General features: G+C 59.6%; 36 protein-coding genes and 1 riboswitch (1 of these 37 cut by a window edge). Of the genes, 16 read left to right on the top strand and 20 right to left on the bottom strand.

Translation table 11 applies throughout. The annotated features are described in order from the left end of the window. Window positions 1-24: 24 nt before the first annotated feature. Window positions 25-870, bottom strand: coding sequence for a methylenetetrahydrofolate reductase [NAD(P)H] (gene metF, locus VD17_RS02135; RefSeq protein ID WP_046045259.1), 846 nt, complete (start codon window positions 868-870; stop codon window positions 25-27). Between the two features lie 191 nt (window positions 871-1,061). Continuing rightward, on the bottom strand, window positions 1,062-2,471 hold the full coding sequence (gene ahcY / locus VD17_RS02130) for an adenosylhomocysteinase (protein WP_046045260.1): 1,410 nt from the start codon (window positions 2,469-2,471) through the stop codon (window positions 1,062-1,064). A gap of 23 nt (window positions 2,472-2,494) precedes the next feature. Beyond that, a riboswitch (S-adenosyl-L-homocysteine riboswitch) is annotated at window positions 2,495-2,597 on the bottom strand. Window positions 2,598-2,795: 198 nt separating this feature from the next. On the opposite strand from ahcY, the gene VD17_RS02125 reads away from it, so the two are divergent. After that, window positions 2,796-3,200 (top strand): acyl-CoA thioesterase, encoded by a 405-nt coding sequence (locus tag VD17_RS02125; protein ID WP_046052471.1) that lies wholly within the window; start codon window positions 2,796-2,798, stop codon window positions 3,198-3,200. Between the two features lie 171 nt (window positions 3,201-3,371). Then, the gene (locus VD17_RS02120; RefSeq protein WP_046052470.1) at window positions 3,372-4,259 is read left to right on the top strand and encodes a formate/nitrite transporter family protein; all 888 of its coding nucleotides are present in this window, start codon (window positions 3,372-3,374) and stop codon (window positions 4,257-4,259) included. Here the strand turns inward: VD17_RS02120 and VD17_RS02115 are convergent, their stop codons facing one another. Then, the gene (locus tag VD17_RS02115; RefSeq protein WP_046052469.1) at window positions 4,260-5,525 is read right to left on the bottom strand and encodes a cation:proton antiporter; all 1,266 of its coding nucleotides are present in this window, start codon (window positions 5,523-5,525) and stop codon (window positions 4,260-4,262) included. Between the two features lie 158 nt (window positions 5,526-5,683). Continuing rightward, window positions 5,684-6,853, bottom strand: a complete 1,170-nt coding sequence (locus VD17_RS02110) for an MFS transporter (protein WP_046052468.1) — start codon at window positions 6,851-6,853, stop codon at window positions 5,684-5,686. Window positions 6,854-7,148: 295 nt separating this feature from the next. Between VD17_RS02110 and VD17_RS02105 the strand changes: the two genes are divergently transcribed. After that, window positions 7,149-7,982 carry an EamA family transporter gene (locus tag VD17_RS02105; protein WP_046052467.1) on the top strand — a complete coding sequence of 278 codons (834 nt, stop codon included), beginning with the start codon at window positions 7,149-7,151 and terminating at the stop codon, window positions 7,980-7,982. Between the two features lie 40 nt (window positions 7,983-8,022). Further along, the gene (locus tag VD17_RS02100; protein WP_046052466.1) at window positions 8,023-8,406 is read left to right on the top strand and encodes an MAPEG family protein; all 384 of its coding nucleotides are present in this window, start codon (window positions 8,023-8,025) and stop codon (window positions 8,404-8,406) included. A gap of 141 nt (window positions 8,407-8,547) precedes the next feature. Here VD17_RS02100 and mltA read toward each other — a convergent pair whose 3' ends face one another. Then, the gene (mltA, locus tag VD17_RS02095) at window positions 8,548-9,732 is read right to left on the bottom strand and encodes a murein transglycosylase A (RefSeq protein WP_046052465.1); all 1,185 of its coding nucleotides are present in this window, start codon (window positions 9,730-9,732) and stop codon (window positions 8,548-8,550) included. Window positions 9,733-9,860: 128 nt separating this feature from the next. On the opposite strand from mltA, the gene VD17_RS02090 reads away from it, so the two are divergent. Continuing rightward, window positions 9,861-10,310, top strand: coding sequence for a c-type cytochrome (locus tag VD17_RS02090; protein ID WP_046052464.1), 450 nt, complete (start codon window positions 9,861-9,863; stop codon window positions 10,308-10,310). A gap of 136 nt (window positions 10,311-10,446) precedes the next feature. On the opposite strand, the gene VD17_RS02085 is transcribed toward VD17_RS02090, so the two are convergent. The 4 genes from VD17_RS02085 to VD17_RS02070 all read right to left on the bottom strand — a co-directional run bounded on the left by VD17_RS02085 (window position 10,447) and on the right by VD17_RS02070 (window position 15,072). After that, window positions 10,447-10,842 (bottom strand): DUF1090 domain-containing protein, encoded by a 396-nt coding sequence (locus VD17_RS02085; protein WP_008151994.1) that lies wholly within the window; start codon window positions 10,840-10,842, stop codon window positions 10,447-10,449. 99 nt (window positions 10,843-10,941) lie between these two features. Then, window positions 10,942-12,615, bottom strand: coding sequence for an NAD-dependent DNA ligase LigB (gene ligB / locus VD17_RS02080; protein WP_046052463.1), 1,674 nt, complete (start codon window positions 12,613-12,615; stop codon window positions 10,942-10,944). A 252-nt stretch (window positions 12,616-12,867) separates the two neighbouring features. Further along, window positions 12,868-14,058 (bottom strand): methionine adenosyltransferase, encoded by a 1,191-nt coding sequence (metK, locus tag VD17_RS02075; RefSeq protein ID WP_033060397.1) that lies wholly within the window; start codon window positions 14,056-14,058, stop codon window positions 12,868-12,870. An 18-nt stretch (window positions 14,059-14,076) separates the two neighbouring features. Beyond that, window positions 14,077-15,072: an ArsR/SmtB family transcription factor gene (locus tag VD17_RS02070; RefSeq protein WP_046052462.1), complete on the bottom strand. Its 996-nt coding sequence runs from the start codon at window positions 15,070-15,072 to the stop codon at window positions 14,077-14,079. Between the two features lie 273 nt (window positions 15,073-15,345). On the opposite strand from VD17_RS02070, the gene tkt reads away from it, so the two are divergent. The 7 genes from tkt (at window position 15,346) to VD17_RS32085 (ending at window position 22,197) form a co-directional block, all read left to right on the top strand. Beyond that, window positions 15,346-17,343 (top strand): transketolase, encoded by a 1,998-nt coding sequence (tkt, locus tag VD17_RS02065; protein WP_046052461.1) that lies wholly within the window; start codon window positions 15,346-15,348, stop codon window positions 17,341-17,343. A 190-nt stretch (window positions 17,344-17,533) separates the two neighbouring features. Further along, on the top strand, window positions 17,534-18,586 hold the full coding sequence (gene epd, locus VD17_RS02060; RefSeq protein ID WP_046052460.1) for an erythrose-4-phosphate dehydrogenase: 1,053 nt from the start codon (window positions 17,534-17,536) through the stop codon (window positions 18,584-18,586). Between the two features lie 12 nt (window positions 18,587-18,598). Beyond that, entirely contained in the window at window positions 18,599-19,762 is a 1,164-nt protein-coding gene (locus VD17_RS02055; RefSeq protein WP_033060390.1) for a phosphoglycerate kinase, read from the top strand. A gap of 34 nt (window positions 19,763-19,796) precedes the next feature. After that, the gene (locus tag VD17_RS02050) at window positions 19,797-20,018 is read left to right on the top strand and encodes a hypothetical protein (protein ID WP_033060389.1); all 222 of its coding nucleotides are present in this window, start codon (window positions 19,797-19,799) and stop codon (window positions 20,016-20,018) included. A gap of 56 nt (window positions 20,019-20,074) precedes the next feature. Next, the gene (locus VD17_RS02045; protein WP_046052459.1) at window positions 20,075-20,407 is read left to right on the top strand and encodes an MliC family protein; all 333 of its coding nucleotides are present in this window, start codon (window positions 20,075-20,077) and stop codon (window positions 20,405-20,407) included. Between the two features lie 243 nt (window positions 20,408-20,650). Next, complete coding sequence (gene fba / locus VD17_RS02040; protein ID WP_046045276.1) at window positions 20,651-21,715, top strand: class II fructose-bisphosphate aldolase; 1,065 nt, start codon at window positions 20,651-20,653, stop codon at window positions 21,713-21,715. A gap of 206 nt (window positions 21,716-21,921) precedes the next feature. Next, window positions 21,922-22,197 (top strand): hypothetical protein, encoded by a 276-nt coding sequence (locus tag VD17_RS32085; RefSeq protein ID WP_185753084.1) that lies wholly within the window; start codon window positions 21,922-21,924, stop codon window positions 22,195-22,197. A gap of 569 nt (window positions 22,198-22,766) precedes the next feature. Here VD17_RS32085 and VD17_RS02030 read toward each other — a convergent pair. Beyond that, a complete protein-coding gene (locus VD17_RS02030) occupies window positions 22,767-23,435 on the bottom strand; it encodes a polysaccharide lyase family 7 protein (RefSeq protein WP_046052457.1) in 669 nt (222 codons plus the stop codon). A 322-nt stretch (window positions 23,436-23,757) separates the two neighbouring features. Here VD17_RS02030 and VD17_RS02025 point away from each other — a divergent pair, with 322 nt between their 5' ends. The 3 genes from VD17_RS02025 to VD17_RS02015 are packed head-to-tail and all read left to right on the top strand — an operon-like array spanning window position 23,758 to window position 26,746. After that, the gene (locus VD17_RS02025) at window positions 23,758-25,881 is read left to right on the top strand and encodes a putative bifunctional diguanylate cyclase/phosphodiesterase (protein ID WP_046052456.1); all 2,124 of its coding nucleotides are present in this window, start codon (window positions 23,758-23,760) and stop codon (window positions 25,879-25,881) included. Window positions 25,882-25,926: 45 nt separating this feature from the next. Further along, window positions 25,927-26,418: a M48 metallopeptidase family protein gene (locus VD17_RS02020; protein WP_046052455.1), complete on the top strand. Its 492-nt coding sequence runs from the start codon at window positions 25,927-25,929 to the stop codon at window positions 26,416-26,418. Between the two features lie 31 nt (window positions 26,419-26,449). Continuing rightward, window positions 26,450-26,746, top strand: coding sequence for a winged helix-turn-helix domain-containing protein (locus VD17_RS02015; RefSeq protein ID WP_007894945.1), 297 nt, complete (start codon window positions 26,450-26,452; stop codon window positions 26,744-26,746). 29 nt (window positions 26,747-26,775) lie between these two features. Here VD17_RS02015 and VD17_RS02010 read toward each other — a convergent pair whose 3' ends face one another. Continuing rightward, on the bottom strand, window positions 26,776-27,228 hold the full coding sequence (locus VD17_RS02010; RefSeq protein ID WP_046052454.1) for a GNAT family N-acetyltransferase: 453 nt from the start codon (window positions 27,226-27,228) through the stop codon (window positions 26,776-26,778). Window positions 27,229-27,485: 257 nt separating this feature from the next. On the opposite strand from VD17_RS02010, the gene VD17_RS02005 reads away from it, so the two are divergent. Next, complete coding sequence (locus tag VD17_RS02005; protein WP_046052453.1) at window positions 27,486-28,223, top strand: substrate-binding periplasmic protein; 738 nt, start codon at window positions 27,486-27,488, stop codon at window positions 28,221-28,223. 171 nt (window positions 28,224-28,394) lie between these two features. On the opposite strand, the gene yccS is transcribed toward VD17_RS02005, so the two are convergent. The 9 genes from yccS to betI all read right to left on the bottom strand — a co-directional run. Then, window positions 28,395-30,578: a YccS family putative transporter gene (gene yccS, locus VD17_RS02000; protein WP_046052452.1), complete on the bottom strand. Its 2,184-nt coding sequence runs from the start codon at window positions 30,576-30,578 to the stop codon at window positions 28,395-28,397. A 221-nt stretch (window positions 30,579-30,799) separates the two neighbouring features. Next, window positions 30,800-31,978, bottom strand: coding sequence for an NAD(P)/FAD-dependent oxidoreductase (locus VD17_RS01995; RefSeq protein ID WP_046052451.1), 1,179 nt, complete (start codon window positions 31,976-31,978; stop codon window positions 30,800-30,802). 153 nt (window positions 31,979-32,131) lie between these two features. After that, window positions 32,132-33,469, bottom strand: coding sequence for an ATP-dependent RNA helicase DbpA (dbpA, locus tag VD17_RS01990; RefSeq protein ID WP_231670575.1), 1,338 nt, complete (start codon window positions 33,467-33,469; stop codon window positions 32,132-32,134). 232 nt (window positions 33,470-33,701) lie between these two features. Beyond that, the gene (mdtD, locus tag VD17_RS01985; RefSeq protein WP_046052450.1) at window positions 33,702-35,129 is read right to left on the bottom strand and encodes a multidrug transporter subunit MdtD; all 1,428 of its coding nucleotides are present in this window, start codon (window positions 35,127-35,129) and stop codon (window positions 33,702-33,704) included. A gap of 170 nt (window positions 35,130-35,299) precedes the next feature. Continuing rightward, window positions 35,300-36,637 (bottom strand): TldD/PmbA family protein, encoded by a 1,338-nt coding sequence (locus tag VD17_RS01980; protein WP_046052449.1) that lies wholly within the window; start codon window positions 36,635-36,637, stop codon window positions 35,300-35,302. After that, window positions 36,637-38,079, bottom strand: coding sequence for a TldD/PmbA family protein (locus tag VD17_RS01975; protein WP_046052448.1), 1,443 nt, complete (start codon window positions 38,077-38,079; stop codon window positions 36,637-36,639). The genes VD17_RS01980 and VD17_RS01975 overlap by 1 nt, the downstream gene beginning before the upstream one ends. Before the next feature lie 283 nt (window positions 38,080-38,362). After that, on the bottom strand, window positions 38,363-40,066 hold the full coding sequence (betA, locus tag VD17_RS01970) for a choline dehydrogenase (protein WP_046052447.1): 1,704 nt from the start codon (window positions 40,064-40,066) through the stop codon (window positions 38,363-38,365). 156 nt (window positions 40,067-40,222) lie between these two features. Continuing rightward, window positions 40,223-41,695: a betaine-aldehyde dehydrogenase gene (gene betB / locus VD17_RS01965; RefSeq protein ID WP_046052446.1), complete on the bottom strand. Its 1,473-nt coding sequence runs from the start codon at window positions 41,693-41,695 to the stop codon at window positions 40,223-40,225. Between the two features lie 108 nt (window positions 41,696-41,803). Further along, window positions 41,804-42,069, bottom strand: the end of a protein-coding gene (betI, locus tag VD17_RS01960) for a transcriptional regulator BetI (RefSeq protein ID WP_046052445.1). The gene runs 328 nt beyond the window's last position; only the last 266 of its 594 coding nucleotides appear in the window; its start codon lies beyond the right edge, outside the window; the stop codon is at window positions 41,804-41,806.

Genomic DNA, 42,069 nt, shown 5'->3' with positions numbered 1-42,069 from the left:
AGGCTGCGATCTTTTGATCTGCTTTTAGCGCGGCAACTTCAGATTGTTCCACACCGCCAGGCTCGGTTCGGCCTGGTTCAGCGTGTAGAAGTGCAGCCCTGGAGCGCCACCTTGCAGCAGGCGTTCGCACATCTCGGTGATGACTTGCTCACCAAAGCCTTGAATGCTCTGGGTGTCGTCGCCGTAGGCTTCCAGCTGCTTGCGGATCCAGCGCGGAATTTCCGCACCGCAGGCATCGGAGAAGCGTGCCAGCTTGCTGTAGTTGGTGATCGGCATGATCCCCGGAACGATCGGGATGTTCACGCCCATCGCCCGTACACGCTCGACGAAGTAGAAGTAGCTGTCGGCGTTGAAGAAGTACTGCGTGATCGCACTGTTGGCGCCAGCGTTGGCCTTGCGCACGAAGTTGGTCAGATCGTCTTCGAAATTGCGCGCTTGCGGGTGCATTTCCGGGTAGGCGGCGACTTCGATGTGGAAATGATCGCCGGTTTCTTCACGAATGAATTCAACCAGGTCATTGGCGTGACGCATTTCACCACTGGCCATGCCCATGCCGGAAGGCAGGTCACCGCGCAGGGCAACGATACGGGTGATGCCGGCCGCCTTGTATTGGGTCAGCAGGCCGCGCAAGTCGTCCTTGCTGTCGCCAACACAGGACAAATGCGGTGCGGCAGGGACTTTGACTTCGCTTTCGAGCTGCAACACGGTGTTGAGGGTGCGATCACGGGTCGAACCACCAGCGCCATAGGTGCAGGAGAAGAAGTCAGGATTGTAGGTCGCCAGATGACGGGCCGTAGCAATCAGTTTTTCATGCCCAGCATCGGTCTTCGTAGGGAAGAACTCGAAGCTGTAGCGACGTTCTTGGGACATGGTCATATCCTTGGAAACATGTAAGCCGGACGCTGGCCCCCTGTAGGAGCGAGCCTGCTCGCGAAGAACGAGAGAGCAATGCGTTTATCCAGCCAGTACGCATTATCGTTAACGTCCATCGCGAGCAGGCTCGCTCCTACAGGGGAGCAGGCGACGCGGTGTATCAGAACACCGCGCAGCCGGTCAGCAGATCAGTAGCGGTAAGCGTGCGGCTTGAACGGACCTTCAACGGTCACGCCGATGTAGTCGGCCTGGGTCTTGGTCAGTTGAGTCACAACGCCGCCGAAACCGCGAACCATTTCCAGGGCCACTTCTTCGTCGAGTTTCTTCGGCAGTACTTCAACGGTCAGGCGCTCGGCTTTCTGGGCTGGCGACAGGTCGGCGTACTTCTGGCCGAACAGGAAGATCTGAGCCAGAACCTGGTTGGCGAACGAACCGTCCATGATGCGGCTTGGGTGACCGGTGGCGTTACCCAGGTTAACCAGACGGCCTTCGGCCAGCAGGATCAGGTAGTCGTCGTTCTGAGCGTCGAATGCGCCAGGGCCGGTACGGTGGATCTTGTGAACCTGTGGCTTCACTTCTTCCCATGCCCAGTTCTTGCGCATGAAAGCCGTGTCGATTTCGTTGTCGAAGTGGCCGATGTTGCAGACAACAGCGCGCTTCTTCAGGGCTTTGAGCATGTTTGCGTCGCAAACGTTGACGTTGCCGGTGGTGGTCACGATCAGGTCGATCTTGCCCAGCAGTGCTTTGTCGATGCTTGCTTCAGTACCGTTGTTGATACCGTCGATGAACGGCGAAACCAGCTCGTAACCGTCCATGCAGGCTTGCATGGCGCAGATCGGGTCGACTTCGGAGACTTTAACGATCATGCCTTCCTGACGCAGGGACTGAGCGGAGCCCTTGCCCACGTCACCGTAACCGATGACCAGCGCTTGCTTGCCGGACAACAAGTGGTCAGTGCCGCGCTTGATCGCATCGTTCAGGCTGTGACGGCAGCCGTACTTGTTGTCGTTCTTGCTCTTGGTTACCGAGTCGTTGACGTTGATGGCCGGGATTTTCAGTTCGCCCTTGGCCAGCATGTCCAGCAGGCGGTGAACGCCCGTGGTGGTTTCTTCGGTAACGCCGTGGACGCGGTCCAGGATCGCCGGGTATTTCTTGTGAAGCAGCTCGGTCAGGTCGCCGCCGTCGTCGAGGATCATGTTGGCATCCCAAGGCGCGCCATCCTTGAGGATGGTTTGCTCCAGGCACCACTCGTACTCTTCTTCGGTTTCGCCTTTCCAGGCGAAAACCGGGATACCGGCAGCGGCGATAGCGGCAGCGGCCTGGTCCTGAGTCGAGAAAATGTTGCAGGACGACCAGCGTACTTCGGCACCCAGGGCAACCAGGGTTTCGATCAGCACGGCAGTCTGAATGGTCATGTGAATGCAGCCGAGGATTTTCGCGCCTTTGAGCGGCTGCTCACCGGCGTACTTGCGACGCAGACCCATCAGGGCAGGCATTTCGGATTCGGCGATGATGGTTTCGCGACGGCCCCAGGCAGCCAGGGACATGTCGGCAACTTTGTAATCGTTAAAATCTGCAGGCGTGATAACAGCGCTCATGATGAGCCTCCATTCGTAATGTATGCGAATGGGCGCCGTTGTGCGTTTAGTGTCTGACCGATAACGGTCAAGCAACGCCCCATCCGAGCCTGACAGGTCGAACCTGCTGCAGCGCCCCTCGGACAGGTGGCGGGAAAACGGTAGCAATGGAACGTTACCGTTTTGAAACGGTGGCGATTATAGCCGTGTGAGCGATACTTCCAAAGCGTTTCTGTCGGTCAATGTCTGAACGGTAATCGAGACCATAGTCGATGCTTGATAGAGCTCCAGGTCGGGCTCTGCCATGATGCCCACCATCATTCGGCAAGACGCTCAGGAGTGAATATGAATTTCCACACCCGCAAATGGGTAAAACCCGAAGACCTCAACCCCAACGGCACGCTGTTCGGCGGCAGCCTGTTGCGCTGGCTCGACGAAGAAGCGGCGATCTACGCCATCGTCCAGCTGGGCAATCAGCGTGTGGTCACCAAGTACATTTCCGAAATCAACTTCGTCAGCGCCTCGCGCCAGGGCGACATCATTGAACTGGGCATCACCGCCACCGAGTTCGGTCGCACCTCCATTACCCTGAAGTGCGAAGTGCGTAACAAGATCACCCGCAAAAGCATCCTGACGGTGGACAAGATTGTTTTCGTCAACCTGGGTGAAGACGGCTTGCCTGCACCGCATGGCCGGACCGAGATCACGTACGTCAAGGACCAGTTCAAGGATGACGTCGCCAGCGAGTAATGCGAGCGAGTAGGAGCTGCCGATGGCTGCGATCTTTTGACCTTGATCCTGGCGACGTCACTGTCCGCTGAAAATCAGGATCAAAAGATCGCAGCCTTCGGCAGCTCCTACAGAACGGACCCTGCCCCCGCGTGTCGTACCTACATGACACACCACTGGTTCCGGAGCTCTATGGACACGCCAAAAGACGGTAAGACCCCGAACCTCTCGCCTGAAGAACAGCACGACGTCGAAAAGAACCAGCCGCCGCGAGCGGCCGTGCTGCACGAAATCATCCGCACCCAGGGCGATCAGGAACTCGAACGCAGTGTCGCCGCCTTGTGGTGGTCGGCGTTGGCCGCCGGCCTGACCATGGGCTTGTCGCTGATGGCCATGGGGCTGCTCAATTCCCGTCTGCCGGACGGCGAAGGCTTCAAGGTGATCGCCAGTTTCGGTTACTGCGCAGGCTTTCTCGCGGTGATCCTCGCCCGTCAGCAGTTGTTCACCGAGAACACTTTGACGGCTGTGCTGCCGATCATGACCAAACCCACACTGAACAATTTCGGTCGACTGTTACGCCTGTGGTCGGTGGTGCTGGTGGGCAACCTCTGCGGCACGTTGCTGGTGGCGTATGTGATGCTGAATCTGCCGATTTTCGACAGCAAGACCGACCTGGCCTTCCTCGATATCGGGCGCAAGATCATGGAGAACGATGCCGGCCAGATGTTCGCCAAAGGCATTGTGTCGGGCTGGATGATCGCCACCATGGTCTGGATGATTCCGTCCATGGAGAGCGCGAAGATGTGGATCATCATCCTCATCACCTACCTCATGGCGCTGGGGGATTTCACCCACATCGTGGTCGGGTCCGCCGAGGTCTCGTATCTGGTGTTTGCCGGCGAGTTGCCGTGGAAGGATTTCTGGCTGGTGTTCGCAGGGCCGACGCTGGCGGGGAACATCATCGGGGGCAGCTTCATCTTCGCGCTGATCAGCCATGCGCAGATCCGTAGCGAAAGCGGCCCGCCGAAGAAGTCTGCGGATCAAGGCCTGGAGCCCGACCCGCAGAAGACCAAAAAGTAATCAGTGATGATCGGCGTGTGCCGCTGGCGCAGGCTCGTCCTTGGTCACGTGCTTGACCAGTTTGCCAATGCTCAAACCCTGCAGCAGGATCGACGACAGCACCACGATGTAGGTGATGCTCAGCAGCAAGTCACGCTCCGGGCCCAGCGGCAGGGCCAAGGCCAGTGCCACCGAGACACCTCCGCGCAAACCGCCCCAGGTCAGAATCCGGATCGTCCCGCGCGGGACCGTACGCCAGCGCCGCAACAGTACGATGGCCGGTGCCACCGTCAGCAGGCGCGAAAGCAGAATCGCCAGCGCCAGAAAACTCGCCGCCAGCACGTGCAACCAGTTGAACGGCAGCAGCAACAACTCCATGCCGATCAGCGCGAATAGCAGCGCGTTGAGCATGTCATCGAGCAATTCCCAGAAACCGTCCAGGTACTTGCGGGTCATGTCGTTCATCGCCAGATTGCGGCCCAGGTTGCCGATGATCAGGCCGGCGACCACCATCGCGATCGGAGCGGAGACGTGCAGTTCCGACGCCATGGCCGAGCCGCCGATCACCAGTGCCAGGGTCAGCATCACCTCGATCTGATGCTGCTCGATGCTCTTGATCATCAGGTACACCAGGTAACCGATCAGCCCACCAAACAGCACACCGCCAATCGCCTCGTGGGCGAACAGCATGGCCGTGGCGCCAATGGTCGGGGTTTCGCCGAGTTGCGCGATGCCCAGCAACACGGTGAACACCACCACGGCGGTGCCATCGTTGAACAGCGACTCGCCGACGATGGTAGTTTTCAGGGGCTTGGACGCGTTGGCGGTCCGCAGCACCCCGAGGACTGCGATTGGGTCTGTCGGGGAGATCAGCGCGCCGAACAGCAGGCAATACAAGAAGCTCACGTGCCAGCCGAACAGGGCAAAAATGTAATAGGCGAGGCTACCGATCACGGCGGTGGCGATCAACACGCCGAAGGTCGCCAACAAACCGATGGGCCAGCGATAGTTGCGCAGGTCATTCAGGTTGACGTGCAGCGCGCCGGCGAACAGCAGGAAGGACAGCATCCAGTTCATCAGCAGGTCGCCGAAGTCGATCTGACCGATCAGCTGTTGCACACGTTCTTCGAGACCGGGGTAGCCGATGAAACTCAAACCTTGCAGCAGCAGGGAAAACATCAGCGCGGTGACCATGACGCCGATGGTCGGGGGCAGGCCGATGAAGCGAAAGTTCACGTAGGTGAGGAGCGTGGTGAGGCAGATAAACGCAGCGACAAGTTCAAGCATCCGGGGTCCTTGGATGGGAGGTAGTAGATAGAGACTGGGTATTCGGCAGGTTCACCGCGTCAGCTTCATCGCGAGCAAGCTCGCTCCCACAGGGATATACGCTGTCCGTGTGGGAACGGGCTTGCTCGCGAATGCAATGTCATGGGCGATGCAGTTATTCAGCCGGACACATTGACCGCAGCAACACCGCGACGTTGCAGATAGATGTAGAAAAGCGCCGTCAGCACTGTCAAGCCGCTGACCAGCGCGCCGGTCCACGGCAAGTCCGCCAGATCCGCACCACTGGCGACGACCAGGCCACCAATCCACGCACCGGCTGCGTTGCCGAGGTTGAATGCGCTCTGGTTCAACGTTGAACCCAGGTTTGGCGCTTCATGGGCCTGATCGATGATCAGCAATTGCAAAATCGGACACAGGGCAAAGGCGAAGATGCCCCACAACACCAGCGTAATCGCTGCCGGGATCACCGAGTGACTGGTCTGTGAGAACGCGGCCAGCACGACCAGCACGGCCAGCGCCATGCCCACCAGCGACGGCAGCAATCGACTGTCAGCCAAACGACCGCCGAGCATGCTGCCCGCGGTCAAGCCCACGCCAAATAACAACAACATGATGGTCACGCCATGCGGGCTGACGCCGGTGATGTCCTGCAGGATTGGCGCGATATAGGTGAATACGCTGAACAGGCTGGTCGACGCCAGCACGCTCATGCCCAGCGCCAACAACACGTTGACCTTGCCCAGCACTTTGAACTCGCTGGCGAGGTTGGCCTTGTCCATGGTGATGTCCTTCGGCAACCAGACCCACTGCGCGATCGCGGCAATCACGCCGATTACCGACACCGCCCAGAACGTCGAGCGCCAGCCGGCGTATTGCCCGAGTGCAGTGCCCAATGGCACGCCCAGCACATTGGCTAGCGTCAGGCCGGTGAACATCATCGCAATCGCTTGGGCGCGTTTGTTCGGGGCCACCAAACCGGCGGCAACCACCGAACCGATGCCGAAGAACGCGCCGTGGCAGAGCGCGGTGACCACTCGTGCGGCCATCAGCGTGGCGTAGTTCGGCGCCAGGGCGCAAAGAATGTTGCCGAGGATGAACATCAGGGTCATGCCCAGCAGCGTGGCTTTGCGCGGCATGTTGGCGGTGCCGATCGCAAGGATCGGCGCACCGAAGACCACGCCGAGGGCGTAGCCGGTGATCAGCAGGCCGGCGTGGGGGATGCTCACAGCGAGGTCGCGGGCGACGTCGGGCAGCAAACCCATGATGACGAATTCAGTGGTGCCGATGCCGAACGCGGCAACGGCGAGGGCAAGCAAGGCGAGTGGCATGCGCAAGGTCTCTGTCGGTAGTCTTGACGCTCTGATCAGGCATACGCATGCCGACGCCCGTTCTCGACGAGAGCGGACGGTGGCAGAAATTATTGGAATTAGTCTGTGCGCAACTGAGTGCGGCGTGGTCGCTTGCAGTATAAACAGCTGCTGACATATGGCGAATCAATTCTCGGGCCGGTCAATGTAGGAGCTGCCAAAGGCTGTGATCTTTTGATGTTGATTTTTTAAGATCAAAAGATCGCAGCCTTCGGCAGCTCCTACAGGGGGGCGTGGACAAAATAAGGAGTGTGCCGTGCTTGCAACAGCACTGGTGTTAGTGGCGGCGCTGTTGCACGCGGCGTGGAATACCCTGATCAAATTCAGTGCGGAACGGCTGCTGGTGGTGGCCTGCATGGACAGCGTTGCAATGCTGTTTGTCGCACTGATGTTGCCGTTCGTGGCGTTGCCACCCCTGGGCATCTGGCCATGGATTCTGGCGTCGGCGGCGTTTGAATTGCTCTATCGCTATTTGCTGATCCAGGCCTATCGGGTCGGTGATCTGGGGCTGGTCTATCCGCTGATGCGTGGTTTGTCGCCGCTGGTGGTGCTGGCACTGACGCTGATTTTTGCCGGCGAAGTGCTGACGAACCAGCAGATCTTCGGGATTCTGCTGATCCCGTTCGGCATGCTGTGCCTGCTCTGGCAGGGCGGCGGCGGTGCGCGATTGCCGTGGTCGATGCTGCCGGTGGTGGCGTTGATCGGCCTGTGCATCGGCTGCTACACCTTCATCGATGGCCAGGCGTTGCGGCGCTGGTCGCATCCGCTGGATTACCTGGTGTGGGTTACGTTGCTCAGCGCCTGGCCGTTCCCGTTACTGGCACTGGTGCGTAAGCGACCGGCCTTCATGTTGTTCTGGCAGGAACAGTGGCGACTGGGGTTGGCGGTCGGGTTTTGCGTGTTGTTCAGCTACGCTCTGGTGCTGTGGGCCATGCAACTGGGCTCGATTGCCGAGGCGGCAGCCTTGCGCGAGATCAGCGTGATTCTGGTGGTGCTGTTCGGCATGCGTTACCTGAAAGAACCTTTCGGCAGGCCGCGGCTCTTAGCCTGTGGACTGGTGCTGATCGGCATGCTGGTGATGAAGTTTTGACTGGAACTCGACTCTTGAAACTTGAAGAAGGGATTGCGTTATGACGGTTGCTCTGTGGTGCATTTTGATCGCGATTTTCCTGCCCTATATCTGCACGACCATCGCCAGGGTCAGTGGCGGGTTCAGGCCGAAAGACAACCATGACCCCCGTGACTTTCTCGAGTCACTGAATGGTTTTGGCCGACGCGCGTATGCGGCGCATCTCAACAGTTTTGAAGTGACTCCCGCGTTCGCGGCGGCGGTGATCGTTGCGCACCTGGCCGGCAATGCCGAATTGGTGACGATCAATGTGCTGGCGGTGTTGTTCATCACCAGTCGGCTGCTGTACATCATTTGCTACTTGGCGGATTGGGCGATTTTGCGGTCGCTGATGTGGTTGGTAGGGCTGGGGTTGATCGTCAGTTTCTTTGTAGTGTCTGTTTAAAAGTCGGTGTTTTTGCCGTCCTCATCGCGAGCAAGCTCGCTCCCACACTGGACTGTGTTCGGTCACACACTTTGTATTCACCGAAGATCCACTGTGGGAGCGAGCTTGCTCGCGATGGCTATCTAACTGCCCATGCAGATCTCAAGGTTTAGTGTTCGCCGCATCAGCCACCTGAGGCACCTGTGGCAGGGCTGCGCCTTTAGGCCAGAGCATCCAGATCTGTCCCTGCTGTTTCATGTCGCCGGCCAATTGCCCGGCCGCCTCGCCAGTGCCCCAGAACAGGTCTGCACGGACTTCGCCGGCAATTGCGCCGCCGGTGTCCTGAGCGGCAACCGGGCGTACCAGTGCGGTGCCGTCCGGTTTAGTGGTCGATAACCACAGCAGACTGCCCAGCGGAATCACTTTGCGATCCACCGCCGCGCTGTAGCCGGCGGTCAGCGGTACGTTCAGCGAGCCGCGAGGTCCTTCGTTGCTGTCCGGGTTGCGGGTGAAGAATACGTAGCTGGGGTTGCTGCCCAGCAGTTCAGGAATGCGCGTCGGATTGGCCTTGGCCCAATTGCTGATGGCGCCCATGGTCACTTCTTCTTTTTTCAGCTCACCCTGGTCCACCAGCCAGCGGCCGATCGGTCGATACGGGTGACCGTTCTGGTCGGCATACGCAATGCGCAACTGGCGGCCATCATCGAGCTGGATACGACCCGAGCCCTGGATTTGCAGAAATTGCAGGTTCATCGGGTCGGTCAGCCAGGCAACAACCGGTGCCTTGACCCCTTTGGTTTCAATCGTGGCCGCATCGTCGTAAGGCTTGAGCACGCGACCTTCGAGTCGTCCGCGCAGACGTTTGCCTTTGAGTTCCGGGTAGATGCTGTCCAGAGAGACGATGATCATGTCCTCAGGCACACCGTACACCGGGATGTTCGCCACTTGGGTTTGGGTCAGGCTGCCGGGGTAGACCGGCTCGTAATAGCCGGTGATCAAGCCGTTGGGGTTGTCATTGGCGGCGCGCAGGCCGTAGACGTCGAGGTTCTGCTTGAGGAAGCCACGAATGTCGCCGGCGGTTTGCGGCACGTTGGCGGCAGCCGCACATGTCGAGCCCCACACCGGGTCGGCTTTGAGTCGGGTGCAGGCACTGCGCCACGAGCCGAAGCCGGCGATCAGGTCGTTGTCGGACACCGTCGGAAGTGCTTCCCACGTGGCGCTGGAGTAGGTCGCCAGGGCGTGGGTTTGCGGTTTGTTGTTGTCGCCACCGGTGCAGCCCGCAAGCACGGCCACCATCGGAAGGGTCCAGGCGAGGTTGTGACGCCATGCCTTGAAACGGCTGTTCATGGAGTAATTCCTTTGTCGGTTGCCTGAGTGCTCCATGCGCTCAAACAACCCGTATTGATAATAGGGCTATTGGTCTTTGCCGATGACGCGAGGATACTGGCCGCCGTTTCCCGTGACCTGAAGCCACCATGACTCTTAAAAGACTTTCTGTTGTATTGCTGGCCTGCCTGGCGTTGTCCGCCTGCGGTGGTGTCGACCCCAACTCGCCGCTGGGCCAGCGCAAGGCAATCTTCAAGCAAATGCTCAAGACCGGCGAAGACCTGGGCGGCATGTTGCGTGGTCGCATCCCGTTTGACGGTCCGAAATTCGCTGACGGTGCCGTGAAGCTCGATGCGTTGTCCCGTGAGCCCTGGAAACATTTTCCGCAGGTGCGCGAAGAAGATCACACCAGCGCCAAGAGCGATGTCTGGCAGAAACAGGAACACTTCCAGGACATGGCCCGCACCCTTGAACTCGCCACCGGTGAATTGGTGACTGCCAGCAAGGTTCAGCCTTACAAGGCCAGTAACCTGGGGCCGGCGGTGCAGAAGGTCGAAGATGCCTGCAGTGCGTGCCATAAAGAGTTTCGGGATCATTGATTCTTGGTGTTTTCGATGGCGTCTTCGCGAGCAGGCTCGCTCCCACATTTGGAATGCATTCCCCTGTGGGAGCGNNGCGAGCCTGCTCGCGAAGACTGCCTTAAGGCCAACACAAATCTCTGACCTTTACCCTTTCTTACTTATCCAGCTCATCGAGTGCGTCCTGCAGTTCCTTGCGGGACTCGGCGAGTTTGTCTTTGCGCTTGTTGATCTTCTCGGCGTCGCCTTTCTTCATGGCCTTGTCGAGGTCAGCCTGACGCTTGCTGACTTCGTGCTTGGCGTCGAGCACCTTGTTCTCCCGTTCTTTCTTCAGGGAAGCATCGGTGCAATGAGCAGTGACTTCGCTCAGGGCCGTTTCAAGGCCTGCCTGCTGATCGGCGTTGCCGTGAGACTTGGCCAGTTCAATCTGATTGATGATGCCCTGCTTCTTTGCGGCGCAGCCGGTCAGGCCCGGAGCTTCTTCGGCGGCCATCAGCGGAGCGGCCAGCACGCTGCAAAGGGTCAACAGGGCGAGCGGTGAAAGAAGTTTCATAAAAGCTCCATGTGAAAAAGCGATCGGATCGATGTGGCGACGGGGTGTTTGAGCCCGGCGGCACCATTGGGTTCCCGGGTTGGCGGGCATCGCCGGCCGCTAAAAACCGTCAATCCCCGCAAGACGTAATGTTTCACTCAAGGCCAGGACCTGCGGGTCGCGGAAAAATGCGCTCAATTGCGCTGCGCGTCCCGGGCCGATGCCGGCTTCTGCCTGCCATTGTTCGGTGTTTCGTTGTGCCAGCTCTTGCCATGAATCGGCAAGCCGTGCCTGGCCGGTCGGCGGTAAACCCAGGGCTTTGAGCCAGCGAGCGAAAGGGCGTTGTCGGGCACTGTTGAAACTGTTCAACAGACGAGCGCTGCTGCGTTCGCCGAAGCCGTTAATGTTAGCAAGCTCTTGAGCATCGAGGGTCAACCAATCCAGCAGGCCATTCAGACGGCCTGTTTCGAAAAGTTTCTCCCACGTGCCAGGACCGACATGCGGCAACGCCAGTCCCTGCTTGCCACTGAGCCAGGTCAGTCGGGCGAGGAATTGGCTTTCGCACCTCGGTGTCGGCTGCCAACAACTCAAATGATGAAAGTCCTCCGCCAGCGGTACGCTCAATTCAGCGCGTTGGGTGCTGCGCAGCATGACACCGTCAAGCCTGGGAATGGTCAGGCCTGCCAGGCTGATGGCGACCTGATCTCCGGGCCGGATATCAAGTGCTTCCCAGCGTTGCAGTGAGCTCACACTGACTCGCTTGATCTGCCGGTCATCGAGCATCACCGGTGTCAATTCCAGTACAGGGGTGATCCGTCCGGTCCGTCCAATCTTGAAGTGGACCTTGCGCACCTCGGCCAAGGCCTGGGCAAAAGGGTATTTCCAGGCGACGCTCCAATAAGGCGGTTTAGCCTGCCAGCGCTCGGCGAATGGGCGCTGATCCTGGCGCAGGACGATGCCATCACTGGTGAAGGGCAGGGGCGAGCGATACCAGTGATCGCGCCAGCGTTCAGCGTCGGCAAATACCTTGATCGAGTGACTGTAAGGTGCGGTGCTCGGGAAGCCCAACTCATCCAGGGCCGCGACGCGGGCGGGCAAACTGGCCGGGCCCAGGGGCCAGTCCCAGACAAACAGGCCGATCCCGGCGGCTTGCTCAGTGCTTAACTTTTTGCGGGTCATCAAACCGGCCACTGTGGCGCGTGCATTGAGGCTGCCGGCGCGGGCCTGTACGTGGTCGGTCAGGCGCCAATAGAGTTCACCTTGCAGCAGCAGGTCCAGTGGCTGCGGCAATTGTTGGGGGATGGCGGCGATCCGGCGCGCCGAAGCCGTCCAGTCCTGGCCATTTATTCCGTCACCGCGGCTGATTGCCTGAGTCAGCAGACCTTTGCGGTAGATCAGCGTCACCGCCACGCCGTCGATCTTGGGCTGAATCCAGACATCGCTCCGTCCTTTTAGCCAGGCGTCGACGGCGCGACCATCGCGGAGTTTTTCCAGGCCCGTGTGGGCGATGGGATGAGGCATCGTGCCGCCCGCAGTACGTAGCGGTTCCGCGGATTGGTTCAGGTCGAAACACGTGCGCCATTCGGTCAGTCGTGCACGGGACTGATCATAGAGTTCATCGGCGACCAATGAGCGGCCGCCCCGGTGATAGCTGTCGTCCCATGAGTCGATTTGCTGTTGAACAGTGTTGATCTCGGCCAGGGCACGAGCGTGCGGCCAGTCGGGGCACTCGGCAGCGTTTGAACTCAAGCAAAGAAATGTCAGGAAAAAACAGAAAAACAGGCGCAGAAGCATCGTGAGCATCCTTGCTCAGGGAGAATGCTTTCAAGGCTAGTCAGCTTTCGGGCGTCGGTAGCGAGGATGTTTTTCGGTGTGTTTCGAGAGGCAGGAAGATCAAGAGATCGCAGCCTCGTTTCACTCGACAGCTCCTACACAAATCCCTGTAGGAGCTGTCGAGAGAAACGAGGCTGCGATCTTTCGATTTTCGCGCAATAAAAAGCCCCGCACAGCGAACCGTGCAGGGCTTTTGGTTCCGCCGGGGAAGTCTTACAGGCCGGCAGCAGCGCGCAAGGAGTCGGCGCGGTCGGTCTTTTCCCAGGTGAAAGTGGTGAAAGTGTCATCGCCCACAGTCTTGGTTGCCGGGGTGCGACCGAAGTGGCCGTACGCAGCGGTTTCCTGGTACATCGGGTGCAGCAGGTCGAGCATGGTGGTGATTGCGTATGGACGCAGGTCGAACACTTCGCGAACCAGTTTGACGATTTTGTCGTCGCTGATCTTGCCAGTGCCGAAGGTGTTCAACGAGATCGACGTCGGCTGAGCAACACCAATCGCGTAGGAAACCTGAATCTCGCAACGCTCGGCCAGGCCGGCCGCCACGATGTTTTTAGCCACGTAACGACCCGCGTAGGCGGCCGAGCGGTCAACCTTCGATGGATCTTTACCGGAGAACGCGCCGCCGCCGTGACGGGCCATGCCGCCGTAGCTGTCAACGATGATCTTGCGACCGGTCAGACCGCAGTCGCCTACCGGGCCGCCGATGATGAACTGGCCAGTCGGGTTGATGTGGAACTGGGTGTCTTTGGAGAGCAGTTCGGCAGGCAGTACGTGCTTGACGATCAGTTCCATCACGCCTTCGCGCAAGTCTTTGTAGGACACATCCGGGTTGTGCTGAGTCGACAGTACAACGGCGTCGATACCGACAACCTTGCCGCCTTCGTAACGGCAAGTCACTTGCGATTTGGCATCCGGGCGCAGCCAAGGCAGCAGGCCGGATTTACGGGCTTCGGCCTGACGCTGAACCAGCTGGTGCGAGAAGGTGATCGGTGCTGGCATCAGCACGTCGGTTTCGTTGCTGGCATAGCCGAACATCAGGCCCTGATCGCCGGCGCCTTGATCTTCAGGCTTGGCACGGTCGACACCCTGGTTGATGTCAGGGGACTGCTTGCCAATGATGTTCATTACGCCGCACGTGGCGCCGTCGAAGCCGACATCGGAACTGTTGTAGCCGATGTCCAGAATCACGTTACGCACGATCTCTTCCAGGTCGACCCAGGCCGACGTGGTGACTTCACCTGCGATGATTGCAACGCCGGTTTTTACCAGGGTCTCGACCGCGACACGGGCGAATTTGTCTTCAGCAATGATGGCGTCCAGCACCGCATCGGAAATCTGGTCGGCGATTTTGTCCGGATGTCCTTCGGACACGGACTCGGAGGTGAAGAGGGAGTATTCGCTCATCTCGATTTTTTCCTGAATTTACCGATGGTGAGTGTCGCCAGCCGGTCGCTGAAAATGGCGGACCTGGATCTGGAAACCATTACGTAAGCCTACATAGAGGCTTTCCCCGGGAGCGAGTCCCGCAGCGGTGGCCCAACGGGCCAAATCGTCCTGTTCAAACCCCAACCATAGATCACCGCAGGCCTCCCTGGCCCAACTCTGGTTGTGGCTACATAACTCTGTCACGAGCAGGCTACCGCCCGGTTGCAGCAAGTTGGCCATGTGCTTGAGTGCTTCGGCCGGCGCGGCGAAATGGTGCAGCACCATGTTCAGTACAACGCAGTCAGCCTTGAGGCGGACACCGTTCAATGCATCGGCCAATTGAAGGCTGACGTTAGCCAGCGTTTCACGTTCGCAAACCTGGCGCGCCAGTTCGAGCATCGCCGGGCTGTTGTCCAGCGCCGTGACCTGTGTAAAGCGGCGCGCCAGTTCCGGCAGGAATGCGCCATCTCCGGGGCCGACTTCGATGGCCGTGGCGCCTTCGCTGAAACTCAGCTTGTCGAGCAATGCCACTACGCTTTCGCGGTATTGCGGCAGACCGGCGATCAAGTCTTGCTGGGCACGAAACTTCTCCGCGACCCGTGAGAAAAAGTCTTGGCTGGCCGCCGCTCGTTGCCCATGGACCTGACCGATCCGCGACTGCACATCGGCAGGCAGGGTCAGGTTGTCCACTTCTTCCAGTAGCGCGGCATGCAGCTTGCCACCCGGCAGGTCGGTGTGGGGCAGGGCGCGACGGTAGAAAATCGCGTTGCCTTCACGGCGCGTCGCCACCAGTTCGGCCTGGGCCAATACCTTGAGGTGATGACTCATGCCGGACTGGCCGATGCCAAAGATCTGCGCCAGCTCCAGTACGCCAAACGAATCGTTGGCCAGCGCGCGCAATACATTCAGCCGCAGAGGATCGCCGCCGGCCTTGCACAGGGCCGCCAGCTCATCGCAATCGTCATGTCGAATGGAAGGCGCACGTAAACTCATAAGGCCAGCAGTCTAGTGACGGTCAGAAAACACCGCAAGAGCAATATCAAAAAGTTTTGATATTGCTCGATAGATGGCACTTCTCGGGGAATGGGTCACTCTACAAATCGTCAGCGGAAAGGTTTCACCAGGCAAATGCGACTTTATCCGCCGGAAAAACGCCTTCAGATGACTATCTGTCATTGCCCCGAGGCGGGTGGGTGAGGGAAAATGCTCGCCTTTTTTCCGTTTCGTTTTATTCACTCTCGATTCAATATCCGCAGGAGAACAGCGATGCCCAGCCGTCGTGAGCGTGCCAACGCCATTCGTGCCCTCAGCATGGATGCCGTGCAAAAAGCCAACAGCGGCCATCCCGGTGCCCCTATGGGTATGGCGGATATCGCCGAAGTACTTTGGCGTGACTACCTGAAGCACAACCCGAGCAATCCATCGTTCGCCGACCGTGACCGCTTCGTGCTGTCCAACGGTCACGGCTCGATGCTGATCTACTCGCTGCTGCACCTGACCGGCTACGACCTGTCGATCGATGACCTGAAGAACTTCCGCCAGCTGCACAGCCGCACCCCGGGTCACCCGGAATTGGGCTACACCCCAGGCGTTGAAACCACCACCGGTCCACTGGGCCAAGGCCTGGCCAACGCCGTTGGTTTTGCCCTGGCAGAAAAAGTCCTGGCGGCGCAGTTCAACCGTCCGGGCCACAATGTTGTTGACCACCACACCTACGTGTTCCTGGGTGATGGCTGCATGATGGAAGGCATTTCCCACGAAGTCGGCTCCCTGGCCGGTACTTTGGGCCTGGGCAAACTGATTGCCTTCTACGACGACAACGGCATCTCCATCGACGGCGAAGTCGAAGGCTGGTTCACCGATGACACCCCTAAGCGTTTCGAAGCCTACAACTGGCAGGTGATCCGCAACGTCGACGGTCACGACCCTGAAGAGATCAAGATCGCGATCGAAACCGCGCGCAAAAGCGAGCAGCCGACGCTGATCTGCTGCAAGACCACCATCGGTTTCGGTTCGCCGAACAAGCAAGGTAAAGAAGACTGCCATGGCGCCCCATTGGGTGACGCGGAAATCGCTCTGACCCGCGCTGCGCTGAAATGGAACCACGGTCCGTTCGAAATCCCGGCCAACATTTACGCCGAGTGGGACGCCAAGGAATCTGGTCGCGCGGCCGAAGCCGAATGGGATCAGCGTTTCGCTGCCTACTCCGCTGCCTTCCCTGAGTTGGCCAACGAGCTGATTCGTCGTCTGAGTGGCGACCTGCCGGAAGACTTCGCTGAAAAAGCCTCTGCTTATATTGCTGAAGTCGCTGCCAAAGGCGAAACCATCGCCAGCCGTAAAGCCAGCCAGAACGCATTGAATGCCTACGGCCCTCTGCTGCCTGAGCTGCTGGGCGGCTCCGCTGACCTGGCCGGTTCCAACCTGACCCTGTGGAAAGGTTGCAAAGGTGTGACGGCTGAAGACGCCAGCGGCAACTACATGTACTACGGCGTTCGCGAGTTCGGCATGAGCGCGATCATGAACGGTGTGGCCTTGCATGGCGGTCTGGTGCCTTACGGCGCGACCTTCCTGATGTTCATGGAATATGCCCGCAACGCCGTGCGCATGGCCTCGCTGATGAAGCAGCGTGTCGTGTTCGTCTACACCCACGACTCCATCGGTCTGGGCGAAGACGGTCCGACTCACCAGCCGATCGAGCAACTGACCAGCCTGCGCAGCACGCCGAACCTCGACACCTGGCGCCCAGCCGATGCCGTTGAATCGGCGGTGTGCTGGAAACTGGCTCTGGAGCGCAAGGACGGCCCTTCGGCGCTGATCTTCTCGCGTCAGAACCTGCAGCACCAAACCCGTAATGCGTTCCAGATCGCCGACATCGCGCGTGGCGGTTACGTGTTGAAGGACTGCGACGGCGAGCCTGAGTTGATCCTGATCTCCACCGGTTCCGAAGTCGCTCTGGCGGTTCAGGCCTACGACAAGCTGACTGAACAAGGTCGCAAGGTGCGTGTTGTTTCGATGCCTTGCACTAGCGTGTTCGATGCTCAGGACGCCGGTTACAAGCAAGCGGTTCTGCCGTTGCAGGTCAGCGCCCGTATCGCCATCGAAGCCGCGCACGCGGACTATTGGTACAAGTACGTGGGCCTGGAAGGCCGCGTGATCGGCATGACCACCTACGGCGAGTCGGCGCCTGCGCCTGCCTTGTTCGAAGAATTCGGCTTCACCCTGGAAAACATCCTGGGTCAGGCTGAAGAGCTGCTGGAAGACTAAACACAACGCGGCGGTTTTATGACCGCCGCGGTCCCTGTAGGAGCTGTCGAGTGAAACGAGGCTGCGATCTTTTGATCTTGTTTTTTTAAGATCAGGATCAAAAGATCGCAGCCTCGTTTCACTCGACAGCTCCTACGGGGGGATTGTGTTGTTAACGAGAATTCGTCTGCCTGCGTCTATCGAGAACCCCATGCCTCAACCGCGTCCTTACAAAGTTGCACTCAACGGCTACGGCCGGATTGGTCGTTGCGTCTTGCGTGCGTTGTTTGAGCGAGGCGATAAGGCCGGGTTTGAAATTGTTGCGATCAACGATCTGGCGGACATGGCCAGCATCGAATACCTGACACGCTTCGACTCCACTCACGGGCGTTTTCCCGGGGAAGTGAAGGTCGACGGCGATTGTCTGCATATTAATGGCGACTGCGTGAAGGTCCTGCGCAGTGCCACCCCCGAAGGCATCGATTGGGCGTCACTGGGCGTCGATCTGGTACTGGAGTGCTCCGGCGCTTACCACACTCGTGAAGACGGCCAGCGTTTCCTCGACGCCGGTGCGCCGCGCGTGCTGTTTTCCCAGCCGATGGCCAGCGAAGCGGATGTCGACGCCACCATCGTCTACGGCGTGAACCAGGATTGCCTGACCGGTGATGAGTTGCTGGTGTCCAACGCGTCCTGCACCACCAACTGCGGCGTGCCGCTGTTGCGCCTGCTGGATCAGGCCATTGGTCTGGAATACGTGTCGATCACCACCATTCACTCGGCGATGAACGATCAGCCGGTGATCGATGCCTATCATCACGAAGACTTGCGGCGCACCCGTTCGGCGTTTCAGTCGGTGATTCCGGTGTCCACTGGTCTGGCGCGCGGCATCGAACGCCTGTTACCGGAACTTGCCGGGAGAATTCAGGCCAAAGCCGTGCGGGTGCCGACGGTTAACGTGTCTTGCCTCGACATTACGATGCAGACCGTGAGCGATACCGACGCCACCGAGGTCAACCGGATTTTGCGCGAGGCCGCCACCAGCGGCCCGCTCAAGGGTCTTCTGGCCTATACCGAGTTGCCTCACGCCAGTTGTGATTTCAACCATGACCCACATTCGGCCATCGTCGATGCCAGTCAGACCCGAGTTTCCGGCCCACGGCTGGTGAACATCCTGGCCTGGTTCGACAACGAATGGGGTTTTGCCAACCGAATGCTGGACGTTGCAGAACACTATCTGCAAGCAGCTGCCTCTCCAAAACAGTAGGAAATGCGACCCATGACCGTGTTGAAGATGACCGACCTCGATCTGCAAGGTAAGCGCGTACTGATCCGCGAAGACCTCAACGTCCCAGTCAAGGACGGTGTTGTCACCAGCGATGCGCGAATCCTGGCCTCGCTGCCGACCATCAAGCTGGCCCTGGAAAAAGGCGCGGCCGTAATGGTCTGCTCGCACCTTGGCCGTCCGACCGAAGGCGAGTTCTCGGCCGAGAACAGCCTCAAGCCAGTTGCTGACTACCTGAGCAAGGCTCTGGGGCGTGAAGTGCCGCTGGTGGCCGATTACCTGGGCGGCGTTGACGTGAAGGCCGGCGACATCGTGCTGTTCGAAAACGTGCGCTTCAACAAAGGCGAGAAAAAGAACGCTGACGAACTGGCCCAGCAATACGCCGCCCTGTGCGACGTGTTCGTGATGGATGCCTTCGGCACCGCTCACCGCGCCGAGGGTTCGACCCATGGCGTGGCCAAGTTCGCCAAAGTCGCGGCCGCTGGCCCGTTGCTGGCTGCCGAACTGGACGCACTGGGCAAAGCCCTCGGCGCCCCGGCCCAGCCTATGGCTGCAATCGTTGCCGGCTCCAAGGTGTCGACCAAACTCGACGTGCTGAACAGCCTGAGCCAGATCTGCAACCAGCTGATCGTCGGCGGCGGCATTGCCAACACCTTCCTGGCCGCTGCCGGTCACCCGGTCGGCAAGTCCCTGTACGAGCCGGATCTGCTGGACACCGCTCGCGCCATCGCCGCCAAGGTCAGCGTGCCGCTGCCGGTCGACGTCGTGGTTGCCAAGGAATTCGCTGAAAGCGCAACCGCGACCGTCAAGCTGATCGCTGATGTGGCCGCAGACGACATGATCCTGGACATCGGCCCACAGACTGCGGCGAATTTCGCCGAGCTGCTGAAGTCGTCCAAGACCATCCTGTGGAACGGCCCGGTAGGCGTGTTCGAATTCGACCAGTTCGGTAATGGCACCAAAGTCCTGGCCCAGGCCATCGCCGAAAGCTCGGCATTCTCCATCGCTGGCGGCGGTGACACCCTGGCCGCCATCGATAAATATGGCGTTGCCGATCAGATCTCCTACATTTCTACCGGTGGCGGCGCGTTCCTCGAATTCGTCGAAGGCAAGGTGCTGCCAGCCGTTGAAGTCCTGGAAAGCCGGGCCAAGGCCTGAGGCCGCCCATTTGACCAGGCAAAGGAGTGTTCCGATGGTCAAAACATTAGCGCTGTTGATTATCGCGGGGTCGCTGGCCGCTTGCGGGAGTAACCCGAAAGCCACGCCGGTACCCGAGACGCCTGAACAGGACAAAGGCTGCTACCAGGCCGACTGGCAGGCCGAAACCAACCCGGTGATCAACAAGCGTTCCGGGCCTGATGGCCTGGACAAATACGAGACACAGACCCCGGCCAAGGAACATGGTTGCCCTTGACGGGTCTGACACTTTACTCAGGGCTGGCGGCGTGCGTCGTCAGTCGAGGAACATGGATGAAAGGTTTTATCGCCGTTGCGGCGCTGGCTCTGCTGGCAGGTTGCGCTAATTTGAACCTGTTCAAGCCTGCCGAATCGACGGACAACTGGACCACCTGGACCTGCGACAGTCAGGCCAGAGTGCTCTGGCGCTACACCGACGAAAGCCGCAAGGAAGTCGACGTTCGCCTGGGCGGTGCCGATCAGGTCTACCGCTTGAAGCATGAGCCGGGCGCCGAAGGTTCGCTGTACAGCAACGACATGCTGGCGTTTCACATAAAAGGTGAGGAAGGCCTGGTGTACTGGGTCGCCACCAATGATTTGATCGGCCGCGGTTGTAAAGCCGAGTAAGACGATTGATTTGATTCACAGAGATCCAAATGTGGGAGCGAGCTTGCTCGCGATTGCGGTCTGACAGTCGCTGCACTGTTGGCTGCCAGGCCCCCATCGCGAGCAAGCTCGCTCCCACAGGGTTTCTGCGTACTACTGAATGAGCGGGCCGGGACCAACCCCCGATCTGCAATAACTTGAATAGCCGCCGCCGCTACGGCAGGCTGGCACGATTAACGACCCAAACCGGGAGAGACATACACAATGGCACTTATCAGCATGCGCCAGATGCTGGACCACGCAGCCGAGTTCGGCTACGGCGTTCCAGCCTTCAACGTCAACAACCTTGAGCAGATGCGCGCCATCATGGAAGCCGCTGACAAGACTGACTCCCCGGTGATCGTCCAGGCTTCGGCCGGTGCTCGCAAATACGCAGGCGCCCCGTTCCTGCGTCACCTGATCCTGGCGGCAATCGAAGAATTCCCGCACATCCCGGTGTGCATGCACCAGGACCACGGCACCAGCCCTGACGTCTGCCAGCGCTCCATCCAGCTGGGCTTCAGCTCGGTGATGATGGACGGTTCCCTGGGCGAAGACGGCAAGACCCCGACCGACTACGACTACAACATCCGCGTCACCCAACAAACTGTAGCCCTGGCTCACGCCTGCGGCGTATCGGTAGAAGGCGAGCTGGGCTGCCTGGGTTCGCTGGAAACCGGCATGGCCGGTGAAGAAGACGGCATCGGTGCCGAAGGCGTTCTGGATCACAGCCAAATGCTGACCGACCCGGAAGAAGCCGCTGACTTCGTCAAGCGCACTCAGGTCGACGCCCTGGCCATCGCCATCGGCACCAGCCACGGCGCGTACAAGTTCACCAAGCCGCCTACCGGCGACGTGCTGGCCATCGACCGCATCAAAGAAATCCACAAACGCATCCCGAACACCCACCTGGTGATGCACGGCTCGTCTTCGGTTCCGCAAGACTGGCTGGCGATCATCAACCAGTACGGCGGCGACATCAAAGAAACCTACGGCGTACCGGTTGAAGAAATCGTCGAAGGCATCAAGCACGGCGTGCGCAAGGTCAACATCGACACCGACCTGCGTCTGGCGTCCACCGGTGCGATGCGTCGTCTGATGGCTACCAACCCGAGCGAGTTTGATCCGCGTAAATTCTTCGGCGCGACCGTGACGGCGATGCGTGATGTGTGTATCGCACGTTATGAAGCGTTTGGTACGGCGGGTAATGCTTCGAAGATCAAGCCGATCTCTCTGGAAGCGATGTACCAGCGTTACCTGAAAGGTGAGTTGAACGCCAAGGTCAACTAAGCCTGTGGGTTGAACCCGTTTATGAAAACCGCCGAAAGGCGGTTTTTTTATAACTGTAGCCAGGGGGAGAGGACTGTAATGGGCTTTAAAGCTACCTGTGCCGTTGGTCGGCATAGGTATTTCTGACAGGTATTAAGAGGCAAGTCGCATGCTTAGAGTAGGGTTGATCGTCGAAGCCTCGGCGGTCATTACTGAGGGTATCAACTATGACTGCTTATATTGATTCAGCCTGGGGCGGCAATGCCTCAATAACGGTTCGTGGGCGAGGAACTCCTGGCTACAGGATCTATCTGCATCAGGCGGGCACAGGCGCATTGCTGGGGACTGGTGTTGTTGGGGCGGATGGCGATTATTCGTTTATGACGCAGGAGTCAACGCTGCTAATGTACGGGGGGCAGACTATTAATGTGCAAGTTCGGGAGACTGCGGATAATGTTAGTTATTCCGATTGGAGTCTTTATTCCGGTGTTTCTATTAGTTGAGTCAAGTCGTTAGCTGGCGTGATTGGTTTTGGTTGCTCGTTGGAAGCGATGTACCAGCGTTACCTGAAAGGTGAGTTGAACGCCAAGGTCAACTAAGCCTTCAGCGTTATTACCGGTATTAAAAAACCCGCAGCGATGCGGGTTTTTTATTGCCTGAAAATTGACTGCTGACTCTTGGGCGTTTCAAACCCGGGCTGCTCAATCACCCGAAACACATCGCTCACATCCTGGACCATGATCCGGGCGATGTTGGTGACGAGACGAGCTATAAGCGGCGACTTTGGTGGCTGCAACCGGGGTGCAGGAGCGCGCACGGTCGGAGTGGTCCTACGCGTTTTGCGGACGCCAGGATTTAGCAGCTGCCGAGCTTGCGAGGCAGCGTTCGGCTGCGTAGCAGCCGTAATCATGCGACGCATTCATTCGCTAGATCGAGATCGTCGAGCTTGCGAGGACTTCGTCCTCGGACGCAGCCTCGCTAGCTCGACAGCTGCTACAGAGATCGAGTTGTTCTTTGGGAGCGTCCCCGGATGCATTCCTTTGCGGCGCGTGGGAACGATCTGCGTGAGGGGCTACTTATCGTGATCAATATCCAGCTTGCTGAACGTCACTTTCCCGCCTTCGCTGGTATACCCGGTGTGGTCCTGCACATAAACACCGGCCTTGAAATACAGCGGCTTGACGCTCCAGGTCTTACTGATGGTTGTGTCCCACTGGTAGCCTGCAGCGCTAATGCCCAATGCCCCCCTGGGGCTCAGGTGGATGAGGTAGGAAAACTCCCGATCCAGTTTCACCCCGGTGGCGATAGGGATGATCCGCCCTTCACCGTCATCTGGGTGCATACGCACCTTGGCGACGATGTTGCCTGACTTCGTACTGGTCGAGTACTGATACTCGAGCTTCACCAGGGGCTTCTGGCTTTCATAGGCGTGGATCTGGCCGATGACGATCTTGCCCGAGCTCGGTACCTGGTTCACCGCCAGGGTGGCACGCAGGGTATTATCGGCGTCCGGGTAGAGCCAGTTCTTCAGGGTGCCATTGCTGTAGGTTTCGCGAAGTTCGGTGCGGGGATACTTTGCGTTTTCAGTTTTGGAACCGGTGACCGGGGCCCAGAAAAACAAGGTGCCGGTGTCGGAGTGGAAGTATTGGTCCTTGAAGCCCTTCACCAGTTTTGGTGTATCAACGGTGTACGGCGGATTGCCGACGGGAACGCTGAGGTTCCAGGTTGCGAGATCAATCATAGACAAAAGCTTCCACGGTTTTTTACTGCACGCACGTTCCAGAAGCTCTGGCGCGCGCCTTGGGGGTAGTCCTTATAATCGTAGAAGTTCAATTTGTTAATGCGTAAATGACAAACGGGTGACGTCAAAATCCTGTTAAAAGGCCATCTTTCCCGGTTTCAGGGGGCTGTGGCGCCGACCGTTAGTCGGCAAATGGACGCTTTGGTTAAATGATGGCGTACTGATAGCTTCTGCTTTTGCGGAACCCGGTCTAGAGTGAAGGCTTAGTATTTGTCCGGTTTTCACGAGAAACCGGCCTGACGTCCCGCATAAGAGAAGCAGCATGGAATGCGCGCAACCCACGCCAGCTGAAGGCAACTCAATACTTTTAATCGTCGATGATTATCCTGAAAACCTGATCAGCATGCGCGCGTTGTTGCAGCGCCAGGACTGGCAGGTCATGACCGCCGCCTCGGGCTTCGAGGCACTCAGTCTGTTACTCGAACACGATATCGACCTGGTGCTGCTGGATGTGCAGATGCCAGGCATGGACGGTTTTGAAGTGGCACGCCTGATGCGCGGCAGCCAACGAACCCGCCTCACGCCGATCATTTTTCTTACCGCCAACGAACAGTCCCAGGACGCCGTGATCAAGGGCTATGCCAGCGGTGCGGTGGATTACCTGTTCAAACCGTTCGACCCGCAAATTCTCAAGCCCAAGGTCCAGGCGCTGCTCGAACATCAGCGCAATCGCCGTGCGTTGCAGCGCCTGAGCCACGATCTGGAGGTCGCACGCGCGTTCAATGCCTCGGTTCTCGACAATGCCGCCGAAGGTATCCTGGTGGTCGGTGAGGACGGTCTGATCCGCTTTGCCAATCCGGCGATGTCGCGGCTGCTCAATGCCACGCTGCAAGACCTGCAAGGCAAAGAGTTCCTGGATTTCCTGCAAAAGCCGCACATCCCGATCTGGGCCGATTCCGAGTTGTTCGCCGGTTACAAACGCGGCGAAACCCTGCGCCTGCACGATGCATTGCTGCGTACGGCACCCGGCCAGCAGGTGCCCGTGGCGCTGTCCTGTGCACCGTTGCCCAACGAACAACATGCGATGGTGGTGACGGTGCTGGACATGTCGGTGGTGCGCCATCTGCATCAGCAACTGGAGTTCCAGGCCGTCACCGACCCCTTGACCGGGCTGCTCAATCGTCGCGGTTTTTACCAGACGGCGGAAAACCTGCTGTTGCGTGGCGACCGCTCCGACAGCGCCTGGGTGCTGCTGTATCTGGACCTCGACGGCTTCAAACGGGTCAACGATTCCCTCGGTCACGATGCCGGCGACCGGGTGCTGCGTTGGGTGTCCGAGCAGTTGAAGGCCTGTCTGCGGCCGTTCGACATTCTGGCGCGCATGGGCGGTGATGAGTTCACCGCGTTGCTGGATCTGGAATTCCCCGAGCAAGCGGCAAAGATTGCCGAGAAGCTGATTGAGCGGGTGTCGATCTGTCAGCAGATCGATGGTCTGGATATCGCGCTGGGCGCCAGCATCGGCATTGCGACGTACCCGGATTGCGGTTCCAATCTCGACGGCTTGCTACGTGCGTCAGACATCGCCATGTATGAGGCCAAGCGCGCCGGCCGTCAGCAATATCGTTTCTACGATCACGAAATGAACGGCCGGGCACGCTCGCGGCTGATGCTCGAAGAAAGTGTGCGCGCGGCGATCGACAACCGTGATTTCAATTTGGTGTATCAACCTCAGGTGGCCATTGCCAACGGGCAGATTCGCGGGTTCGAAGCGCTGATCCGCTGGCAGCACCCGAGTGTCGGCGATGTACCGCCGGGGCTGTTTTTGCCATTGCTGGAAGAGGCGCGGTTGATCAGTCACCTGGGCAGCTGGATCTATCAACAAGGGGCGAGCCAGCGAAAAGCCTGGGAAACCTTGTTTGCCGACGACCTGGTGCTGGGCATCAGTTTGAGCAGCACGCAGTTCGGCATGCCCAATCTGGTCACCGAGTTGCGGCAGGTACTGGAGCGCCATGGTTTGCAGGCGCGCCATCTGGAAGTCGAGGTCACCGAAGAGGCCTTGGTGCAAAACTCCGAGGAAACCCGCAAACAGCTGCGCCTGCTGCGTAACCTGGGGGTGCGAGTGGCCCTGGATGACTTTGGTTCCGGGCTGTGTTCGCTGTCTCATCTGCGTGATCTGGAGTTGGACACGCTCAAATTCGACCGGCAATTGATTGCCCGACTTCCGGAGTCCTCACGCGATGCGGCGCTGGTGCGCAATGTGATCGAGCTGTGCAAGGAGTACGGGATGCTGGTGATTGCCGAAGGGGTTGAAACCGTTGCGCAATATCGGTGGCTGAAAGCCAATGGTTGCGAGTACGTGCAAGGGTTTCTGGTCGCACGGCCGATGATGGCCGAGGACGTCGACGACTTTGTGCAACCGTTCGACTGGAACACGCTGACCGGCTGAATTCGCTACACTGGCGACCTTTTGGTGAATCGTGTTGCCGCCCCAATGACCGCGTTGAAATACCTCCAGGCCTATCCTGCTGCATTGCAGGACCAAGTGCGCCAGCTGATCGCCGACGGTCGGCTGGGCGACTACCTGAGCCAGCGTTACCCGGAAAAACACCGAGTACAGAGCGACAAGGCGTTGTACACCTATACGCTGGACCTCAAGCAGGAATTCCTGCGTAACGCCCCGGCCATCGATAAGGTGTTGTTCGATAACCGCCTGGACCTGACCCACCGTGCCCTCGGATTGCACACCGCGATATCCCGGGTGCAGGGCGGCAAGCTCAAGGCCAAGAAAGAAATTCGTGTTGCGTCATTGTTCAAGGAGGCGCCGGCCGAGTTTCTGAAAATGATCGTGGTGCATGAACTGGCGCACTTCAAAGAATCGGATCACAACAAGGCGTTCTACAAGCTTTGCGAACACATGTTGCCGGGGTATCACCAGGTGGAGTTCGATGTGCGGGTGTACCTGACGTGGCGGGATATGCAATAGAGATCAAAATTTAGCAGCCGGGAGTGTTTAGATGGATGTAAGCAAGACCAAGAGCAGCTTCTATCGTCGGTTGTACGTGGCGTACCTGATTGATAGCGGGTTGGCCAGTAGCGTCCCGGCGCTGACCGAAGTCACCGGCATGCCCCGGCGCACGGCGCAGGACACCATCGCGGCATTGGCGGATCTGGACATTGTTTGCGAGTTCGAGCAGGAAGAGGGGGCGCGCAATCATGCCGGACGTTATCGGATTCGCGAGTGGGGGGCGATTGATCGGGGGTGGATCGAACGCAATCTTCGGCAGATCAAAGCGGTGCTTGAGTACCCCTGAACGCCTGTGGTGCGGCAGCCGACGCCCCCTCAGGAGCGGCGCATCCCAATATGCGGAATGTCATCTTCCAGAAACTCTTCGCCCGCCACCACAAATCCGTATTTAGCGTAATACCCCTGCAAATGCGCCTGGGCGGAGAGATAGATCGGTACTTCAGGCCAGCGCTTTTCAGCCTGTTTCAACGCCTGTGCCATCAACTCATGCCCAAGCCCGGTACCGCGCGCTTGAGGGGCAATGATCACTCGCCCGATGACCACGTCGCCACCCTGTAACTCCGGGTCGAGCAACCGCAGGTACGCCACCAGCCGATCCCCGTCCCACGCCATTAAATGGCAGGTGTCACCTTCCAGATCCTGGCCATCGACGTCCTGATAGACGCATTTCTGCTCAACGACAAACACTTCTGCGCGCAGCTGCAGAATGGCGTACAGCTGTTCTTTGCCCAAATCGCTGTGGTGTTTGCAGACCCAATCGATTGTCATCTTCACACTCCTTGAACATCGTCGCTCCGATACTAAGCGCCCAGGCGGACGATGTCTTTATGGCAGAGAAATCTGTGATAAAGGCCAAAATGCCATCATTCATTTCGCGCGGCCTCGTCTTGTTTGTGTAATCTGAGGTGAAGCGCTGTGCAGTGGCTTCGATGAGCTAATGTTAGTACCTGGGTTTGGCAGTACGGGGGCCTTGGAGTTTTGGCTGAAAACACGTCGGGCGTCCCGCCCGCTAAGGATTTTCTAGCATGCCGCGATTGCATCGAGCCTTTGCTTTGATTGGATTGCTGTTGCTGACTCAAAGTGCGGCAGCGGAAAAGCTGCGATTGGTAGCCGATGCCTGGCCGCCCTTTACCGATGCCACGCTGGTCAACGGTGGGTTGGCCACGGACATCGTCAGCACAGCACTGGCCCGGGCCGGTTATGCCAGTGACTTTGAACAAGTGCCTTGGGCACGGGCCTTGCTGGGGGTTGGCGAGGGTCGATACGACGTGTTGGTCAACGCCTGGTACACCGACGATCGTACGAAGCTTGGTCAGTTTTCCGGCGAATACCTGCTCAACCGGGTGCGCTTTCTCAAGCGCAAAGACACACCGATCGAATACAACAACCTGCAACAACTGCATACCTACCCGATAGCGGTGGTGCGCGGTTACGCCTATTCGTCGGAGTTCGATGACGACGTGTCGCTGCAGAAAGTTCCGGTGCACAGCTTCTCCATGGCGGTGCGCATGGTCGCCGCCGACCGGGTCAAATTGACGCTGGAAGACGAATACGTCGCGCGTTACTTCCTGGCCCGGGAATCAATCAAGGTGCGCAATGCCGTGGAGTTTTTGCCCAAGCCATTGAGCGAGAACAGCCTGCACATCCTGGTCAGCCTGAAAAACCCCAGGCATGAACAGATCGTCGCCGGTTTCGACCGCGAAATCGCGGCGATGAAAGTGGATGGGAGTTATCAGCGGTTGATGGAACAACACGGGATGTGAGCTTTGTGGTGTGGCTGATGGCCCCTTCGTCGGATCGCCGCCCGGAGCAAGCTCGCTCCCACATTAGATCTCTGTCGTACACAAAATTTGTACCCACTGCAGACCCACTGTGGGAGCGAGCTTGCTCCGGGCGGCGATCCGACGATGAGGCCGGCCCAGCCACCGCAGATCTCAATCCTCGCTCGTTTCCTTGATGAGGTGCGCTGCCAACGTCCGCAATGGCCCAAGCTGACGGCAGATCAACGCCAACTGCGTCTGCACCAGCCGTTGGCCTTCATCGATTTCGTCCGGCATCTGTTCAAGTGTATTGGCCAGTGCCTCTTCCTCATCGCTTTGAATCGCAATCGGCAGTTTGCTCGACAGGCCTTGGGCAATCTCATCGATGCTGGCGGCCAGTCTCACCCCTGCACCGTCGATCAAATGCTCGCGCATGTCGGGCGGTAGCTGGGTTTCCCGGTGTGCGCCCAGTCCAGACAAATAACTGAGCAAGGTGTGCGACAGCACCAGGAAGCGGAACCCGACATCCGCCTCCTTACGGAAGTGCCCCGGTTCCATCAGCATGTTGGCGAGCGTCGTCGACAGTGCCGCGTCAGCGTTGTGCGCATTGCGTCGGGCCAGGCGATACGCCAGGTCGTCGCTTTTGCCGGCGGCGTATTGCTGCATGATCTGACGCAGGTAAATGCTGTTGCACGTCAGGGTGTTGGCCAGCACTTTGTTCAGACGTCGACCCTGCCAGTCCGGCAGGAACAGGAACACCGCCAGCCCGGCGATCAGGCTGCCGAGCAAGGTATCGAACAATCGCGGCAGGAACAGCCCGTAACCATCCCCGACCTGGTTGAAGCAGAACAGCACCATCAAGGTGATCGCAGCCGTCGCCAAGGTGTAGCGGGTGGTGCGGTTGATAAAGAACACCACCCCGGCGGCGATCGCAAAGCACGACTGGACCAAGGGATTTGGAAACAGATCGAACAACGCCCAGGCCACGGTCAGGCCAATGGCAGTGCCGATGATTCGCTGGCCGAGTTTGCGGCGGGTGGCGCCGTAGTTTGGCTGGCAGACAAACAACGTGGTGAGGATGATCCAGTAACCCTGAGACGGGTGGATCAAATGCACCATCCCGTAGCCGATGCTCAAGGCCAGGGGCAAACGCAGTGCGTGACGGAACAGCAATGACGTCGGTGTCAGCTGCGTGCGTAACCGAATCCACACATCCTTGAGGTTACGCGGCGAACGGTCGAGCAGGCTGCTGTCGGTGGCGTCGGCCAGGGCGTCGGGATTGCTGGCATCGCTGAGCAAGCGATCGAGCGTGCCGAGGTTGGCCGCCAGTGCCCGCAACGACCGCAACAGTCCGCGCCACGCCGGGTTGCTTTGAATGCGCAGGTGTTCGAGGGAGGCGTGCAGGTCGCTCAGGGCTTCGGCGAAGCTGGCGTCATAGATGAACGGCTGGCGCATCTGGATCGACTCGGCCAGCGCCCGGCAGGCCTTGCCTTGCTGACGCAGCAGGCGCTGACAGCGGAACATCACGTCGCTGTGAAAGAAGGCATCGGCGAGGGCGTTGTAAGGGTAGTGCGAGGAACTGGCGCGCTCGTGGATGTCCTGAGCGAGGAAGTACAGCTTCAGGTAACGGCTGAGTTTCGAGCCCGGCCGACCGTTGCCGACCCGGTGCAGGATGATTTCCTTGGCGGCGTTCAGTGCGGCCACGACTCGGCCGTTTTGCTGCGCCAGTTCCAGTCGACGCGCTTCCACATCCATCTGTCGGATCGGCTCGAACAGCGACGATTTCAGCTTCAGGTAAAAACCCAGTTCACGGAACAATCGCGCCAGGCTTTGCTGCACTGGCTGATTGGAAAACATCGCCTGCCACAGCACCGAGAGCAAACCGTACCAGGCCGCACCGGCCACCAGCAGCACCGGCTCGTGCCAGAAATCGGTGACCGCGCCGCCGCGTTGGTCGACGCCGATCATGGTGTAGACCGACAGAATCAACGTCGCGGAGGCAATCGCGCCATAGCGTTCACCCAAGGCGCCGAGCATGGTCAGGCCGAAACTGGCCAGGGCCAGGGCGATGACAAAAACGACGGGATAGGGGAAGAGCAGTTCGACGGAGAGGGCGGCGACGCTGAAACACACCAGCGTCACGGCCAGTGCGTTAAGGCGGCCTTGCCAACTGTCGTCAGTCTCGGCCAGGGCGCTGGCGATGATCCCGAGGAACAGCGGGATCAGCAGGCCCATTTCATCCTTGTACCAACACAGCGCCATGCTGCCGGTCAGGGCGATGAACACCCGCACGCTGTAGCTGAATTTATCCAGCGCCCAGAGGCGACGCAGAGACTGACTAAAGGGGGTCGATGACATGAAGTGCGAGGGCCTTCCGAGGCAATGACGCTAAATTGAGCCAGTAATGACGCCGACGCAATGGCGCCGATCACATCTGACAGCAAAATCTGTTCCTTGATATCACATGCGGTCAATGTGGGAGCGAGCTTGCTCGCGATGAGGCCTGCACATTCAACATAGATGTTGTTTGACAGTCCGCCATCGCGAGCAAGCTCGCTCCCACATTTGATTTGTGTTTGTCAGACGTATTGCGCGGCGGCGTAGCCGGAGGCCCACGCCCACTGGAAGTTGAAACCACCCAGATGCCCGGTCACGTCGAGCACTTCGCCGATGAAATACAGCCCTGGGCTTTTCAGCGATTCCATGGTCTTGGACGACACCTCGTTGGTATCGACGCCGCCCAATGTCACTTCAGCGGTGCGATAACCTTCAGTGCCGGCCGGAACCACCTTCCAGCTCGCCAGTTTTTCGGCGATGTCGGCAATTTCTGCGTGGGTGTATTGCTTCATCGGTTTGGAGACGAACCAGTTGTCCGCCAGCAGGTTGGCCATCTTCTTGGTGAAGATTTCCCCCAACAGGGTTTTCAGCTCGCTGTTCGGACGTTCGGCTTGCTGCTGTTGCAGCCAGGTCGGCACGTCATGGTCCGGCATCAGGTTGATCTCCACCGTGTCGCCGGATTCCCAGAACGAAGAAATCTGCAAAATCGCCGGACCACTGAGGCCGCGGTGGGTGAACAGGATGTTCTCGCGGAAACTCTGCTCATTGCAGCTCACCAGGCAATCCACCGACGTACCGGACAGTTCGGTGCAAAGCTCCTTGAGCTGATCGGTGATGGTGAACGGCACCAGCCCGGCGCGGGTCGGTAGCAAGTCGTGACCGAACTGCCTGGCCACCTGATAACCGAAACCAGTGGCGCCCAGCGTCGGGATCGACAAACCGCCAGTGGCAATCACCAGGGATTCGCAGGTGATCTGATCGAGGGTGGTTTGCAGTAGGTAGCCGCTTTCCATTTTCTCGATGTGCTGGATCGAGGTGTCGAGGTGCAGGCTGACGCCGACCTGATCGCACTCGTTGAGCAGCATGTCGAGGATGTCGCTGGATTTGTTATCGCAGAACAACTGGCCGAGTTTCTTCTCGTGGTAGGGCACGCCGTGTTTGGCGACCATGCCGATGAAATCCCACTGGGTGTAGCGGGCCAGGGCGGATTTGCAGAAGTGCTCGTTCTGCGAGAGGAAATTGCTCGGTTCGGTGTACATGTTGGTGAAATTACAGCGTCCACCGCCCGACATCAGGATTTTCTTGCCGGCCTTGTTCGCATGGTCGAGCAACATCACCTTGCGCCCGCGTCCGGCGGCGGTCAGCGCACACATCAAACCTGCGGCGCCAGCGCCAATGATCACGACTTCGGTAGAGCGCAAAACGGTGTCCTCTTAATGTGTCACCACAAAACAAACTGTGGGAGCGAGCTTGCTCGCGATGAGGCCTGCACATTCAACATAGAGGTTGTTTGACAGTGCGCCATCGCGAGCAAGCTCGCTCCCACAGGGGATCTTCGTTGGGGCGAAGATCTCTTACAAAATACGAACGCGTAGCGAACGGCCTTTGATCTTGCCGTCGTTCAGGCGCTGCAAGGCTTGCTTGGCGATCCCGCGTTCCACAGCCACATAGGCCTGGAAGTCGAAAATCGCGATCTTGCCGACCTGAGCGCCCGGAATACCGGCATCGCCCGTCAGTGCGCCAAGAATGTCGCCCGGACGCACCTTGTCTTTACGGCCAGCGCCGATGACCAGCGTGCTCATCACCGGCAGCAGCGGTGTGCCACCCTGGGATTTGAGGTTGTCTAGCTGATCCCAGCTCAACGGCGACTTCTGCAGTAGCTCGATGGCTTGGGCGCGGTGGGCTTCGGACGGTGCGACCAGGCTGATCGCGATCCCTTTCTCACCCGCACGACCGGTACGGCCGACACGGTGGATGTGGATTTCCGAATCACGGGCCAGTTCGACGTTGATCACCATGTCCAGCGCATCGATGTCCAGACCGCGAGCGGCGACGTCGGTGGCGACCAGTACCGAAGTACTGCGGTTGGCGAACATGGCCAATACCTGGTCACGGTCACGTTGCTCCAGATCGCCATGCAGGCCGACGGCGGAGATGCCTTTGGAGGTCAGGTGATCAACGGTTTCCTGAACCTGCTGCTTGGTGAAGCAGAAGGCGACACAGGAGGCCGGACGGTGATGCGCGAGGACTTTGACCACGGCGTCCATGCGCTCTTCCGGGGAAATCTCGTAGAAACGCTGCTCGATCTGCGTGTCGTCGTGGAACGCCTCGGCCTTGACGATCTGCGGGTTGCGCATGAACTTCGCAGCCAGTTGCTTGATGCCCGTCGGGTAGGTGGCGGAGAACAGCAGGGTCTGGCGGCGCTCCGGGGTCTGGGCAATGATTTCTTCGATGGAGTCGTAGAAGCCCATGTCGAGCATGCGGTCGGCTTCGTCGAGGATCAGCGTGTTCAGGCCATGAAGGACCAGCGAACCTTTGCGCAAATGCTGCTGGATGCGGCCCGGGGTGCCGACGATGATGTGCGCGCCGTGCTCCAGCGAGCCGATCTGCGGGCCGAAGGACACGCCGCCACACAGGGTCAGGACCTTGATGTTGTCTTCGGAACGGGCCAGGCGACGGATTTCCTTGGCGACCTGGTCGGCCAGTTCGCGAGTCGGGCAGATGACCAGCGCCTGGCAACCGAAGAAGCGCGGATTGATCGGGTTCAGCAGGCCGATACCGAAGGCGGCAGTCTTGCCGCTACCGGTCTTGGCCTGGGCGATCAGGTCCATCCCCTTGAGGATCACCGGCAAGCTTTGCGCCTGGATCGGCGTCATCTGGGCATAACCGAGGGAGTCGAGGTTAGCCAGCATGGCAGCGGACAGCGGCAAAGTATTAAAAGCGGTGGCGATGGTGGTCACGGGACTGGCCTGCAAAACAAAATGTCGCGCAGTGTACCAGTCTCGCTCTCTCTACCTGCAAATTCTGGACGAGTAACCTTGTAGCAGCTGTCGAGGCACGAGGCAGCGTCGGGCTGCGAAGCGGCCCTCGAGGGCGGTCCTGCGGACACGCAACGCAGCCTCGTGCCTCGGCAGCTGCTACAGATCAGTGCTCTATATCGTGCTCGCGACTGACCATCCGTCGGCCATCCTTTGGTGAAAGCTGGGAGAAGATAGTTGCAGCGAGCATCGCCATGATCCCGACGGTTACAAAAGTCAGCTGGAACGCGCCCAGAACCGTGTCCACGCCGTCGTTGCCGATCTCCGCGGTGAAGCCGCCGAGTAGCGCACCGGCACACGCAACACCCAGGCTCAGGGACAATTGCGCGACCACCGACAGCAAGCTATTGCCGCTGCTGGCGCTGGCGTCGTCGAGGTCGATCAGGGTTACGGTGTTCATGGCGGTGAACTGCAACGAGTTGATCGCCCCGAGAATCGATAGCATCACCAACAGCAGCCAGTACGGCGTTTGCTCACTGACCAGGCCCATGCTCGCCAGCATCAGCCCCAGTGCCAAGGTGTTGCCGGTCAGTACGATGCGATAGCCCAAACGCTCGATAAGCGGCCGCGCCACCGACTTGGCGACCATCGCTGCCGCCGCCAGCGGCAGCATGCTCATTCCGGCCTGGGACGGCGAGTAACCCAGCGCCACTTGCAGCAGCAACGGCACGAGAAAGGGCAGGGCGCCGCTGCCCAGTCGAGCGAACAGGTTGCCGAGGATGCCCACGGCAAACGTCCGTGTCTTGAACAACGACGGTGCGAACAGCGGATTTTCGATGTGCCCGGCCCGCAACCAGTACGCCGCCAGACAGGCCATGCCGGCGAACAGCAGCAACATCACGCGCAAGTGTGGCAGGTGCAATTCGCCGAGGCCTTCCATGGCGATGGTGATCAGCACCATCGCCGCGCCGAACAGTAAAAAGCCCAGGCTATCGAAGCGGGTGCGTTCGGTGCCGCGCAGGTCGGGGATGAATTTCCACACGGCGTAGCAACCGACAGCGCCGACCGGCAGGTTGATCAGGAAGATCCAGTGCCAGGTCAGGTATTCCACCATCCAGCCGCCCATGGTCGGGCCGATCAACGGGCCGAGCAGGCCGGGAATGGTGATGAAACCCATGATCCGCACCAGCTCCGAGCGCGGGTAGGCACGCAGCACCACCAACCGTCCGACCGGCAACATCAGCGCACCGCCCAGGCCCTGAATCACCCGCGCGCCATTTAGCATGCTCAGGGTGCTCGACAGTGCGCAGAGCAACGAGCCGAGGCTGAACAGCAGGATCGCGCTGAAGAAGATTTTCTTGGTACCGAAACGGTCGGCGATCCAGCCCGAGGCGGGGATCAGCAAGGCGACGGTGAGCATGTAGGCGATGATCACGCCCTGCATGCGCAATGGGTCTTCGGCCAAGTCGCGGGCCATGGCGGGCAGGGCGGTGTTGAGGATGGTCCCGTCGAGGGATTGCATGAAGAAAGCGATGGCGACGACCCACGGCACCCAACGGGCGGTGACAGCGTCGAGAGGCGGGCGGTTGGGCATGAGACCTCTTGTGGGTTGAAGTTAACGCAAAATCACTGTGTCTCACGGTCCATGTGGGAGCGGGCTTGCTCGCGAAGAGGTCATCACATCCAACATCAATGTTGACGGAGCCATCGCTTTCGCGAGCAAGCCCGCTCTCACAGGGCCTTCTGTGTACCGTGGGATTGTGTTTACAAGGTCAGGGTCAATCGGCTCACGAGCGCCCCGGGCAACAGCGCCGACGCCGTGGCCCGTTGGCTGTAGGTGCTGGCTGACAGCAACAATTCGCGCTCCTCGGTCAACGCCTCCAGCTGCGATCCCAGCAAACTGTAGGCACTGTCATCAAACCGCATGGTGCTCACCGGCGCCTGAATCTCGCCGTTCTCGACCCAGAAGGTCGCAAACCGCGTCATGCCGGTCAGGCGTGCCGCCGGCTGATCCGAGTAGTTCAGGTACCAGAGGTTGCTGATGTACAAGCCAGTGCCCAGTTGCTTGAGAATCTCTGCGTCAGGCAACGTGCCGGCGGCCATGTTCACTGCGCTTGGCATTTCACCGCCGCTGGCGCCGTTGGCGGTCAGGCCGTACTCGGCCGCACTGCGCGAACTGACCATCTGAGCGCCGGCCTTACCGTCGACGATCAACCCAAGATCGCTGCGCGGATAACCTTCGCCGGAGAATGCCGGGCTCAACGAACCGCTGACCTTTTCATCGACCGACACCAACGGGCTGAACGCACTGTCCCCCGCGTAAAGCTTCTGCAGCGGACTGTTTTTGCTGGCAATCGACTGCGCCGAGAAACCGCCCCAGCCCAGCATGTCCATGATTTCCCCCAGGGCTGCCGGCGCCAGATAGGCGCGGTACTGACCCGGCGCGAGGGTGTGTTGCGGTCTGCCGAGAAACGCCAACTGCTCGCGTGCCTGCGCAAAGCGCTTGGCAAACCCTTCGCTGTTCCAGTCGTGCCCGGCGTAACTGGCTTTCACCGCCTGGCCGTTGTCATGGAACAGGCTGAAATCGAAGTTGAAGCTGTTGGCCTGATGCCAGCCGAACGCGCCCGAAGAACTGGCGAAGCCTCGACTGATCGGGCCGGCGGCGTAGAAGCCGACCAGATCCAGCCCTTCGGCCGCCAGGGTGATTTCAGCGACCACCTGCTCGGTGTCCGGTAGCGGATGCGCCTGAACGTTCTTGCTCTGCCAGCCGTTGTGGTTGAGCAGCAGGTATGGATCCTGCGGCAGCAGCGGCAAGGTTTCGCGCAACTGTTGCAGACCTTCGGCCAGACGCTGAACGTCGACTTCCGCATCACCGGAAAGGGTAATGTTCAGGTCGGCATGCCGGCCGTCGTTGATCAGTTTGAAACCGACGCTCGCCTGCTGCACCTGACCGGCCTGACGAACCTTGGCGTGGTTGAAACGCACGAAGGCCGACGACTCCGCGGCGTAACTGAGGGTGAACTGTTCCGGCTCTCGAATCGCGTCGCGCAGCCAATTGACCAAGGCCTTGAACGCATCGACCTGACTTTTTGAAGTACTCATCAGGCATCCCCCCCAAACACATCAACGTTGCTGAACACGCAGGCCGGCGAGGCATGGCCGACACGGATCACCTGGTTCGGTTCGCCCTTGCCGCAGTTCGGCGTGCCCAGGACCTTGACGGTGCTGGCATCGCCGACGGCGCTGAGGCTTTTCCAGAACTGCGCGGAAATCGCCCGGTAGTTGGGGTTCTTCACCACGCCTTTGAGTTCGCCGTTTTCGATCAACTGAGCCCATTCGCAACCGAACTGGAATTTATTGCGCGCATCGTCGATGGACCACGAGCGATTGGTCGACATCATGATGCCGTGTTCGATGTTGCCAATCAGTTGCTCCAGCGGTTGATCGCCGGGCTCGATGTTCAGGTTGGCCATGCGATCGATAGGCGGACGGTTCCAGCCACAGGCGCGGCTGTTAGCGACGCCTTCCATGCCGGCACGGAATTGCGACAGCGCGCCGCCCAGTGGACGCAGCAGCAAACCTTCTTTGATCAGAAACTGTTTGCTCGCGGCGGTGCCGTCGTCGTCATGCCCGTAGCTGGCGAGTTGTTCGGGAATGTCCGGGTCGAAGGTCACGTTCAGCAGTTTGGAGCCGTATTGCAGGCTGCCGAAGTCTTCTGCCTTGACGAAACTGGTGCCGGCGTAATTGCGCTCGTCACCGAGGATGCGATCCAGCTCCAACGGGTGACCGATGGATTCGTGGATCTGCAGCATCATTTGGTCCGGCATCAACAGCAGGTCGCGCGGACCTTGCGGGGTGTTCGGCGCCAGCAGCAATTGCAGCGCCTGATCGGCGACTTTCGGGCCGGCACCGACCAGGCCGCAGCGGCTGATTACATCAAAGCCGCCTTGTTGGCCGAAATTTTCGCGGCCCAGGGTGCGGGTCTGGCTGTCATTGCCGTCGTAGGCGGTGACGTCCACGCTCGGGTAGACGAAACGCTGGGCCTGGCGCAGTTCGGCACCGGCGCTGTTGAGGTAGATCTGCTCGACGTTAGTGATGCCGATGCTCACCTGCCAGTTCACCAGTCGCTCGTCCTTGGGCACGGACGCGGATTCGGCACCGAGCAGTTGGTAGCAATCGCTCAGGGACGGGAAGGGCTGGTCCAGGTTCGGCGAAAAGTAGTCGGCGCGGTCGCTGGAGACGGCTTGCTCGCGCAGGTCGAGCAGGGCGTGGGGCTTGAGTCGGCGGGCTTGCTGCTCGGCTCGCTCCAGCGCGGCTTGCAGGCCGGATTGCGACAGGTCGTTGGTCGCGGCGTAGGCTTCGACGCCGTTGACCCGAACGGTCAGCATCGCGCCTTCGTCACGGTTCAGGCTGGGAGGTTCAGCGACGTTTTTGCGCACCGACAGGTACTGGCCGGATTCGCGCACATAACGCAGCGAAAAGAATTCAGCGCCCGTGCGCAAGGCAGCGAAGCGCTGCTTGAGCTGGGGGTGGAAATCGAACATTCGGGAACCTCCTTGGTATGGAGTGGCGGTGTATCGATGTTGCGAGGGGGTGAAACGTTTGCGTGGCGCTAGATTAGGCCTGCGCGGGGGGTAGGATCAAGCTTGGATCGGTGTAGGAAAAGTTTACCCGAGGTGGGTCAGGGGGAGATGTGTGGTTTGGTCGGGCCTCATCGCGAGCGAGCTCGCTCCCACAGGGGGCCGGGGTTGATCGCAAATCTGCAATCCAACCCGAAACCTGTGGGAGCGAGCTTGCTCGCGATTGGCCGTGACGCGGTATTGCGGTTTATTGAGCAGTCAGGCTCACTTCCCGCAACGGTTTGCCACGCACCGGCGCATCGCCGGCCACGAAGTAGGCGGCCTTGCTACGCGGCAATGGCTTGCGACCACGGATCTTGTCGGCGATTTTCTCGGCGATCATGATCGTTGGCGCGTTCAGGTTACCGGTGGTGATGATCGGCATGATCGAGGCATCGACCACACGCAGACTCTGCATGCCGTGCACACGGCCTTCAGCGTCAACCACCGCCATTTCGTCGGTGCCCATCTTGCACGAGCAGGACGGGTGGAACGCGGTTTCGGCGTGTTCACGGATGAACTTGTCGAGCTGTTCATCGGTTTGCACGTCGATGCCCGGGCTGATTTCGCGGCCACGGAAAGCGTCCAGTGCAGGCTGTTGCATGATTTCACGGGTCAGGCGGATGCCGTCACGGAATTCCTGCCAGTCCTGCTCGGTGGCCATGTAGTTGAACAGGATGCTCGGGTACTCGCGCGGATCCTTGGATTTGGCCTGGACGCGACCACGGCTAGGCGAACGCATGGAACCCATGTGCGCCTGGAAACCGTGCTCTTTCACACCGTTGCTGCCGTTGTAGTTAATCGCGACCGGCAGGAAGTGGTACTGGATGTTCGGCCAATCGAATTCCGGACGGGTACGGATGAAACCGCCGGCTTCGAACTGGTTGCTGGCGCCGATACCGGTGCCGTTGAACAGCCACTCGGCACCGATGGCCGGCTGGTTGTACCAGAGCAGCGATGGGTACAGCGAAACCGGTTGGGTGCACGCGTATTGCAGGTACAACTCAAGGTGATCCTGCAGGTTTTCACCCACGCCCGGCAGGTCGTGGACCACCGGGATGTCGAGTTTTTTCAGCAGTTCGGCCGGGCCGACGCCGGAGCGCTGCAGAATCTGCGGCGAAGCGATGGCGCCGGAGCACAGCAGCACTTCTTTGCGGGCGCGGACTTCAACGCGCTCTTCAGCGGCGCCGATCAGGTAACGCACGCCGACCGCACGCTTGCCTTCGAACAGGATCTTGTCGGTCAGGGCGTGGGTGACGATGGTCAGGGTCGAGCGCTTCTTGGCGATGTCCAGGTAACCGCGAGCGGTGCTGGCGCGACGGCCGTTCGGCGTCACGGTGCGGTCCATCGGACCGAAGCCTTCTTGCTGGTAACCGTTCAGGTCTTCGGTACGCGGGTAACCGGCTTGCACGCCGGCTTCAACCATCGCGTTGAACAGCGGGTTATTACCGGCTTTCGGCGTGGTCACGCTGACCGGACCGTCGCCACCGTGGTAGTCGTTCGGGCCGATGTCACGGGTTTCAGCCTTGCGGAAATACGGCAGGCAGTTCAGGTAGTCCCAGTCTTCCAGACCTGGCAGTTTGGCCCAGTTGTCGTAGTCCATCGCGTTGCCACGGATGTAGCACATGCCGTTGATCAGCGAAGAACCACCCAGGCCCTTGCCGCGACCGCATTCCATCCGGCGACCGTCCATGTGTGGCTCTGGATCGGTTTCGTAGGCCCAGTTGTAGCGACGACCTTGCAGTGGGAACGCCAGGGCGGCCGGCATTTGCGTGCGGAAATCCATCCGGTAGTCCGGGCCGCCTGCTTCGAGCAGCAGGACGGTGACGCCTTCGTCTTCAGTCAGACGGGTCGCCAGGGTGTTACCGGCAGAGCCGGCACCGATGATGATGTAATCGAATTCTTGGGACATTGAATGCACCCTCTTTGAAGTTGGTTCAGGTCGCCTGTAGCAGCTGCCGAGGTACGAGGCTGCGTTGGCTCGCGCAGCGGCCCTCTGAGGGCGGTCCTGCGGACGCGCAACGCAGCCTCGTGCCTCGGCAGCTGCTACAGGGTTTTCAGCCGGGGCTTAGAACACCGAGGCGTAATCGCCCAGTTCGACCTGTACCGATTTGATGCGTGTGAAGTTGTTCAGCGAGCTGATGCCGTTTTCACGGCCCACGCCCGACTGCTTGTAGCCGCCGACCGGCATCTTCGCGTCGGATTCGCCCCAGGCGTTGATCCAGCAGATACCGGCTTCCAGTTGGTGAATCACGCGGTGGGCGCGGTTCAGGTCCTTGGTGACGACACCGGCGGCCAGGCCGAACTCGGTGTCGTTGGCGCGACGGATCACTTCTTCTTCGGTTTCGTAAGTCAGGATGCTCATCACCGGGCCGAAGATTTCTTCGCGAACGATGGTCATCTCGTCGGTGCAGTCGGTGAACACGGTCGGTGCCACGAACGCGCCTTTGGCGAAGTCGCCTTCGGTCAGACGGCTGCCGCCGCACAGAACGCGAGCGCCTTCTTCCTTACCTTTGGCGATGTAACCCAGCACGCTTTCCATGTGGGCGAAGCTGACCAGAGGGCCGAAATTGGTGTTCTCGTCTTCCGGGTTGCCGACACGTATGCGCGCAACGCGCTCAACGATCTTGGCTTCGAAAGCGGCTTTCAGGTGGCTCGGCACGAACACGCGAGTGCCGTTGGTGCAGACCTGGCCGGAGCTGTAGAAGTTGGCCATCATCGCGGTGTCGGCAGCGCGATCGAGGTCGGCGTCGTCGAAAATGATCAGCGGGGATTTGCCGCCCAATTCCATGGTCACGTCTTTCAGCGACGAAGCAGAGGCGCTGGCCATGACCTTCTTGCCGGTGTCGGTGCCGCCGGTGAAGGAGATTTTTTCGATGCGTGGGTGCTCGGTCAGCCAGGTGCCGACTTCACGGCCGCTGCCGGTCAGCACGTTGAACACGCCTGCTGGCAGGCCTGCTTCGGTGTAGATCTCGGCCAGTTTCAGCGTGGTCAGGGAAGTGACTTCGCTTGGCTTGAAGATCATCGCGTTACCGGCCGCCAGGGCAGGTGCAGATTTCCACAGGGCGATCTGGATCGGGTAGTTCCACGCGCCGATACCGGCCACGACGCCCAGCGGCTCGCGACGGGTGTAGACGAACGAAGTGGTGCGCAGCGGGATCTGCTCGCCTTCGATGGCCGGAACCAGACCTGCGTAGTACTCCAGCACGTCAGCGCCGGTGACGATGTCGACGTACTTGGTTTCGGAGAACGACTTGCCGGTGTCCAGGGTTTCCAGGGCAGCCAGTTCATCGTTGCGCTCGCGCAGGATGTCGACGGCACGACGCAGGATGCGCGAACGCTCCATGGCGGTCATTGCAGCCCAGATTTTCTGGCCCTTTTCGGCGCTGACTACAGCGCGCTCAACGTCTTCTTTGGTCGCACGTTGTACGGTTGCGAGGACTTCACCGTTAGCCGGGTTGATGGCTTCGAAGGTGGCGTCGCTGCTGGCGTCGGAGTAGCCGCCATCGATGTAGAGTTTTTGCAGTTCGAAACGGGCCATATAGTCCTCGCAAGAGCATAAGTGGGTTGGCGGTAACCACTGGGCGTGCCGTATAGCTTGGGCAACGCTGGTCAGTGGCGGTTCAGGTGCTGAGCGGTTCTGTGTGCTCTAACTCACCTGCTTGGCCAGTTGGAAATCCATGTATTCATAAGCGATCTGGTGCGCTTGCCCGGTGTCGAAAGCATCTCCCGACAGCGCGCCGCGCAACCACAAACCGTCAATGAGGGCTGCCAGGCCGCGGGCTGCACTGCGCGCGTCATCGAGCGGCAATACACGGCGGAACTGGCAGCACAGGTTGGAATACAGACGGTGATCGTTGATCCGCTGCAACCTGTGCAAAGACGGGTGGTGCATGCTGGTGGCCCAGAAGGCCA

The organism is Pseudomonas fluorescens, from assembly GCF_000968015.1.
Classification (GTDB): domain Bacteria; phylum Pseudomonadota; class Gammaproteobacteria; order Pseudomonadales; family Pseudomonadaceae; genus Aquipseudomonas; species Aquipseudomonas fluorescens_W.
Note: the sequence above shows the minus strand (reverse complement) of the source record. Positions and strands in the feature narration are given on the sequence as shown.

Coding starts and splice junctions, on each gene's coding strand:
- VD17_RS02055 (WP_033060390.1), top strand. CDS start 18,599: ATGACCGTGTTGAAGATGACCGACCTCGATCTGCAAGGTAAGCGCGTA.
- betB (WP_046052446.1), bottom strand. CDS start 41,695: ATGGCCCGTTTCGAACTGCAAAAACTCTACATCGATGGCGGCTACTCC.
- betA (WP_046052447.1), bottom strand. CDS start 40,066: ATGTCCCAAGAATTCGATTACATCATCATCGGTGCCGGCTCTGCCGGT.
- VD17_RS02070 (WP_046052462.1), bottom strand. CDS start 15,072: ATGAGTTTACGTGCGCCTTCCATTCGACATGACGATTGCGATGAGCTG.
- VD17_RS02015 (WP_007894945.1), top strand. CDS start 26,450: ATGGATGTAAGCAAGACCAAGAGCAGCTTCTATCGTCGGTTGTACGTG.
- VD17_RS02030 (WP_046052457.1), bottom strand. CDS start 23,435: ATGATTGATCTCGCAACCTGGAACCTCAGCGTTCCCGTCGGCAATCCG.
- ligB (WP_046052463.1), bottom strand. CDS start 12,615: ATGCTTCTGCGCCTGTTTTTCTGTTTTTTCCTGACATTTCTTTGCTTG.
- VD17_RS01980 (WP_046052449.1), bottom strand. CDS start 36,637: ATGAGTACTTCAAAAAGTCAGGTCGATGCGTTCAAGGCCTTGGTCAAT.
- VD17_RS02005 (WP_046052453.1), top strand. CDS start 27,486: ATGCCGCGATTGCATCGAGCCTTTGCTTTGATTGGATTGCTGTTGCTG.
- ahcY (WP_046045260.1), bottom strand. CDS start 2,471: ATGAGCGCTGTTATCACGCCTGCAGATTTTAACGATTACAAAGTTGCC.
- VD17_RS32085 (WP_185753084.1), top strand. CDS start 21,922: ATGACTGCTTATATTGATTCAGCCTGGGGCGGCAATGCCTCAATAACG.
- VD17_RS01975 (WP_046052448.1), bottom strand. CDS start 38,079: ATGTTCGATTTCCACCCCCAGCTCAAGCAGCGCTTCGCTGCCTTGCGC.
- metF (WP_046045259.1), bottom strand. CDS start 870: ATGTCCCAAGAACGTCGCTACAGCTTCGAGTTCTTCCCTACGAAGACC.
- metK (WP_033060397.1), bottom strand. CDS start 14,058: ATGAGCGAATACTCCCTCTTCACCTCCGAGTCCGTGTCCGAAGGACAT.
- fba (WP_046045276.1), top strand. CDS start 20,651: ATGGCACTTATCAGCATGCGCCAGATGCTGGACCACGCAGCCGAGTTC.
- VD17_RS02125 (WP_046052471.1), top strand. CDS start 2,796: ATGAATTTCCACACCCGCAAATGGGTAAAACCCGAAGACCTCAACCCC.
- mltA (WP_046052465.1), bottom strand. CDS start 9,732: ATGAACAGCCGTTTCAAGGCATGGCGTCACAACCTCGCCTGGACCCTT.
- VD17_RS02090 (WP_046052464.1), top strand. CDS start 9,861: ATGACTCTTAAAAGACTTTCTGTTGTATTGCTGGCCTGCCTGGCGTTG.
- VD17_RS02020 (WP_046052455.1), top strand. CDS start 25,927: ATGACCGCGTTGAAATACCTCCAGGCCTATCCTGCTGCATTGCAGGAC.
- VD17_RS02120 (WP_046052470.1), top strand. CDS start 3,372: ATGGACACGCCAAAAGACGGTAAGACCCCGAACCTCTCGCCTGAAGAA.
- yccS (WP_046052452.1), bottom strand. CDS start 30,578: ATGTCATCGACCCCCTTTAGTCAGTCTCTGCGTCGCCTCTGGGCGCTG.
- VD17_RS02010 (WP_046052454.1), bottom strand. CDS start 27,228: ATGACAATCGATTGGGTCTGCAAACACCACAGCGATTTGGGCAAAGAA.
- VD17_RS02085 (WP_008151994.1), bottom strand. CDS start 10,842: ATGAAACTTCTTTCACCGCTCGCCCTGTTGACCCTTTGCAGCGTGCTG.
- epd (WP_046052460.1), top strand. CDS start 17,534: ATGCCTCAACCGCGTCCTTACAAAGTTGCACTCAACGGCTACGGCCGG.
- VD17_RS02115 (WP_046052469.1), bottom strand. CDS start 5,525: ATGCTTGAACTTGTCGCTGCGTTTATCTGCCTCACCACGCTCCTCACC.
- VD17_RS02100 (WP_046052466.1), top strand. CDS start 8,023: ATGACGGTTGCTCTGTGGTGCATTTTGATCGCGATTTTCCTGCCCTAT.
- tkt (WP_046052461.1), top strand. CDS start 15,346: ATGCCCAGCCGTCGTGAGCGTGCCAACGCCATTCGTGCCCTCAGCATG.
- dbpA (WP_231670575.1), bottom strand. CDS start 33,469: ATGCTGGCTAACCTCGACTCCCTCGGTTATGCCCAGATGACGCCGATC.
- VD17_RS02045 (WP_046052459.1), top strand. CDS start 20,075: ATGAAAGGTTTTATCGCCGTTGCGGCGCTGGCTCTGCTGGCAGGTTGC.
- mdtD (WP_046052450.1), bottom strand. CDS start 35,129: ATGCCCAACCGCCCGCCTCTCGACGCTGTCACCGCCCGTTGGGTGCCG.
- VD17_RS02025 (WP_046052456.1), top strand. CDS start 23,758: ATGGAATGCGCGCAACCCACGCCAGCTGAAGGCAACTCAATACTTTTA.
- VD17_RS02110 (WP_046052468.1), bottom strand. CDS start 6,853: ATGCCACTCGCCTTGCTTGCCCTCGCCGTTGCCGCGTTCGGCATCGGC.
- VD17_RS02050 (WP_033060389.1), top strand. CDS start 19,797: ATGGTCAAAACATTAGCGCTGTTGATTATCGCGGGGTCGCTGGCCGCT.